The sequence below is a fragment of the Paenibacillus qinlingensis genome (genome assembly GCF_031455095.1).
In the GTDB taxonomy this organism is placed as follows: domain Bacteria; phylum Bacillota; class Bacilli; order Paenibacillales; family NBRC-103111; genus Paenibacillus_E; species Paenibacillus_E qinlingensis_A.
This window is the reverse complement of record NZ_JAVDSB010000004.1, coordinates 403,699-461,369: the sequence shown is the minus strand read 5'-3', so window position 1 is coordinate 461,369 and position 57,671 is coordinate 403,699. Positions and strand designations below refer to the sequence as shown.

General features: G+C 45.2%; 46 protein-coding genes (1 of these 46 running past the window's edge). 38 read left to right on the top strand and 8 right to left on the bottom strand.

All coding sequences use genetic code 11. From position 1 onward, the window contains the following. Positions 1-6: 6 nt before the first annotated feature. From uraA to J2736_RS15295, 4 genes are all read right to left on the bottom strand, one after another. Complete coding sequence (uraA, locus tag J2736_RS15310) at positions 7-1,275, bottom strand: uracil permease (protein WP_310499468.1); 1,269 nt, start codon at positions 1,273-1,275, stop codon at positions 7-9. Positions 1,276-1,419: 144 nt separating this feature from the next. Further along, the gene (gene clpP / locus J2736_RS15305; protein WP_310499467.1) at positions 1,420-2,001 is read right to left on the bottom strand and encodes an ATP-dependent Clp endopeptidase proteolytic subunit ClpP; all 582 of its coding nucleotides are present in this window, start codon (positions 1,999-2,001) and stop codon (positions 1,420-1,422) included. A 66-nt stretch (positions 2,002-2,067) separates the two neighbouring features. Continuing rightward, positions 2,068-2,379: a hypothetical protein gene (locus tag J2736_RS15300; protein ID WP_310499466.1), complete on the bottom strand. Its 312-nt coding sequence runs from the start codon at positions 2,377-2,379 to the stop codon at positions 2,068-2,070. Between the two features lie 12 nt (positions 2,380-2,391). Next, positions 2,392-2,979, bottom strand: coding sequence for a helix-turn-helix domain-containing protein (locus tag J2736_RS15295; protein WP_310499465.1), 588 nt, complete (start codon positions 2,977-2,979; stop codon positions 2,392-2,394). A gap of 168 nt (positions 2,980-3,147) precedes the next feature. Between J2736_RS15295 and J2736_RS15290 the strand changes: the two genes are divergently transcribed. Continuing rightward, positions 3,148-3,336, top strand: coding sequence for a nucleoside triphosphate pyrophosphohydrolase family protein (locus J2736_RS15290; protein WP_310499464.1), 189 nt, complete (start codon positions 3,148-3,150; stop codon positions 3,334-3,336). 572 nt (positions 3,337-3,908) lie between these two features. Here the strand turns inward: J2736_RS15290 and J2736_RS15285 are convergent. Beyond that, entirely contained in the window at positions 3,909-4,343 is a 435-nt protein-coding gene (locus tag J2736_RS15285) for a hypothetical protein (protein ID WP_310499463.1), read from the bottom strand. Between the two features lie 284 nt (positions 4,344-4,627). Here J2736_RS15285 and J2736_RS15280 point away from each other — a divergent pair, with 284 nt between their 5' ends. The 5 genes from J2736_RS15280 to J2736_RS15260 all read left to right on the top strand — a co-directional run bounded on the left by J2736_RS15280 (position 4,628) and on the right by J2736_RS15260 (position 10,266). After that, positions 4,628-4,942 (top strand): P-loop NTPase family protein, encoded by a 315-nt coding sequence (locus J2736_RS15280; RefSeq protein WP_310499462.1) that lies wholly within the window; start codon positions 4,628-4,630, stop codon positions 4,940-4,942. A 636-nt stretch (positions 4,943-5,578) separates the two neighbouring features. After that, a complete protein-coding gene (locus J2736_RS15275) occupies positions 5,579-6,817 on the top strand; it encodes an ABC-three component system protein (RefSeq protein ID WP_310499461.1) in 1,239 nt (412 codons plus the stop codon). Then, on the top strand, positions 6,814-7,332 hold the full coding sequence (locus J2736_RS15270) for an ABC-three component system middle component 4 (RefSeq protein WP_310499460.1): 519 nt from the start codon (positions 6,814-6,816) through the stop codon (positions 7,330-7,332). Before J2736_RS15275 ends, J2736_RS15270 begins: the two co-directional genes overlap by 4 nt. Further along, on the top strand, positions 7,332-9,314 hold the full coding sequence (locus J2736_RS15265; protein WP_310499459.1) for a hypothetical protein: 1,983 nt from the start codon (positions 7,332-7,334) through the stop codon (positions 9,312-9,314). The genes J2736_RS15270 and J2736_RS15265 overlap by 1 nt, the downstream gene beginning before the upstream one ends. Before the next feature lie 328 nt (positions 9,315-9,642). Next, the gene (locus tag J2736_RS15260; RefSeq protein WP_397340830.1) at positions 9,643-10,266 is read left to right on the top strand and encodes a DUF2971 domain-containing protein; all 624 of its coding nucleotides are present in this window, start codon (positions 9,643-9,645) and stop codon (positions 10,264-10,266) included. A 390-nt stretch (positions 10,267-10,656) separates the two neighbouring features. On the opposite strand, the gene J2736_RS15255 is transcribed toward J2736_RS15260, so the two are convergent. Further along, on the bottom strand, positions 10,657-13,086 hold the full coding sequence (locus J2736_RS15255; protein WP_310499457.1) for a carbohydrate binding domain-containing protein: 2,430 nt from the start codon (positions 13,084-13,086) through the stop codon (positions 10,657-10,659). 190 nt (positions 13,087-13,276) lie between these two features. Between J2736_RS15255 and J2736_RS15250 the strand changes: the two genes are divergently transcribed. The 21 genes from J2736_RS15250 to J2736_RS15150 all read left to right on the top strand — a co-directional run bounded on the left by J2736_RS15250 (position 13,277) and on the right by J2736_RS15150 (position 46,624). Beyond that, positions 13,277-14,182, top strand: coding sequence for an AraC family transcriptional regulator (locus tag J2736_RS15250; RefSeq protein WP_310499456.1), 906 nt, complete (start codon positions 13,277-13,279; stop codon positions 14,180-14,182). A 608-nt stretch (positions 14,183-14,790) separates the two neighbouring features. Continuing rightward, positions 14,791-15,081, top strand: a complete 291-nt coding sequence (locus J2736_RS15245) for a hypothetical protein (RefSeq protein WP_310499455.1) — start codon at positions 14,791-14,793, stop codon at positions 15,079-15,081. Next, positions 15,011-19,612 carry a fibronectin type III domain-containing protein gene (locus J2736_RS15240; protein ID WP_310499454.1) on the top strand — a complete coding sequence of 1,534 codons (4,602 nt, stop codon included), beginning with the start codon at positions 15,011-15,013 and terminating at the stop codon, positions 19,610-19,612. The genes J2736_RS15245 and J2736_RS15240 overlap by 71 nt, the downstream gene beginning before the upstream one ends. 125 nt (positions 19,613-19,737) lie before the next feature. Further along, positions 19,738-20,775 carry a glycoside hydrolase family 88/105 protein gene (locus J2736_RS15235; protein ID WP_310499453.1) on the top strand — a complete coding sequence of 346 codons (1,038 nt, stop codon included), beginning with the start codon at positions 19,738-19,740 and terminating at the stop codon, positions 20,773-20,775. A gap of 206 nt (positions 20,776-20,981) precedes the next feature. Continuing rightward, positions 20,982-23,297 (top strand): helix-turn-helix domain-containing protein, encoded by a 2,316-nt coding sequence (locus J2736_RS15230; protein WP_310499452.1) that lies wholly within the window; start codon positions 20,982-20,984, stop codon positions 23,295-23,297. A gap of 253 nt (positions 23,298-23,550) precedes the next feature. Then, positions 23,551-24,507 (top strand): ABC transporter permease, encoded by a 957-nt coding sequence (locus tag J2736_RS15225; protein WP_310499451.1) that lies wholly within the window; start codon positions 23,551-23,553, stop codon positions 24,505-24,507. Positions 24,508-24,525: 18 nt separating this feature from the next. Beyond that, positions 24,526-25,401: a carbohydrate ABC transporter permease gene (locus tag J2736_RS15220; RefSeq protein WP_310499450.1), complete on the top strand. Its 876-nt coding sequence runs from the start codon at positions 24,526-24,528 to the stop codon at positions 25,399-25,401. Between the two features lie 73 nt (positions 25,402-25,474). Then, complete coding sequence (locus J2736_RS15215; RefSeq protein ID WP_310499449.1) at positions 25,475-27,040, top strand: extracellular solute-binding protein; 1,566 nt, start codon at positions 25,475-25,477, stop codon at positions 27,038-27,040. Positions 27,041-27,140: 100 nt separating this feature from the next. Then, positions 27,141-30,950, top strand: a complete 3,810-nt coding sequence (locus J2736_RS15210) for a fibronectin type III domain-containing protein (protein WP_310499448.1) — start codon at positions 27,141-27,143, stop codon at positions 30,948-30,950. 84 nt (positions 30,951-31,034) lie between these two features. Further along, complete coding sequence (locus J2736_RS15205) at positions 31,035-31,904, top strand: alpha/beta hydrolase (protein ID WP_310499447.1); 870 nt, start codon at positions 31,035-31,037, stop codon at positions 31,902-31,904. Between the two features lie 223 nt (positions 31,905-32,127). Then, positions 32,128-33,855, top strand: a complete 1,728-nt coding sequence (locus J2736_RS15200; RefSeq protein ID WP_310499446.1) for an FAD-dependent oxidoreductase — start codon at positions 32,128-32,130, stop codon at positions 33,853-33,855. Between the two features lie 22 nt (positions 33,856-33,877). Beyond that, entirely contained in the window at positions 33,878-35,434 is a 1,557-nt protein-coding gene (locus J2736_RS15195; RefSeq protein WP_310499445.1) for an MGH1-like glycoside hydrolase domain-containing protein, read from the top strand. A gap of 220 nt (positions 35,435-35,654) precedes the next feature. Next, positions 35,655-36,515, top strand: coding sequence for an ABC transporter permease (locus J2736_RS15190; protein ID WP_310499567.1), 861 nt, complete (start codon positions 35,655-35,657; stop codon positions 36,513-36,515). After that, on the top strand, positions 36,509-37,369 hold the full coding sequence (locus J2736_RS15185; protein WP_310499444.1) for a carbohydrate ABC transporter permease: 861 nt from the start codon (positions 36,509-36,511) through the stop codon (positions 37,367-37,369). The genes J2736_RS15190 and J2736_RS15185 overlap by 7 nt, the downstream gene beginning before the upstream one ends. A 90-nt stretch (positions 37,370-37,459) precedes the next feature. Then, positions 37,460-39,010 carry an extracellular solute-binding protein gene (locus J2736_RS15180; protein ID WP_310499443.1) on the top strand — a complete coding sequence of 517 codons (1,551 nt, stop codon included), beginning with the start codon at positions 37,460-37,462 and terminating at the stop codon, positions 39,008-39,010. An 87-nt stretch (positions 39,011-39,097) separates the two neighbouring features. Continuing rightward, on the top strand, positions 39,098-40,114 hold the full coding sequence (locus J2736_RS15175) for an SGNH/GDSL hydrolase family protein (RefSeq protein ID WP_310499442.1): 1,017 nt from the start codon (positions 39,098-39,100) through the stop codon (positions 40,112-40,114). A gap of 29 nt (positions 40,115-40,143) precedes the next feature. After that, complete coding sequence (locus tag J2736_RS15170; RefSeq protein ID WP_310499441.1) at positions 40,144-41,925, top strand: sensor histidine kinase; 1,782 nt, start codon at positions 40,144-40,146, stop codon at positions 41,923-41,925. 23 nt (positions 41,926-41,948) lie between these two features. Further along, on the top strand, positions 41,949-43,388 hold the full coding sequence (locus J2736_RS15165) for a response regulator (RefSeq protein ID WP_310499440.1): 1,440 nt from the start codon (positions 41,949-41,951) through the stop codon (positions 43,386-43,388). Between the two features lie 179 nt (positions 43,389-43,567). Continuing rightward, complete coding sequence (locus J2736_RS15160; RefSeq protein ID WP_310499439.1) at positions 43,568-45,241, top strand: glycosyl hydrolase; 1,674 nt, start codon at positions 43,568-43,570, stop codon at positions 45,239-45,241. 399 nt (positions 45,242-45,640) lie between these two features. Beyond that, positions 45,641-46,015 carry a hypothetical protein gene (locus tag J2736_RS15155; RefSeq protein WP_310499438.1) on the top strand — a complete coding sequence of 125 codons (375 nt, stop codon included), beginning with the start codon at positions 45,641-45,643 and terminating at the stop codon, positions 46,013-46,015. A gap of 132 nt (positions 46,016-46,147) precedes the next feature. Continuing rightward, positions 46,148-46,624, top strand: coding sequence for a hypothetical protein (locus J2736_RS15150; protein WP_310499437.1), 477 nt, complete (start codon positions 46,148-46,150; stop codon positions 46,622-46,624). A gap of 899 nt (positions 46,625-47,523) precedes the next feature. Here the strand turns inward: J2736_RS15150 and J2736_RS15145 are convergent. Beyond that, entirely contained in the window at positions 47,524-48,291 is a 768-nt protein-coding gene (locus J2736_RS15145; protein WP_310499436.1) for a hypothetical protein, read from the bottom strand. A 421-nt stretch (positions 48,292-48,712) separates the two neighbouring features. Between J2736_RS15145 and J2736_RS15140 the strand changes: the two genes are divergently transcribed. Continuing rightward, entirely contained in the window at positions 48,713-49,066 is a 354-nt protein-coding gene (locus J2736_RS15140; RefSeq protein WP_310499435.1) for a hypothetical protein, read from the top strand. 129 nt (positions 49,067-49,195) lie between these two features. Next, positions 49,196-49,735, top strand: a complete 540-nt coding sequence (locus J2736_RS15135) for a 2'-5' RNA ligase family protein (RefSeq protein ID WP_310499434.1) — start codon at positions 49,196-49,198, stop codon at positions 49,733-49,735. A 149-nt stretch (positions 49,736-49,884) separates the two neighbouring features. Here J2736_RS15135 and J2736_RS15130 read toward each other — a convergent pair whose 3' ends face one another. Continuing rightward, complete coding sequence (locus tag J2736_RS15130) at positions 49,885-50,373, bottom strand: GNAT family N-acetyltransferase (RefSeq protein ID WP_310499433.1); 489 nt, start codon at positions 50,371-50,373, stop codon at positions 49,885-49,887. A gap of 184 nt (positions 50,374-50,557) precedes the next feature. Between J2736_RS15130 and J2736_RS15125 the strand changes: the two genes are divergently transcribed. The 9 genes from J2736_RS15125 to J2736_RS15085 all read left to right on the top strand — a co-directional run. Continuing rightward, positions 50,558-51,346: a hypothetical protein gene (locus J2736_RS15125; RefSeq protein WP_310499432.1), complete on the top strand. Its 789-nt coding sequence runs from the start codon at positions 50,558-50,560 to the stop codon at positions 51,344-51,346. Between the two features lie 78 nt (positions 51,347-51,424). Then, positions 51,425-51,784: a hypothetical protein gene (locus tag J2736_RS15120; protein ID WP_310499431.1), complete on the top strand. Its 360-nt coding sequence runs from the start codon at positions 51,425-51,427 to the stop codon at positions 51,782-51,784. Positions 51,785-52,138: 354 nt separating this feature from the next. Beyond that, positions 52,139-52,288: a hypothetical protein gene (locus tag J2736_RS15115; protein WP_310499430.1), complete on the top strand. Its 150-nt coding sequence runs from the start codon at positions 52,139-52,141 to the stop codon at positions 52,286-52,288. Beyond that, complete coding sequence (locus tag J2736_RS15110) at positions 52,225-52,563, top strand: GNAT family N-acetyltransferase (protein WP_310499566.1); 339 nt, start codon at positions 52,225-52,227, stop codon at positions 52,561-52,563. Before J2736_RS15115 ends, J2736_RS15110 begins: the two co-directional genes overlap by 64 nt. Before the next feature lie 427 nt (positions 52,564-52,990). Continuing rightward, the gene (locus tag J2736_RS15105) at positions 52,991-53,323 is read left to right on the top strand and encodes a dihydrofolate reductase family protein (RefSeq protein WP_310499429.1); all 333 of its coding nucleotides are present in this window, start codon (positions 52,991-52,993) and stop codon (positions 53,321-53,323) included. Between the two features lie 409 nt (positions 53,324-53,732). Continuing rightward, entirely contained in the window at positions 53,733-55,166 is a 1,434-nt protein-coding gene (locus J2736_RS15100) for a DHA2 family efflux MFS transporter permease subunit (RefSeq protein ID WP_310499428.1), read from the top strand. Positions 55,167-55,659: 493 nt separating this feature from the next. Then, positions 55,660-56,190: a group-specific protein gene (locus J2736_RS15095; protein WP_310499427.1), complete on the top strand. Its 531-nt coding sequence runs from the start codon at positions 55,660-55,662 to the stop codon at positions 56,188-56,190. Between the two features lie 161 nt (positions 56,191-56,351). After that, positions 56,352-56,528: a BsuPI-related putative proteinase inhibitor gene (locus tag J2736_RS15090; RefSeq protein WP_310499426.1), complete on the top strand. Its 177-nt coding sequence runs from the start codon at positions 56,352-56,354 to the stop codon at positions 56,526-56,528. 398 nt (positions 56,529-56,926) lie between these two features. Beyond that, positions 56,927-57,671, top strand: partial view of a P-loop domain-containing protein gene (locus J2736_RS15085; protein ID WP_310499425.1) — the 5' end (the start) only. It continues 899 nt past the right edge of the window; only the first 745 of its 1,644 coding nucleotides appear in the window; it begins with the start codon at positions 56,927-56,929; the stop codon falls past the right edge of the window.

Below are 57,671 nucleotides of genomic sequence, written 5' to 3'. Positions count from 1 at the left end.
CAACCCCTACTCATTGGAAAGCTTCAAAACCTCCAACAATTTAAAAAATAAACTGAGTACAATCGTGGCAACCGTAGCTAAGGCCATTCCTTTCATCTCAAAATGCCCCCATTTCAACGTTGCGCCGCTGAGGCCGATGACGAGTACAACGGTGGTTAGAATTAAGTTGATTGGTTTGGCGTAATCGACTTTGGTTTCTACGAGCATTCGGATTCCGGAAGAAGCGATAACGCCAAAAAGTAACAAGGATACCCCGCCCATGACGGGGGTTGGAATTGTTTGAATGAGAATGGCTATTTTTCCTACAAAAGAAAGGATAATCGCCAGAATGGCGGCGCCTCCGATCACCCACACGGAGTAAATGCGGCTGATAGCCATGACACCGATGTTTTCACCGTAAGTGGTGTTAGGCGTTGAGCCGACGAAGGAGGAAAGTATTGTAGAGACACCATTTCCTAGCAAAGACTTGCTCAGGCCAGGGTCTTTGGACAGATCCTTACCGACCATATTCCCGGTGACGATCAAATGCCCGATATGCTCCGCAATGACGACTAAGGCGGCAGGGGCGATAATTAATATACTCGGCCAATCGAACGAGGGGCTGTAAAAGGTAGGGATTTTAAACCAATCTGCGGCTCGTAAAGTGTCTCCAATTTGTATCAAGCCTAAGATGGCCGCGAGCACGTAACCAGCTATTATAGCTACCAATATCGGAATAACTTTTAATATCCCACGAAATACAACGGACCCAATAACACCGACTAGTAATGTAAAAATGGATACGGTTGCAACGGTCGGATCAGGTGACCAGCCCGCTGGAGCACCGTTTGGGGCAATAAGACCCGCCATGCCGGCTGCTGTCGGAACTAGCTCTAACCCGATCACTGCAACGATTGCGCCCATGGTTGCATGGGGAAAAACAATATCAATCCAGCTCGTGCCAACGACTCGAATTAATAAAGCCACAATGGTAAAAATCAATCCAACCACTAGAAATCCACCTAATGCGGCACTGTAACCTTTGGAGCCTAGAACGATGAAAACAGGTGAAAGGAATGCGAAGCTTGATCCTAAAAAAGCGGGTATTTTTCCTTTTGTAATAAAAATATAAATTAACGTACCTATCCCATTCATGAGCAGAATCGTGGCAGGGTCAACCTTGAACAAAATCGGCACCAGCACGGTAGATCCAAACATCGCAAATAAATGCTGTAGACTAAGTACGATACTTTCCCCTAATGGTGGGCGTTCATCGACTTGAACAATACGAGACACATCGTAACCTCCTTGGTTTGTTGTTTCTTTATTGTGAACTGCATATCGGATATATTACCCAATTTGTGGTGATATAAAAAAGAACAGCCCCGAAAGTCAGATAAATGACCTTAGGTGCTGCCCTATTTTAATAGTTGCGTGCTGTTAAATGCGTTCAATGACCTTATCAATTAATCCATACACCCGTGCGTCTTCCGCATCTAAGAAGTAATCACGGTCGGAATCCAACTCGATCTTTTCGATCGGTTGCTTGGTCGTTTGTGAGAGGATGCCGTTGAGAACGCGACGCGTTTTGAGAATGTGCTGCGCCCGAATGTGGATATCACTTGCTTGCCCTTGAGCGCCCCCCCAAGGTTGATGAATCATGACTTCTGCATTGGGAAGTGCAAAACGTTTACCAGGAGCACCGGCTGTGAGGAGAACAGCACCCATGGATGCGGCCATCCCGACACAAATGGTGGAGACATCTGGTTTGATGAAGTTCATCGTATCATAAATCGCAAGTCCTGCTGAGGTAGATCCACCAGGTGAGTTGATGTAGAGGGAGATATCTTTCTCGGGGTCTTCCGCGGAAAGGAACAATAGTTGGGCAATAATCGCGTTCGCAACTTGATCATTTACTTCTGTACCAAGAAATACGATGCGGTCCTTGAGCAAACGGGAATAAATATCATACGAGCGCTCGCCGCGCGCGGTTTGTTCGACAACCATAGGAATAAAGCTCATTGCAATCATCCTTTCATATATGGAAATTAGGTTCTTTTTGTTTAATGGACTACATATTTTAGCAGATTAAGCAGCTCGGCAATGAATCGTGTTGGTTTGCATAGCATGCTTTTGGCCAAAACCTGAAGAAATAATGATTAGATGAACAGTTTCTTCATTCAAAAGAGTGGGCAATTCGCGCACGGTCACTGTAGCTTCGGTGTCTATGGTAGTGGGATTCAATCGGCGGTAAGTATCCATGTCGATCACATTACTGCTTGAGGAATCTGGTTTAAGTTCAGTTGGTTGTGGCTGTTCCCAAGTGATAACAGGGGTTTGTTTGGAATTTGAAGCTGGGTGGGACTTGGTTTCTTGATTATCTTGATTTTCTTGACCCATGCAAATACCTCCTCATGCTTTCGGTTTGGGGTATACGGCAAGCAAAACTTGATAAGCTTCCTGTTCCTTGCTGCTTGAATAGCGTGTCACCAGCTGCCCAACCATTGCGGTGTATTCTTCAATGAATGACTGCCGCTCCTGCTCGGTGCATAGGTGGACTTGAAACTGTAAGGTCGCACTCGGAATAACGTCCCCGACATCGGACTCTTCCATGAGCAGCATGGCGTCTCGCCGAATTCGCTCGGAAGTCGTTATGAGATGTGCGAGTGAGCTTTGATCCTTCAGTTTTTGCAGAGTTTCAGGCTTCATGCTGAGAGACTCGGCGAGCACGAAGGTTTTGGCGATGGATCGGTACAGCACCTCGACTAAATTACGAACCTGGCGTGTGCCTACGCGTTGTACCAAGCCGGCTTTTTCCAACGCTTTGAGATGATAATTAATACGCTGAGCGGTCTCGCCTAATGTGCGCGCGACTTCCGTTGCGGATCCAGGTTCAAGTAGCTGAGCGATGATTTCACCACGAAGCGGATTGAGCAGCACCGTTGCCTGTTCGGGCGAATGGATGCAATAGCTGTCTTGGATATCTTTTTCTTGTGGCATGGAGAGGATAGCCTCCGTGTACAAAGTATTTGTTACGTAAAAATATTTTATTACGTGGAGAGAGGAATGTCAATGGGCGGGGGGGTACTACTACTACTACTACTACTACTACTACTACTACTACTACTACTACTACTACTACTACGAAAATAGGAATAGCGCTAGGTAGTGGTAAAGATACCGCAGCTTAGTTTTTATGGAATTACGAAAATAATAGAATTTACTCATTCGAATGAAGACGATGAGCTTGAAGTTGTGTATGGGTTATTGGAAAGTATGGAAGTCAGCATTGAGGACTTCGAGAAAGTTAGGTTAGCGAAGAAGGAAGAGAGAGGCGTATTTAGGGAAAAGCTGTAGTTGATTGGTGTGGAAGATTGAATACAATAACTCACAGCAATAGAAATGGTAGAGTACTGCTATTTCTATTGCTGCAACAAATGATCGGCATGAATTCAAAACACAATATAAAGTAACGATATTGAATTAGAGATATTTCTACTTAGGAAAATGATACTCCTATCGTACAACCAATTGTGAAAGTTATCTTATTTGTTCAAGGTACCTAGTACCTCACTTTGAAGTGTTACAATGGACTGATTTTTATCATAAGGTTTTACAATTTTAATGTTGTTAATTAATCGATACTCTCCATTTGACAACTTCTCTACCTCTTCAAAAATATATGAGTCTTTATATGTATTTATAAGAACCATTTTTTAGAATCAATAGTCGAAGTTAGATAGATAGATTCCTGATATGCCTTTAAATGCCCAAAATAGCTAAATAATAAACATAAATAAGTAATTAGAATACTGAGACTGTCGATTAATTCCCAAGCGTTTGCCCTACAATCGATTTTAATGAGTTAGTTCAAACCGAAAAAATACTTAATCGATTAGAAATGACTTGGCAGAACGATTCTCAGCTATTTAACGGAATTGGGACCCCTCAAAATAATTAATCGACAGTCTCATACTTAGAATTGCTATCAAAATTGTAAAAAATAAAGTGCTGCTATTTCTAGCTTGCTCAGTAGCAATATCAATTCCATGATTAATTTTTAGAAATATCCATCTCCCTAAATAAGATAAGATTGAAAGAACAACTGCTGCAACAAGATAAATCCAAAATTTTTCCCAGGTGGTATCTGCATCACTTAATAAAAAAGCGGTTAACAATATTAATAATAGAAAAGCAATGAATAAACCGAATTTTAATTTATTTAACAATATGATGGCTTTTCTGATAACAACTCCACTTCTTATTGATATAAAGAAGAAAGTTAATAATGTAATTATTGTTGAGATGATTCCGATATAAAAAACGTTCTCTAGTATGCTAGTAATATTAATCTCAATAAACATACTGGGTATTGAATAATAATCGTTGAAGCCTTCCTGATATTTGTAGTAAATAAATAAGACAGAAAGGTAAAAATGGGCACAAATATTACTGTTATCTCACCAAGTACTCTTCCTAAATGTTTTGAATTATGAGTATTTCTTTGATCTTCATTATTAACTGATTGAGTGTTTTCGCTTTGCATTAAGTCCCCTCCGTACAGTTGTATACGCAGAGAAAGAGCTTTTGTTTCAATATATAAAAGGGCTTTTAATATAAAAAGAATTATTGACGGCAATCGGATTTGATGATCAGCAATGGGGGTTATAGTGAATTTTCTAAGAAAGTAAAGTTATTCAGAAAATCAGATCAGGATATACTTTATGTAATAGGTAATTTTGGAGTGGGTAAGACGAGTGCTGCTTTAGAATATGTTAAAGAAAATGCTAGTAATAATGATATTTTATATTCTGCGTTAGCACTTCCGTCAACACTAAAAAAATTTGGAATTAATCTATTATCAAATCTTAGTATTACTTTTCAGAAACAAATGAATGCTGATCAAATAATTCAGCTAGTAGTAATCGCTTTAAAAACGCATGGAATAAGATGTTGTTTATAGACGCTTTTGAAAAAGTGTTTGTAAGCCATCATAAGGATTATGAGAGAATTGTTATATTTTTTAGTATTCTAAGCAGGATTTCTGAGGTTAAAATCGTTTTGTTTGCCTTCCTGAAATTCCTAAGTTGAGTAAACTGAAGTATGATTTTTATGAATTGGATCAAAGTAATCTTGCAATCAGTTAGTAGAAATATGCTTCCTTGTTTTTGTAATATGTAAAGTTTGTTATAAGTTAAATAATTAAAAGTCAGTGTGCCGCGGCATTACTGACTTTTTTACTATAGGGATCTCAATTAATATTCAATATGCTCTATTGACTTGCTGGATTTCTTTATTTCAAAACCAGTGTGTCACCCAGCATAAGAATGCCATCTAATGGTACTAACTTTGTCTAAAAAAGTTAAATAATTAGGACAACAATACCAGTTTTATTAAAAAATGACGGGATCGTTTGGACATAGGGAAACAATCTAGAACCGTACGAGTGTTCTGTATATTTGTTCAGTGTGTAATTCTTTATGAATTCTTTAACGTTTACTGCGTTTGTTCGACTGTATTCGACATTAAAATGTCATATCATAGGAATAAAGACTTAATTTTTTAATACTAGTTAGATAGATATGCGAGGGTTGGATGAATGGGTGCAATAGAATTCGTTTCAAAACAAAATAATAAAAACTTAGTATTATTTATTCACGGTTTTACTGGTAGTAATGAAACTTGGAAGAATGAACATGGAGAAGGATTTCCAAATATGCTTCTGGAAGAATCTGATATTCGTAACCAGTTTGACATAGCTTATATTTCATACTATACATCGCTAATAGATTTGTATGGCATTAAATCAAAGACTAATAAAATACTACGAATGTTTAATTTTTCCCCAGGAGCAGCTAAAAGGAATCTTGGGATTGAGAAGCTAGGAGAGTTTGTCCAAGCAGTTATTAGGTATCAATGTGAGCAATACGAAAATATAATTATTATTGCTCATAGTATGGGTGGACTTGTGGCCAAGTCTTATATTTTAAGTGAGCTTCTTGAGCAAGGAGAATTAGCAAAAGTAAAGCTGTTCATTTCTTTGGCTGTTCCCCACTTAGGTACTGATTGGTCAAAGTTGGGTGAGAAGTTATTTAAAAATGTTCAGGCGGTAGATTTAAATCCACTTAGTTCTGTCTTAACCCAAATTAACAGAGCATGGATTGAAAATTCAAATACTCCACTTACAGTTTGCTTTTATGGCCAATATGATGATGTTGTTACAGAGGAAAGTGCAATATTACTTCAGTCTAAGAAGCCAGAAAAAGTTCCTTGTGACGACGATCACAATACAATAACTAGACCAAGTAATAAGGAGCGATTAGTTTACGTCGCTGCAAGATCGGTGCTACAAAAATTCGCTAAAGCGTCGGTAACTAAACAGCCATTGCAAGTGCAGGAGTTTGTTGATCAAGGCCAGTTGGATGATGAGATATTCGTTATAAGATTACTGGTGGCAGATGTTCACAATTCTCAAATAAGTAGCGCTAAGCAGACATTTTTTAATGCTGAATATATGAGGAAAATACTAGTAAATCAAGGTGAGCAAGCCATTGCTTTATTAACAGATTTATATGTCAAAATTGAGTTCTTTTACTCAATTGCATTTGGAAAACTGATGAGCAACGAATTGAAGGACAGTAACCATTTGGTGACATATGTCCACGAACAGATTGTTAAGGAGCCAGAATTATTAAAATGTGCCATTCCACTATTAAGTAGTTTACATAAAACAGGCATGTTACATCAGCTTATGAATAAACTGGATAAAGATTTGTGGTGGGCACAGGGTCACAATATCCAAACAATTGAAGAGTTTAGAAAGGCGCGTGGGCTATGATAACGCTACCTTTTATTATTCCTGATAATGATTATAATCTTAGACTTGCAAGAATACTCATTGTAATTAATGAACTGGCTTATACTAAAAAAGGTAAATTTGTATTAAATTTAGACCGTTTATCAATGTACGATCACCTCTTAAAGAATCCTGTGCTACTTCAAGGAGTCTTAAATGCAGAAGGTCAGGGTAGACTAATGGAACTTAAAGATGAAGAAAAAGATACTATTGGCTCACTATTTCCTAATCGAGCTTCGTTGTATGACTCAGGAGCTATTAAGAGGATTCTATATTCACTATTTTATTGGGGATACGTATCCGCTGAACATGATAAGGAAGGGCATATTTTTTATTACTCAACTAATCCTGGAAAAGAGTTTCTTAGTGGGTTGGAATCGCCTTACTTTTTGAGAACCCAGTCACTAAGCAAAACATTAATTGTTCTTCAAAAATTATCAAATACCCAATTGCAGAAAATAATAAATTCAATAAATTATGGAGTGTTGTCAAAATAATGAAGAAAAACTTATCTCCCAAATTGATTATTAATAAGCTCATCTTAGTAGGTCGTGAAAAGGATTACCAAATTAATTTTTCTAAAGGACTAAATATTATTTACGGTGATTCAGATACTGGTAAGTCAAGTATATTAAATTTAATCGATTATTTATTAGGGGCAAGTGAAGTAGCCCTGTATGATGAAATTGAAATGCATGGTAAGTATGCTCTACTTGAGTTGGATTTAAATGGAGAAACTTATACGATTAAGCGAGACATTTTTGATAATAACGCTTTGGTTGAAGTCTTTCCTTCAACAATTGAGAGAATGGCTCAAGTCTTCCCGAAAGAATATGGTCCTCATCCGAGAAAAGAGTCTATAAATGGACATTTATCCCAGTTTTTATTGAATTCTTTGAATATTCCTCTTGTAAAGTTAAAACAGGCACCTTCAAAAGCTGATTCGAAAATGGCTCCTTTAAGTTTTCGTGATTTATTTAAATTTTGCTACCTTGATCAAGATGAAGTTGGGAATAAAGATATTTTAGATCAGAAAAATTTCTCTGTTTTTGTAAAGAACAAAGAAACCTTCAAATTTATGCATCACCTATTAGATGATAAAATAACGGTACTTCAGGAAGAGATTGGAGAAAAAAATCGAAGCAAACAGTCAATAAATCAACAATTTACTATTATCACATCTTTTCTAAGAGAGGCTAGATTAGAAACATCCGAATCACTAGAGTTCAAATTGTCCGATCTTAAGGATTCTTTGAGATTAATTGATTTGGAAATATCCGAAATCACTCATGTTATGAAGTTTAATAACGAACAAGATGAGGAGTTGCGTCGGCTTATTATTGTAAAGCAAAGTTACTTGGATGATTTAACAATGAATAAATTGTATAAAGAAACGCAAATTGATCAAAATTTGAGGTTGAAAAAGGACTATCAACAGGATATTGAGAAGTTATCAGCCTCAGTCGAGGTAATTAAGAAGATGCCCAATCATGAGTTAAATCATGTTAATTGCCCGATTTGTGATAGTGAATTGAAAGCAGCGCGATTTAATGAGCTTTTTAGTCACTATGATTCCTCAGCTATAGAACATGAAATAAAAAGTTTAAGAAATCGCGATAAAGAATTAGCTCTTTTGATTGAGCAGGATAGAGGGAATATTTTTGCTCTAGTTTCTGATATTGAAACAAATAAAGAAGAGATATTTAAAGCAAAACAACTTCTTGACATACAGACAAAGGAATTTGTATCTCCTTACATAACACAGAGGGATATTTTGAGTACAAGAAAAGGGGAAATTTCAGAAGAAATTAAACGAGTGGAATATTTACTCAAGCTTCGTAATCAGGTTAATGAACTTACTATTCGATCCGAGCAACTAGCAAGCCAAATTGATGAGTTATTAGCGAAACTCGAACACTTAACAAATAATGCACCTTCTATGGACGGAGTTCTGGGAAGTATTGGGGATTATCTTAATGATTTCCTAACTAGAATCCCAATTAAAAATGCTTATGGGATTAGTATTAGTAAAAATACACTTCTTCCAATTGTTAGAGAAAAAGACTATACCAAATTGACATCAGGTGGATTACGAACTTTGGTCTCAGTAGGATACTTATTAAGTATACTAAGAAATAGTTTGCATAGTGAAACCAATTATCCAAGTATTGTAATGATTGATACTGTTGGTAAATATATAGGAAAGACAAAATCAAAATATCAAGAACTAACTGATCAATCTGAAGACATTGTCGAAGGGCTAAATGATCCACTTAAGTACAATAACATCTTTGCTTATTTAAAAGAGATGTGTGACCAGTTGCTAGAAACCTATGATTTTCAAATTATTATTGTTGATAATGATTTACCAGAGAATCTCGAAGATCAATTGGAGCAGTATGTGGTTAAAAAGTTTAGTGTAGTTCCTCGAGAGGGTTATGATATCGGGCTTGTTAATAATGCGAAACCCAGAAGATAACGACATTGAGAGGCAAATAAATGCTATATTATGATGCACCTTGTAATATGAAGGTGCTTTTTTAATTCAATTTATTTGGAATTATCTGAAAATTTTCTTACCTCAAAATAATTTTAAGCTATACTAAAAATAGATATCCATTTATATTTCTGGTCACATTTTTGAAGAATATGTAGAGCAAGTTGAAGCTGGAGGAAGCAAAATTGATTGATTATAATGAGTTTTTAATCGCATCAGGATTATCAGCCAATACAAAGTTATATCGATATATTAATATTAAACAATTTATTTCATTAATTGAAAGTAAAAAACCTATTTAACTAGAGTTATAGATTGGGAGGATACATGGGAATCACCGCTTAGGAATATTAGTGTAGATTTCGATGGAGAATCAGATGTCTATGGAACCCATTTTACTTTTGAAAATATTTATGGCCAATGTTGGAGCTTAAATGGTGAATCTGATGCTCTCTGGAGGATATATTCACCGAATAAAGATGGGATAATGATACAAACTACAGTTGAGAAATTAGCAACTATTAAAGGTATAGAAGTGGGATTAATTGCATCAGTCGTATATTATGATGATTTAGAAGATGGGCATATAGAAGCTTCAGAAATTTCCATTGTCGAGGACTTTGACTTTGTAGGATCACTTTTAAAACGCAATGCCTTTAATCACGAACAAGAAGTGAGACTATTAGCACAATTTATAGATATCCAGGAAGACAATAAAAATATACTTTTAGATTTGGATCCAAATGAGCTTATTGATTCAATTGTTTTGGATCCCAGATGTGAGGATTGGTATCACGAAGCAATAAAAGGATATTGTATGAGATCAGGCTTGTGTGTCCCTGAGAAATCTATGTTGTATAAGAACAATATTAATGAAGTAACTACACTTAAGTTTACTTTGACGCAAGATCCCCCGGATGAGGTACTAGAATAGTTTTTTTGTTTGAAACTGAAATCAACTCTGGAAAAACAAAGTGGAGTATCGTGGGTATTGGCAACACTGTATGTTCATTTGCCAGAAGTACTTCAAAACTTATTTGTAATGGGGGGTTCCACCTGAAAACACCACTTCAAAACTTAATTTGTAAATCAATTTTTTAAGAAAAGCCAGCAAACTCTATGTTTGCTGGCTTCTTGCACTTCAAAACTTATTTGTCACCCAACACTACAGTTATTGCGAGACCCTTATTGGTCTCGAACGGCTGCGAAACGGCTAGGTGTCAAGTTGACTGCACCTAGACAAAATCACTATGTGTGGTAACATTCAGACATGAAGAAAGCCTGCGAAACTTCGCAGGCTTCTTCTATTCTATCTGGTCAAGGATTAGAATGCGTACCGCCACAGATTGTCTGCATTCTTGAAGTAAAGATTGCCGAATTCATCCTGGGCGATGCCGCTTGCGTTTACCGGGGTAGAGATTGTGGACACGGCATCTGTTGCACTGTCGATAACGAAGAGGTTGCCGCCAATCGAGCCGTACAAATCGCCCCATTTGCCGATCAGCATATGCCCGTCGAAGAACACGAAGCTTTGCTGGCCGACGGTGTAATTGATCGGGAACTTCTGTCCTTTATTGGTAACGGTGTTCGTAGACGGATCATACTTCATTAGGTAACCTTCCGCCCAGAACATAATTTTGTTGTTGGAATCAAGTGACACAGAGGTGATCGCTTGAATCTCACTGGAGCCTACACCTGGCAGCGTATAAGTGTTGACGGCGCCGGTCGCTACGTTGTAACGGAAGAACTTCGCCTGCGACGTCGTCGGGGTGCTACCGTTGCCACCCCAGATCGAGGTGCCGCCGTACACATAGCCGTTGTAGTAGGCAAGTGCGATGACCGCTTGATCGTTGACTATGTTGCGGATCGTGTTGACGGCGCCGGTTGCAATGTCATAGACCGTCAAGGCTCCTCCCAGGTGGCCGTACCCAGGGACGGTCCCGACGAACAGCTTGCCGTCACCGGCCGCCAAGCCGAACGGTCGATCCTGTTCGTCGCCGCTGAGCTCGAACAACTGGTTCTTCACTCCTGTAATCGGATCATAATCATAAATACGAGCCCCCGGATACACGCCTTGGTACAACTTATCATTGTATGTGATCATGTTCTCGGCTTGCCCGAAGCCGAACTTCGTTTCGTCCAGATCGCCACGGATCGGTGAGTACACTCCGAGACCACCGGTCAGGTAGCCGGCTGTATAAATTTTGCCGTCCGGTCCTTCCGTCATGCTGCGAATCGATGTGGACGTATCCGGGAAGTCAAGCACGGTGGTCGAAGTGGCGCCGGTTTGAATGTTGTACTTGAACAGCTTCATCTCCCCGCTGACATACCCCAGTGTTACAACCGTGTAACCCGGCCAGTTCGTTTGGTCCGTCAATTGGACGACGCCAATATCGGCTGCTACATTCGTTCCAAGGTTGAAGCCGAGGGAAGTGGTTATTTTAGCTACGATGTCATACTCATGCAGAATGCTGTCAGCGGTATAGTACACCTTGTTGTTCACAGCATTGGAGACGCCTAGCGAGTGAACGGCCGAGATTTCTTTGTCCAGTGTCACGGTAGGAGCGGCGCCGGTGTTATGGACGACGTTCAGGACGATCATCTTGTTGCTCTCTTTCAGCTGAGCGAATACCTTGCCGCCCGTATAATCCAACGAGTACACCCAAGTTTCCCCACTATAGGCGCTAGGCAGGATGTTGTATCGATTCCCGGTATCATTATCGAAATACATCAGTCGACCGTCGGTGCCGGTACCGAGATAGGTGCGGTTGTTCGCTATGTCATAAGCCATGCTGCGCACGTACGTTTCCCCAGCGGCAACCGGATTGGATGCTTGAATTTCGAAAAAACCATTGGTGCTATCCCACTTGAAAAACTTCGCATTCGGAGCTGTTCCCCCGAAGACCTTGCCACCTGCGCCGGCGGCTAGTGCATAAATGTGGTTCTGGCCTGATAAGGCAACACCCAGATCTACTACGTTCGCGGCTCCCGGCGTATATTGATACAAGCGGCCAGTGTTGGGGGTACCCATGTAGATTTTGTTGTCGGTCGCTCGTATCGCCGCCCAAGCTACGCCGGAGCCATTCAAGGGCTTCGAGGTGACGACCGTGTTATTGTTGTAATCGACAATCGTCATTTTGGCCGGCACACCGGTTGGATTGGATGTCGAACCGTCAGCGACCGCATAGATGACTCCGTTGCCGGATCCATCAACCCCGAAGACAGCCGAGTGAAGCTGAGCTTCGCCAAACACTTGCTCGCCGAGATCAGTAAAGGCGGAGGTCAAGTAAATATCGTCCCAATAAGCCGTACCCGTATTCGCGGCGCTTGAGGATACAAGTGCTGTGGCATATGCGGCGTTGGATGGAGAAGTTGCTTTTGCTTTCAAATACGTCCATTCATTAGTCGGCGAGTTTTTGGACGCAACGGTGCTTGAAATATAATTCTGGCTACTGTCATAGAATCGGATGGACAAGTCCGCAGTGCCGCTCTGAATATATGCCCATCCATAGACCATGTAGATCGTGTTGGAAGAAATGGCGATTTTGGCGCTTTCGAGTCCGTACTGCGTGGTGGTGACGTTGTCGGTAATTTTGGCGCTGGATGTGCCGGAATGCTTTTGCGTAGTGCTGGAACTTTGCCCACTTGTCCCACCCCATGTGGACCAACCGGTGAGACCGTTCTCAAAACTGAAATTGCTAATTAATTTGTCTGCAGCACCTGCTGACTGAACCCCCCACAAACCAGCAAGCATAGCTAAAAGGGTCCAGATGCCTAGCAACTTCTTAATCATATTAATAATCGCCTCCTACAAGGAATTAATCTAATTATGAACCGAAGAAAGTACGACTAGAATGGACATTGCATGTCAGAATATGGACAGATCATGCTATGCTAGATATATGGACAATTTGTTCAAATTTATTCGCTCAGGGAGGGAATTCATGTTATACGAGGCTCCGAATTACGATACGATCCACATTCCTAACATGGATTCGGCATTTAAGATCTATCAGTCACATTGGAGGAAGACACTTGTTCCTTGGTGGACCTATCCTCTTAACTTCCCCATATTCGAACTCAATGTTCTCTTAGAGGGTGTTCAAGATGTTCAAGTTGGAGACCAAACTTTTGAGATGCTAGAGGGTGATCTGTTAATCATTAAGCCCGGCATGAGGCGTCAAATCATTGGTACCCGTGAGAAGCCGATTACATACTTCACTTTGCATTTCGACGTGGAGGATTATATGCTTCGCACGATCCTCATTCAGCATCGTAGCGGTCTGCATAGACGAGATTCCGCACTAGAGAGGGAGATTCGCGTACCATTCGAGCAGCTGATCCATATGCTGCAGCACAATCGCGGTCAAGATATGCGACATCCGGCTATCCGCTTGAAGTTGATTTCCCAGCTATTCTCCTTGTTCGCGATTCTAGGTAGTTTCAATGAAACACCTGCTGAGCATGGAATGGATCCTTCTGGAAACATAATTGCTTATAGGATGGCCGAACAGATCGAGCTCGCAGTCAAGGGCGGCAGCATTGGCGCTCGTACTGGACAGATTGCCAAACGGACAATAACCCTAATGGCAGATGAACTAGGTTACAGTCCCTCCTATTGCTATCGGGTATTTCGTAGAATATTCGGTATGTCACCGCAAGCTTATATGTCCAATATGATTCTTCATCAATCTAGACTTGAGCTTAACAACACCGAACAATCCCTCGATCAAATCGCAGCGAAGCTTGGCTTTCAGGACGGTCTGCATTTCAGCAAACAATTCAAACGATGGACAGGATGCTCCCCTACTGCTTACCGACGTAAACATATGGAATTCCAATTTAAATAGAAACGAAAGGATAAGATTAGGATTAATTCCAACCCTTGATGCATAGTCCAAAGTTATTCGAAGAAAGACATCATAATATTCCTATTTATATCCAGTTCATATAGGGATCGCATATGTACCTCAGGGGGGAGGAATGTGATGTCTACCACACTAAGTTCAAACACAACCAACCATCTATCATCTGATGAAGCCATCCATGACCGAATAAGCCCCTTTTTAGATAAGAATGAACTCGTTCTCAGAACTACATTTGACAATTGTTACGATATTGCCTTTCGTCGTGTTCAAATTTTCGGACAATAGAGACGCCTCGTCCAGGATTGGGGTGGACCGCTTGCTAAAAAGGATACCTACAACAATTTATATGGGGCAATCAGAAGTAGATGAAGCTCAAGTATTCCCTGTAGGCGAACGAGCGGCTACGTCTGTGATGGCAGCTACCCTATTAAGTTACCAAAAAGTCAACTGCACCAAAGCGTTTTCTGCGTTTGTAAGAGTACTTCAAAACCTATTTGCCACCCTATACTTGACTTGTAGGTGAGTCCTATAAGTTTTTGTAATTAGGATTTATTGTAGAAGGTGTGCTGACAACATCTACCATCAGGACAATGAAATTTATCGGGGTGACATATGATTTACGTTATGCACAGGCGGTGTTCAAAGCAATGCGAATTTTTGATGATATATTTCCGATAGGCTTTTACCTTAGAATAAGCTTGCCTGTATTCGAATGGATTAATGCAACAAGTAGAAAGGGGGCTGCGGGCACGCATGCCAGGAATCAGGCAAACGCATTCGTACGATTGACTAAGGAGGAGAGCGTTGCATATGGCTTTGACTCAAAGATCGAAGAAGTGGAGTTGGTTTGTTTATTTGCTGATTTTATCGCTTGTTTTTAGTGGTATGACATTTGGGTCCCTGTCGGCTCGCGCATCCGCTGCTTCATTTGTGGGGACGGATACGACTACGAAAGGGAATTGGGTGGGCGCGTACGGGAGTGAAGGCTATGTATTGCCGTATTACACGACAACTGCAATGAACAATAGGGATACGCCGCCTGCTGCTGATGTTGCGCAGCTGCCTTCTTATGTTAGCGCTTACAGCAAAACAGGATCCAACTATTGGGTCTCTGGCAATCAGGCGGACCCACGAGGTCTGCAATCGCCGGACGGCAGTACGCGTAAAAGGTTTCCGGTATATACGTACAGCACCATGTCCTTTTCGTTTACATTATCGGACAGCGCAACGCATCAATTCTCCGTGTACACGACTGACTTCGGATCGACGGAGACGATCCAGATGGGGTTCGAATTGCGCGACGCTGGCGGAGCGGTGCTCGATTCCCGGACGATATCGACCATTAACGGCGGCAAATACGTGACTTATCGCGTGCAGGGCAGCTTTAAGCTGGTCGTTACGCTGCAAGCCGGTTCGCAAGCGCCTGTGCAGGGCTTTTTCTTCGATGCACCGGCCGTACCGGATACGTCGGCGCCGGTATGGCCATCAGGTAGCTCATTGACCGCGTCGCAGGAGTCACCGTCTGGCGTTCATCTAGCTTGGAATGCGGCAACAGACAATCGCAGCGTGACCCAGTACCGTATCAATCGCAATGGTACGCAGCTTGCAACTGTAGGGAGCAGCGTCTATACCTACGATGTGACAGGGCTTGTGCCGGAGACAGGGTACACGTTCCAGGTGCAGGCAGGCGACGCAGCTGGCAATTGGAGCGAGGACGGACCAATCGTAACGGCCATGACCACGCCTGTTCCGACCTACTTTTTGGGGCAGGATACGATGACCAAGGGCAATTGGATCAGCACCTATGGTGGTGACGGATACATTTTGCCGTTTTTTACCGCCACGACTGCATCCGGCAAGGACGCGACGACACCGGCGCATATCGCGAGTCTCCCATCTTATGTAAGTGCTTATACACTCGGGGGCAGCAATGGCTATAATGTCGTACAGAATCCATCTTCCGACGTGCGCGCGCTTTGGATGCCGGACGGCAGCATCCGCAAAATGATGGCAGTCTATACGTACACTACGCTGACGCATTCGTTTACGTTGACGGACAACACCCCTCATCAGGTGAGCTTCTACACGACGGACTTCGGGTCGACGGAAGTGAATGTCGAGAAGTTTGAACTGCTTGACGCAAGCGGCAATGTGCTGGATGCGCAGACGGTTGATACGATTAACGGCGGCAAATATGTCTCTTATCTGGTGAGAGGCACCTTCAAGCTGCGGTTTACGAAGCTTGCCGGCACGCAAGCGAATGTAGAAGGCATCTTCTTCGATACGCCGATAGCGCCGACCGTGTCGGATCTGCAGGCCGTAATTGCCGGCACGCGTCAGGTAGCTTTGACGTGGACGGCTACGGGAAGCGACGATACCATCCTCCTGCGTAAAAAGCAGGGCGAAGCCGATTTTACCCGAATCGGAAGCGTAAGTTCAGGCACGAGCACGTACGTCGATTCCAATCTAGAGCCGGGCGTCGTGTATCAATACGGTATTCGTACCATTCGCCAATTCCGCTATTCGGACATTGCAGCACGCGCATCGGTTGCGATTCCTGCGTATGAAGCGACCAGTCTGAAATTTGAAGACACATCGCTGGTCGTCGATCATCCGAACGAAACCGTGCAGCTTCGTGCCATTCTGAAGGACAGCGCCGGTGCTCCGCTCGTAGGCCAGTCCGTTTCGTTTGAGCTGGAAGGTGCTTATGTTGGCACTTATATTGACAAGAATATTGGTTCAGGCGTTACGGATGCAAACGGTGCGGCAACGATCGATTATACACCGCTGTATGCAGGTTCTTATACGATCAAGGCTGATTTTGCTGTTGACGATGCCCAATTGTTGACGGGAAGCATGGACGCGATTCCGCTAATCGTCCAAGTAGAGGCTTGGGAGCAGCCTCCCGTTGTGCTGCGCATATCCGACGCGGTTGCTCCCGGCACGCTGTTTACCGTTTCCGGCTACGGCATGACTGCTTCCGAAGTCGAAGTTGCCATCGACGACTACGCGGAACTTGACGCCAACGCGCCGTCCGCCGGCGCTCGCACGCTGGATGTCGTGCAGACGGATGACCAGGGCGCGTTTGTCGTATCGCGCTTGCCCGAAGACATGAATCCTGGCGCATATGCCGTATGGATTCGTAACGCATACGGTTGGAGCGAGGCAAAGTCGTTGAACGATCCCCGTCCACAGTTTATATCAGAGCGGGAGGCGTTTGAAGGGCAGGAGATCAAGCTTGTTGGCCGCAATTTTGATGCACGGGAATTCGGTGGTGCGGCCGCCGATTCGGCGATCAGGCTGAAGAGCGCTGCCGGTAGTGTGTACGAAATGCCGATTACCGAGCTGAATCCGTTTGCTGTCACATTCACCGTCAATCAAGTTCCAACGCAAGCGTATTGGGTTGAGGTGCGCAATCACGCAGACGGCAATTGGGTGCGGCTGAATAACGGTCAACTGTTGACCGTAACGGAAGCAGGCGATGATCCGCTGGGGCTAGGCGTCGCCTGGGCCGCTAATTTCCACTGGAACGACGTGTACGATGTGACGGATTACGGTGCGACCGCCGACGGAACAACCGATGACACCGCTTCGGTGCAAAACGCCGTCGACCAGGCGCATGAAGACGGAGGCGGCGTTGTATGGTTCCCGAATGGAACTTATCGGGTATCAACGATACGGCTCCCGGCTGGCGTCGTGCTCCTGGGCGAAAGCCAGACGGATACGGTGCTCGCCTATGCCGGTACCAGCACCGGCACGCTGATCGTTTCGTCCGGAGATGGCCAGACTGCCGGTCGTGCAGGTGTGGCGCGCATGACACTGGACGTATTCAATCCATCGGTCTATCCGGATTTCTTCATCTGGCTTGGCCATGCATGGGGAGCTACGGTGACGGACAATTCGCTTCGAACCGCAAGTGAACTATTCGTTGCAGAAGTCAGCATCGATACACCGCTGGAGGCAATGACGGGTAAAGCGAGTGCCCTCGGCATCATTGCCGACGAGCATGTGTCTATTGTTCGTAATAATTTCAAAGGCAGGGCGGCGAGCATTGTGACGGGCTATGTCAACGCCTATGCTCAGGTGCTGGGCAATACGTTCGAATACGCAAGCGGAGCTACCCACATGCTGGCCCGTTATGTGATCGATGAGAACAATCATTTGATCGGGCACCCGATGGACGGTTTAGACATCCATGGCTTCAATGTCAAATCAGATTACTATGTGGCGGGTAACATTATGGAAGGAATTGGTACGCAGGAACGTGATAACAACGACGGCGAGATTGTATTGAATGAATCGCCAAGCGGCACGTTCAATTATGGCGAAGTATTGGGGGCTGCGGGTTCAGAGCTGACCGTAGCGCCAGTCGCCCCGCTCAGTGTTGGAGCAACGGTGAGCGGCAACGTCTACAGCTATCCGCATCGTTACGGCCAATTGGCGGTCATCATCCTAGGGGGCCGGGGAATCGGGCAAGTGCGCGATGTGACGCAAGTGATCGGGAATACGATGACGGTGGCAGCGCCTTGGGATGTTACGCCGGACCGGACGAGTAAGTTTTCGTTCATTGTTCCTAATGCCAGGGGGACAGTGTACCGGAATACCGGCATGGACAGCAGGGGTCCGATTTCTTTGTATGGCAACGCATTTGATAACGTTGTAGCTGACAATGTGCTCACCAATATGGGCGGAGCCGTTACCTATGGCTTCAACTCGCAGGCACAGCGTCGATTAAACAATACGTATTTTACGCGTTTCGATAACAATACGTTAATCGATACCCTAGCAGGAACGAGCTTTGGATTAGGGGTGCAAGCGGATAACACAGCCTATGCAGTGGAAGCTTTCGGCAGCGAATTCCGCAATAACCGACTGGTGGCCGATCAGAATGAGGATGCTTCAGGCTTCTTCATCCGAGCCGTGAAAGGCAGTACGTTCGATGTGCCGGTCGTTAGAAATACCATTATTGAGAATAACAAGTTTGTCAATTTGAAAACAGGGATTTCGCTGACGCAAGCGATTTACGGTCAGGTGCTGAGCGGTAATAGCTTCACGAACGTCACTACGCCGCTCGTGGATGCAGGCTCTCTCAACACGGTCACAACTGCCAAGGCATACACAGATGTGAGAGCTCCTTATTGGCCGGGAGGCAGCGGCGGATTGTCCGCTGTTAACGTGACATCCACGGAAGCGGAGTTGCACTGGCCTTCGGCTGTTGATACATCTGGTGCGGTTGTATCGTACCGCATCTATGCAGGCGGAGTCCTACTTGATACGGTAACCAATGTTACGTCCTATTCGGTTAACGACTTGCTGCCGGCAACAGCATATACATTCCAGGTAGTAGCTGTTGATGCGGCAGGCAACTCAGTTCGTGATCCCTTGATCGGTTCCACGGTTACACTTCCTTGATTGCAAGATCACTCCAAATTCTTGGGGGAAGCTGTCTATGCGGCACTCCAAAAAAATGACCATTGAAATGAAATCGGCATTGGCTTACGGTTGGAGCCGAACATAAGACTGAAGGAGGAACAGATATGTCGCGCAGTTTGGCTACAATTATTGGGCAAGTCTCGCAAGCGACGAGGCGAATGCCGATGGCGGAATGGAACTGGAGCGAAGGCGTAGCCCTGTACGGTTTGGTTTCGTTGTGGAAGGCAACAAAAGATGACGCGCTGCTGCAATATTTGAAAACGTGGATTGACGATCAATTGGTGCAAGGGCGTGTATTCGAAACCGTGAATGCGACGGCTCCGTGTTTCTCGCTAATTGAGCTGTATGTCGCTTCGGGCGAATCGAAGTATGCAGAGATTATCAAGTCGAGAACCGATTTTCTGATGCACAGGGCGAAGCGACTGGAGAATGGCGCATTCGAGCATACGCTCGTGGAAACGAACTTCGGCGGGCAGATGTGGGTAGATACGCTATTCATGGCCGGTTTGTTTCTGGTGAAGGCAGGGCTGCTATTCGAAGATCGAGCGGCGGTTGAGGAAGGACTTAACCAATATTTCCTGCATGTGCGTCATTTGCAGCAGGAGAACGGCTTGTATTATCACGGCTGGGATGAGGGCAAGAACGGGCCGATCGGCTGCTTATGGGCGAGGGGTAACGCATGGGCGGCTATTGTGTCGGCGGAACTGCTCGTGCTGCTTCCGGATGCAGAGCCGGCACTGCAGGAGATTAAGGATGTTTTGACTCGGCAGTTGGCTGGCTTGTTGAAGTATCAAGACATGTCAGGTTTGTGGACGACGGTGATTGACGATCCGAACACGTATTTGGAAACGTCCGCCGCTGCCGGCATTGCGTATGCCATAAAGCGAGCGCTGCACTTCGGTAACGTAAACGAAGCCCATACGGCGATGGCCGACCGCGCTGCGCGAGCTGCGCTTGCACACGTGGACTGGGAAGGCGTGTTCCGCGGTGTATCCGCTGGAACCGGGGTACAGAAACACGCTGGCGAGTACCACGTTATTGCACAGCATCGGGCGGAAGGTTACGGACAAGGTCTCCTGCTGATGCTGCTGTCGGCGATGCTGACCGAAAGCGACAGCGTTTCGGAAAACAGGGGATCCTAACATTCCATCGTGTAGATGATGTGCAAAGCCATGCGTAAATAGCACGCGAACAAAGAGCCCAAGAGCACTTGGGCTCTTTGCCATGCCTTTATTTGGCGCGGGAGAACGCTTCCGAAAATATGAAGATGCCGATGAAAACCGATCCCTGCTATAATTAAGCCGCACAGACCAACCATCCTGATGGAATGAAGAGCGGTGATAAGCCTATGAACCTTTTTCGTAAACTGATTAGACAACGACAAATTGCCTTGCTATTGCTTTTTTCCATCGTGCCGGTGATCGGTTTCGGAACGTTCAGCTACTACACCAGCCTTCGTCTGATCGAAGCGGAAGTGAAGCGAACGTCCGAGGTAGCGATTGCCCAGATGAAGGAGCAGGTCGACCAGTTGCTTCGGCAAATTGAAGAAGTGACGGGACAATTCTCCTTGCAAGCGGGGATGCTTCAATTCGTCAAAATCCAGGAAGCCCCAGCGCTTGGCACGCTGCAGGCGGTCAACGATATTAGACGCGATCTGGCTAATTTCTCATCTTCGATTCATGCGGTTGATTCGGTTTATCTCTATCACCGTAAGCAGAAGCTCGTGCTGACATCGAACGTGCTGTTCGACCTGGACAGCTTCCCCGATACATCCTGGCTGCCTATCCTACGGCAAGCAGCGGTGGAACGCAAAACGAAGCTGTGGATTACGCCACGCGCAATGAGCAGCGATGCAGGCAAAAATCCGGAAGCGCTTACGTACATTCTCCCATTGCCCTATTTCTACGAGGAGCCGGATGCGGCGCTTGTCGTCAACGTCAAGACCGGCGTCATCGCCGATATGATTCGCTCCTTTCCTTTTGACAGTCGTGGCGGCTTGCTCGTCTTGTCGCCCACGGGGCAGACCATTGTGCAGGCTGGCCAGCTCCGCCTGGAGAAGCCCGACACGATTGGCACCATGCTGACCACAGGCACTTCTCCGGAAGACAGTCGGCCGGTCAAGCTTGATACGGAAGTCGGTGCCATGTACGTGACGACCGAACGCTCGGCAGCATACGGCTTCCTCTATGCCATGCTGATCCCTGCAGATGCAGCTTCCCACAATGCGCAATTGCTTAAAATATGGATTATTGCCGCAACGGCGGCGCTGTCGCTGTTGTCGCTGTTTGTTGCGTATTTCAATGTACGACGGTTTCAGAGCGGTTTGCGGCATATTTTCCTAACCCTGCGCGGCAAGGGAGAAACGGGCGGTGACGACGATCGGGAGCCGTTCGATGCCGACTACGCGGAAGGTTTCGCCCGAATCGAGAACGGCATTGCCGCATTGATCAAGGAAATGGGGGACGTTCGCTCGCAATGGAGCAGCCAGCTGCCGGTGCTGCGCGACCATTTCCTGATGTCAGCGCTGCTTGGCAACAAAGCCGGCATGGACCCTTGGCTGCGTCAACAGCCAGCCGAGACGGAGCTCTTTCCGAATCCTGTGTTTTGCGTGCTTGTGGCCGAGATGGATGCGACCGGCGAGACCTCTCGTTTTCGCAGCGAAGAAGATACACGGCTTTTCTTGTTTGCCGTCGCGAATATTTCCCAGGAATTAATGCGGAACAAGTTTGCAACGGAAACGGTCATTTCCCGCCAGCATGTAGCCGTTATTCTGAACATGCCGATTCTTGAAACCGATCGTGAAACGGTCAGGGCGGCGGAGTCGATTCGCTATGCGGTTTCGTCGTACTTGAAGCAGACGGTGACAATTGCTGTCGGCAGACCGATTAGCGATTTCCGCGAGCTGTCTGTCTCGTATCAAGACGCGGTGCATGCGCTTCAGGAAAATTGGCCGAAAGCGGGCAATGAAGTCGTTCGTGGAGGGCAAGAACTGGAGACACCCGTCTCCGTGCCATATCCGGCCGAATGCGAAAGCGCGCTGCTCGCGGCAATTCGGGAAGGTGACCGCGTTCAGGCGGAACGGGAACTGAATGATTTTTTTGATGGGCTCAGCAGCAGTCGTCTTCCCGTTGCGCTCATTAAAACCTATGCGATGCAACTGCTCGTTTCTGTCATTCGCTTGTTGCAAGAGTATGATCCCGATCTGATGCAGACCTTTCCGGGACGGAGTCTGTACGCCGAATTTGCTCAATTGAACGCCTCCCTTGCCATGAGCGACTGGTTCAGCGAGACTGTCATAGCACCGGGAATCGACTTTCTGAATGGACTCAAGCGGCTGCGGATGGAAACCATTATGGAACGGACGAAAAAATTGATCGAGGAACGGTATGCGCAGGACTTGTCGCTTCAGCTCGCCGCCGATCAGCTAGGTATTTCCCCCTCGTATTTGAGCGAGTTGATCAAGCAGCACTGGGGAGAAACGTTTATCGCGTACGTTACTCGTTACCGGATTGATAAAGCGAAGAGTCTGCTGCTCAAAACGGAGCTAACGATCGCCGACATTGCCGTCGAAATCGGTTATGGCAATGCCACACATCTCATTCGAGTATTCAAAAAATCGGAAGGCATGACGCCCGGTGAATATCGCCAGCGGAGTCGTTCCTGATCGCACCGTATGCGCCGCAGCCCCCAACGCTGCGGCGTATTTCCATTTTATCCGCCACGAAAATGTGATGATTGCGTTGATATCGGAAGCAGCCGTAAGCTGATGACATCGGCAAATCGATGGCCGCATACGGCATTCTGCGGACCAACAGTCCGACAACCACATTGCGGCTACTGTTGAACGAACATGGCAAGACACGCTGGTCGTGTACAAAGGAGGATCGAACGTCATGCACAAAGGAGGAGTGAACAAGATGGAAATACGGCGCGCGATTCCAAAGACCGGAGAGTCGGGCAAGACAAGCAGATGGCAGAGGCAATGGCGCGTCTATAAACAGCACCGTGCGCTAATTGCAATGCTGCTGCCTGGATTGGCATTATTTCTGCTGTTTAGCTACGTGCCATTGTACGGCATTATTATCGCGTTCAAGCATTTTCAGATTACAGAGGGCATTCTCGGCAGTCCTTGGGCCGGTTGGGAGAATTTTGAACGGTTGTTTAAAGGAAACGGCTTCGTGAATGCGCTTCGTCATTCGGTGCTGATTGCTTTTCTGAAAATGGTGTTTGTGTTTCCGGCGCCGATTGTACTTGCGCTGCTGCTCAACGAGATTCGGTTAACCTGGTTCCGGCGGACGATTCAGACAGTGACGTATTTGCCGCATTTCTTCTCTTGGGTTGTGCTCGCCGGTATTCTGTTCCCGTTTCTCGGCAGCGATGGCGGATTTAATAAACTGCTCAGCTTTTTCGGCATTTCGGAGCAGTTGTGGCTGCTGGAGCCGGACTATTTTTACGGCACCATCGTGCTGACCGACATCTGGCAGTCAGCCGGTTGGGGGTCCATCGTTTATTTTGCGGTTCTGGCATCCATTGATCCCAGTCTCTACGAGGCTGCGATTGCCGATGGGGCAAGCCGCTGGCGGCGCATCTGGCATATTAGCCTGCCATCGCTTGCGCCGACCGTTATCATTATGTACTTGCTATCCATTGGTCACTTCTTGTCGGTCGGCTTTGATCAAATTTACAACCTGATGACGCCGCCTACTTCAGGCGTAGGGGAAATCCTCGATACTTATGTGTTACGCCGGCTGCTCACGATGGATTACGAGCTCGGTACCGCAGCGGGGTTGTTCAATTCAACAATTGGCCTGACACTGGTGCTTGTTGCTAATGCACTCGTCAAGCTTTATGACAAGGAGAAGGGACTATGGTAGCGGAAAGGAGGAGAGATTGTGAAAGCAACTTGGGGCGAGCGAACGTTTGATGGGATCAATGCTATTCTCTTAATACTTTTTGGACTTACGACGCTGTACCCGTTGCTGTATATCGTTACGCTTTCGTTCAGCACGCCGGCGGATGCGATGGCGATGAAATTTTATTGGTTTCCGCTTCATCCGACGCTAATGTCATATGAAAAGGTGCTGTCCCATCCGGATCTGATGTCAGCATACGTCAACACGGTGATTCGGACCGTCGTCGGCATCGCGATTTCGCTGACGATGACAGCGATGATTGCGTATCCCTTGTCCAGACGCTCGTTTCCGCATAGGAAGATGATTATGAAGCTATTCGTCTTCAGCATGCTGTTCAGCGGAGGCACAATTCCGATGTTTTTACTGGTGAAAAATCTCGGCTTACTTAACACCCTATGGGCGCTCGTATTGCCTGGCGCGGTGTCGGCCTTCAATATGATTGTGATGCGCAATTTTTTTGAGGGGATCCCGGCCGAAATTATCGAGTCGGCACGCATCGACGGCGCTTCAGAGATGAGGGTGCTGCTGCGCATTGTGCTGCCGTTATCCGTGCCGGTGATGGCCGTCATGGCGCTTTGGGTGGGCGTCGCACACTGGAACCACTGGTTTGATGCGCTGATCTACACGCAAGACAACCGATGGCAAGTACTGCAGTTGTTCTTGCGCAGAACTGTCGTCGATGCGACGGTGTCGCTGACACCAGGAGAAGACATCAATCGGATTCGCGAGGAATATACACCGGAGTCGCTCAAGGCGGCAACAATCGTGGCCGTGACGCTTCCGATTTTGTTCCTGTACCCGTTCATCCAGCGTTATTTCGTCAAAGGCATCATGCTCGGTTCGGTCAAAGGCTAGGCCTTGGGCCTTGCGTTACGGGACTGACATGCCGATATAAAACCATAACCATATCCATACAGGAGGTTACGAGATGTTTGCAAAAAGAGGGGTAAAAGGGTTAACAGTGCTAGCCGCAGTCTGCTCGTTGGCGCTTACAGCATGTTCGAACGGAGGGGGAACGACTACCTCCACGGCTTCGCCGAGCGCAGCAACTTCGGAGCAAGCCAAGCCGATAGAAATTAAATGGATGGTGCCATCGGCGGATTTGACGCCGAATTCCCGAACTGTCCAGGTATTGCAGGAGAAGTTCAACGTCAAACTCAACTACTATTCGATTCCGCAAGCCGACTACGTGCAGAAACAGCAAATTTTGCTTACTTCGGGCGATGTGCCTGACGTCATGTTCATTTACGATCCGAATCAATTATTCAAATATGCAAGTCAAGGTCTGATTGCTGAGATGCCGGTAAAAACAATCGATCAGTACGCGCCCAAAACGAAAGGCGTGCTGGACAGCTTTGCTAAGCAGGGCTGGTTCTATTCGAATCTAAACGGCAAAAATTACGGCTTGCCAACCACGTACTACACGGGTCAATTCAATGCGAAGCAAGGTTGGCGGATGGATTTGCTGAAGAAGGCAGGCGTAGACAAAATTCCGGAAACAATTGACGAAATGACGGCTGCTTTCGCTAAGCTGAAACAAATCGGCGTGTACGGCATGTCGACCAACGGCAACTCGTACTACTTTCAATTCTGGTCCGTATTCGGCGCTTACGGCGTCATGCCGACGCAGTGGATGCTGAAGGACGGCAAAGTTGTCAACGGCGCGGTCGTGCCGGAATCGAAGGAAGCGCTAATATTGCTGGCAGACTGGTACAAAAAAGGCTACATCGATCCGGAATTCGTTACCGGTAAAGATCTCGATAAGAAGCTAGTTGAAGGCAAGGTGGCCTATACGCACAGTACATCTATGGCTGCGTTCGACGCGAGCAACCCGCAATCAGCGCTGTCCTCCATGAAAAAAATTGCCCCGGATGCGGATTTCCAAGTGGCTCCGCTGCCAAAAGGACCGCGTGGTCAACAAGGCGGCTGGGCATGGGGAACGGCGGGCAGCGTTTTCGCCTTCGGCAAACAGATGGAGCAGCAACCGGAGAAGGTCAAGAAAGTGCTCCAAATCATGGAAGCGATGCGCAATGACGAGCAGGTGTTCATGGATGCCGGCGTCGGCGTGAAAGGAACGCAGTGGGACTATAACACGCCGTCCGACCCACAGAGCGGCATTAAGTTCCTTCCTCCTTATGACGATGTCGCCAAGCTTGCGACCGAGGGGTTGAAAAATAACTTCGACACGCTGTTTGCCGGCGGTCCGGCTCCTGCGATTTTTGAGAAAGCACTAGGGAAATCGAGCGTTGAACTACTAAATAAGTACAACAAGCCGGTATGGGACATTTTTGGCAAATCCGATGTGCTACCGTCTTCAGGCAAATATTGGGCCGACTTGACGAAGCTGAAGCTGGATATTTACGCCCAGATTGTGCGCGGTGACAAGCCTATTTCGTATTTCGACGATTTCGTCAAGCAGTGGAATGACATGGGCGGTGCCCAGTTGGAGAAGGAAGCGAACGATCTTTACAAAACAGTTCAAGGTGGCAAATAACGAACAGCTATAATGGCGGCGCGCGGCGGTGCGCCGCCGTTTGCATTTCGTCGAAAGCGGCGGAACGTGTCAGTTGAGCGCAAACAGGAGGATGACTGGGATGGAAAGCAAGCCTATTAGCATAAAGGATCACCTGGATAAGACCGGATACGCATGGCCGTCGACGCTGCTCAGCTTCGTCAGACCAGACGAAGAGGCGGCGGCTGAATCGGTCTGGCTCGCAGACGGGGACGGGGACGCGGTGCCGTTTCAATGGCGGCGGACGGATAAGGAATCGTTGTTATGCCTGGTTGCCGATCTTCCGACGGGAGCTGAACGAAGATTCGAATGGCGCAGCGGATCGGCACCGGCGAAGGGAACGAAATACAGCCAAGTGACGCTCGAGTGTGAAAGAGGGAGCGTTCTGGCTAATAACGGTCGACTGAGCGTGCGGTTTGCAGAAGGCCGACTTGAGGATGGAGAGCTTTTTACGCTGGGATTGGATGGCTTCGCGGTGGAGGGAATCGCCCGCATTGACAGCGGTGGCCGTAAGTTGGTTCACGCGGAAGGGCGTGTAACGGGGAGGGGGCCGGTGTTTGCCGAATGCGAGTTTGTATGCCGTTTCGAAGAGGGGGCAGAGTACGCTGCGACGGTATCGGTTGCCGCAGGTATGGATTACATCGAGCTCCGCGAGCGGATGTCCGGTTGTGCTGCCGGCGAGCGCATGATGCTCGTCATCGAATGGCGATCGTTTGCGCCGCATCGCCGATACACGAAACCGCGCAGCGCGGAGCCGATCGATCGTTATGTAGACGGAAATGGTGAGCTGCCGTTCCGAGTGAAGCCTTACGACAATGCGGTATGCTGGCAGCAGGCGAAAGGAGCTTCTTTCACCGACGGAGCTGTCACTGCCGCTGTATTCGTCAAAGACAGCGGCTTCTGGGATGACGGCAAGTATGCGTTATGGGGATCGCCTCCGTCACTGGCGCTCCGATTCCGTTGGACGCGGCGCCGCCGGACACTCTGCTGGGAGTATCCTTTGGAAGAGGGCACACGCTGCACGGCGATATCGTTATATCCGACGCAAAAAGATGCTGCTGAAGCGGAGGGGGCTTATGTCGATGAGCTTTGGCTGTGGCACGAACTTCTCTCGCTCGACAAGGTGAAAGATTGGACGCTGGCTTGGGAAGAGTGGCAGTCGGAATATCCGCGCTTATTCCGCTACGATTGGCTGCCGCAGCGGATGCATACCTGGTTCGGCTACACCGCAACGAAGCCGACGCCAGGGGATATGGAAGCGATTATTGACCGCTTGTCATTTTGCCTGCACAATCCAGGTGATTTAAGTCCGGTGGCTGCGCGTGAATTTTATACCTGGGCTTCTACATTCGATATGGCTGCCCCAGCGATGACGCCTAGCCAGTTCGACCGAATGAAAGCAGTTTGGGCATTTATGGCTTATACGCATAATGAGGAGGCTTTCATGCCCGTGGACAATATGCTGGCCGGGCATCCTAATTTTCTCGTCGACGTGAGAAGTGTTCCCGGACTTATGGCTGCGCTGTTTCCCTCGCATCCCGCTGCGCGCCACTGGAAGGAAGATTTCGAGCGGGCGATGGCACGGAATGCGAAGTACCACGTCCGCCCCGATGTGGCTTCCTGGGGGACCAAAGGGGGGCGACATACGGAGAATTTGGCCTGTTACACGCTATACAATTTAAAAGCGATGTTGAATCCGGTCATAGCGCTTCAGCGGGTATGGGGTGAGCATACGATTGCTTATCCGAATTATACAAAGTGGTTGTCATGGCTGCTTGGTGCGCTCACGTCCCCGGTTGAAGGCTTGCGTCACGTACCGTCGCAAGGTGCGCACGCAGGCGGGCACGTCGACGATTATGCTGCGCCGCTGACACTGCGCTCAGCCGCATTCGGCTTGCGCGCCATCGAACCGCTGCTGGCCGAACATCTGCTGCGTGTAAGCCCGGCCGATGCACGGGTCTACGCGGAGCGTCAGCCGAATACGGACGTCTGGCGCGCTGCGGACGATGCGCCGCACGAAGACAACACGGGTACGCGGCCGCCTCTCCGTTCGGCGGCATACACGGGGTATGGCTTCGTCATGCGGGCTGCGGTCGGTGAGCCGATGGAGGCTTCGGTACATTTGCAGCAGATCGACGAAGGGCCGAATTATCGTTGGGGGCGGGCAGGGCAAGGCGGCTGCGGCGTTATCAACTACTATGCGGATGGGAAGCGGCTCAGCTTCAACCGGAAGGAAGACGTTGGCGACGATAATATGGGCGATGTGCAGGCTTGCTGCAACTTCGGCGTTCTTTACGGCCACGAGTTTCGCAGTATCGGGCGCAGTGAATTGACTGAGCCGCTGCTCGATCTCGCATTCGCTAAGTTCAGCCGCGTGCTTGCGGGACAGTATGCCAGTCCTGCCTATCATTCACGCAGTGTGTTGATGTCCGGCAGCGACTACATAATTATCTATGACCAGGTCGGCGACATGCGAGTCCGAGGACGGTTCGCTTGGTTCGTTCACGAGCGCGATCCGTTTCCTACGATTTGTCAACTGAAACCGGGCGTATCCGGTTACGACGCTGCGCCAGGCATTCCGGCCGAGGTTGGGCCGGGCGCTTACCGTAACGTCAACGACGAGTCGAAGGGAAAATATTACGACGGGAACGGCCACTTTCTGACCTTGATTTCCCCTCATGGGAAGGGAGACTATGGTTATTTGCTCAGCGTTCAGGCTACTGCGTACGGAGCCATGGTGACACTGAACGATCGGCGCGACTTCGTGTTTCGAGACGAAGCTGCCATTGCGTTTGATGAAGGCGGTGTTGTGTTTACCGGTCATGCCGGGCTTGTTCGCCAGTACAGCGCTGATAAGGTAGAAGCAGCGCTATTCATCGGCTCGCGTATCGGTGCTGCCGGCGTAGTTCTGGATATAGCTGCCGTGGATGCGGACGATGAGGCTGACGGAGAGGTGCCGCAAGCAGGCTTCTCCTTTGTCCGCAAGGGCCCCGTACTTAGCGGCGGGTACGCCGGTCGCGGTGGAGCTGTTGTGACACTGAAGCTACCTGCATCTTTACGCGGCGCGGCGTTCCGGCTGTACGTCGACAGCGTGCTGCTGGAGCCGCTTTCGGCTGATGAAGGTGGCGTCTCGTTTTACCTGCCAGCGGGGAATGGCCGGTGGGAGTGGACAGATCGACTGCCGAGACCAGCTGTCGTACAGATAAGCGGGTACCAGGCGTCATCAAGCTTGGCTGAACTAGTCTGGGATGCAGCCGAAGGGGCGGACAGCTATGAGATTGCCGTCAGCGAGGACGGCGGCGCGAATTGGACGGTCGCGGCATCAGGCATCGTAGGCGAGTCGAATCCAGCGCTTTCGTTGCGTTGGCCGCTAGCCGGGACAAACGGCACGAAGCGCCATGTGCGGATAAGGGCCGTCAACCGTGATCAGGCGGGGTCTTGGAGCGATGACTACCCTGTCTACTTCACTGGGGCATCTCCGGAGCGAGCAGACGGGCTGAGAGTGACGCGAACAGGCCTCGGCTTCCGATTGACATGGGGCTGGCAGCTGGGCGCAACCCGCTATCGCTTGTACCGCCGAGAGCGCGGCGAAGGCGTGTATGCCATTGTTTATGAAGGCGAACAGTCCGCGTACGACGACACGACGGCCGATCCGGCAGGTGTCTACGAATACTGCGTTGCTGCCTGCAACGGCAATGGCGAGGGCATTTCTTCAGCGCCTCGGGACACCTCTTTCGGCGGGTTGGCCGACTGGGATCCCCGTCCGGACGAACGGTTTCGCCGTTATACGCGCAGCCACGAATATGGCTATCATGGGTTTGATCACTGGGCGAATGAGGAGAAGCCAGTGCTTCGGTACCCGGAATTGGACGGTTCGGAGCTGGGCAAATAACCGTTGTCGTGTTGCGGTGGTCGTAATCACTACGGCTCCTGCAAGGAACAGATGCCCACAAAGAAAAGGAGCTGAGCTGCCATCATGGATGCGGTCTTTCCATATGAAACGCTTGTATATAAAGAAGCGGATGGACGTCGGCTTCGGTTGTTCATGTGCCATCCGGAAGACCGATATGCGGCTGATGCAAGGCCGGCCGTTGTCTGGATTCACGGAGGGGGCTGGCAGGGCGGCCATCCGGAAATGCTGCTCCGTCACTGTCGTCTCTTCGCGGAGCGTGGAGCGGTGACGTTCAGCATTGAATACCGGCTCATGCCGCGCGATGGGCATGAGGCTGAGCCGGGGCAGGCACGGAGTGTCGAGACGTGCATCGAAGATTGCCGCTCGGCCATGCGTTACATACGCATCCACGCGGCCGAACTCGGCATTGATCCCCAGCGCATCGCGGTCGTTGGCGACTCCGCTGGCGGCCATCTGGCGGTATGCCTCGCCACGATTGACAGGTATGATGCTCCTGGTGAAGACGCGTCGATATCGGCAATGGCGAACGCCGTCGTCAACTGCAACGGCATCATCGATTGCACAGGCCGCTGGAAAAAGGTAGTGCCCATTGTGGAAACAGGGCAGTCCGAAAGCGATCAGGTGCATGCCTGGCTGATGCGGCATGAACATGCGAAGGCTTTGTCGCCGCTGCATCAAGTGCGAGAGGGCCAGCCACCGATGCTGATCATGCATGGTTTATTAGATGCTACAGTCGTGCCCGAGGACGCGGTTCGCTTCTACGAAGCATACACTGCGGTGGGCAACGAGGCTGAGCTTATTCTGTATCCGCATCTGGCACACGCATTCGTTCTGTTCGATTACAAAACGGAAGAGCTGGAAGTGCTGAAAGTTATCGAACGCATTGATCAATTTTTAACCTACCACGATTATTTGCCAATGCTGGCTCAGTAAGCGAGTGTAGGAAGGAAGATTTGTCAGAAGTACTTCAAAACCTATTTGTCACCCAACAACTACGCGACGATTCCAAGTAACGGAAGTTGGCTGGAGGTTCGGCTGTCTAACGAGAAGTAAATAAATTTGTTACTGATGATCAATAAATCTATTCCTTATTTGAAGCACGGTTGTAAGTGATAATGGAGTTACGACTTGCGCGATTAAAGGAGAATAGATTCGTATGAGAAATAGAAGTCATCACACAGATTTGTGTATTATCGGCGGAGGTATGACAGGCATGTGTGCGGCCATAGCGGCAGCAAGACATGGTGTGAAGGTAGTTTTGATGCAAGATAGACCTGTTCTGGGTGGAAATGCCTCTTCAGAGATCAGGATGAATATAGGCGGTGCCCATGGTAAGAACAATCGTGAATCAGGTCTGCTGGAAGAAATTGAACTGGAAAACCTCTACCGAAATAACACCCCAAACTTTTCGATATGGGATAGTGTGCTTTATGAAAAAGTACGCTTCGAAGAAAATATTACCTTATTGCTAAATTGCAGCTGTCTGGGGGCTGAAATGGAAGGTACTACCATAAAATCGGTTAAGGGCTGGCAATTAACAACCGAAACTTGGCATAACATAGAAGCTAATTACTTTGCAGACTGTTCGGGAGACGGTATTCTAGCACCACTAACCGGCGCGGAATACCGTATCGGCAGAGAGGCGGCAAATGAATTTAATGAATCCATCGAACCCGACATCGCAGATGAAAAAACGATGGGATTAAGCTGCCTCTTTCAAATCCGTGAAACAGATAAGCCGCAGCCTTTTATCCCGCCTACATGGGCGCATACATTTACAAGTGATGACGATCTTCCGCATCGACCACACGATAAACGAACAAACTTCTGGTGGATTGAGCTGGGAGGCGATCGCGATTCCATTCATGATACGGAAGAAATACGGGATGAGCTTTTGAAAGTCGTGTTTGGCGTCTGGGATCATATGAAGAATCAGGGCGATCATGGTGTAGAGAACTGGGTGATTGATTGGATCGGGTTCTTGCCTGGTAAAAGGGAGAGCCGCCGTTATATCGGGGATCATATTCTAACGCAAAATGACATCGAAGCAGAAGGAAAGTTTGATGATCTGGTCGCCTATGGCGGCTGGAGCATGGATGATCACTTCCCTGAAGGTTTTTATTACAAAGGCGGGCATCCTACGATTTACCATCGTGCTCCTTCACCGTATGGCATTCCTTATCGAAGCCTGTATTCGAGAAATATCGATAACTTATTCTTCGCAGGCAGAAATCTTAGCGCAACCCATGCGGCACTCAGCTCGACCCGCGTTATGGGGACCTGCTCCATGCTAGGGCAAGCAATTGGCACGGCTGCTGCGATAGCGGTAAAGGAAAATCTGACTCCACGGGGCATTTATCAAACGAGAATCCCACAACTGCAGCAAATGCTGATGGACGATGACAGCTATCTTCCTTGGCACCAGAGAACGTTATCTCCGCTAACGCTAAAGGCCATTTTACAAGCCTCCAACGGAGAAGCCGAAGCCCTAAGAAACGGCTATGACAGATCGATTGGCGACGAGGATAACGGATGGACAGGACGTGTGGGGGACTGGATTACCTACAGTTTTGATCACCCTCAGCACATAGGGGAATTGCGGTTTGTTTTTGACAGTAATTTGAACCGGATCATCAGAAATATGCCTAACAGCTACCCGCTAAATAATAATAAATGGCATGTACCTTCAACCATGTTAAAGGATTTTAAAGTGGAGTTTCAGGATAGCAACGGCGATTGGACGGAACTTCTGACGGTGACCAATAACTATCAAAGGCTTCGGAAACTAAACGTCGATATTCATACAAAAGCTCTACGCCTTACTCCTATACGTACATGGGGATCTGACCACGTACACATTTTTTCATGGGATATTAACGAGTGAAAGAAAGGAGTGAGGGGTTCGTATGAGTAAAAACATGAAAATTGATGCAACAACGTTGCCTGAAACACAAGTTAGTTACACCACTGATAATGCTACGCTTCAAAGACTATATGACCTATGCGAGGAAATGGCCAAGAAAAATATTCAAATCTTTTTAGATAAAAAAGTACTGGTTGAGGGGTCTTATTATCCGAACGTGTGGTTGGAAACGCAGCCGATGGGCGGCGAAATGTATGCGAAGCGCAATATGGAGGTAGCTCTTAATAACCAACTGATCTTTATGGAAAATCAAAGGGAGGACGGCCGGATACCGGGGATGGTTTCTGTTGTTGAAGGGAAATTGCACGCGGACTTTGCTTGGTTCCAGGGGTACTGTTTTCCATTACCAGCGTTGAAAATGTATTACTGGATGAAGAAGGATAGGGGGTATCTTCAACAACTATATGATGTACTAGAGGGATTTGATAGCTACCTCTGGAAATACCGGGATTCCGATGGGGATGGATGTCTGGAAACCTGGTGTGTTTGGGACACGGGTGAAGATCACTGCACACGCTTGGCGGGTGCTCCAGATAGTTGGGATGGAGAAACGCCTCCATCTGGCCTAGGACAAGTTCCCTACGCCTCGATGGATGTCATGAGCTATTCCTGTAGCGGTAGGGATGTGCTTGCTCTCATTTCTCAAGAGTTAGGGAACGGAAAAGAGGCTTATTGGCAGGAAAAAGCGAACGAAGTACGTGAAAAAATAAACGCCTATTTATGGCGTCCAGACAAGCATGCTTGTTATGACAGGGATTGTCATAACGAATTCATGGATGTTCTGACGCATAATAATTTGCGAGTCATGTATTTCGGAGGGTTTTCGCAGGAGATGGCTGATGAATTTATTGCCTTCCATATGCTGAATCCTGATGAATTCTGGACAACGATGCCGTTGCCCTCCATTGCCGCCAATGATCCGCTTTTCCGGAATATTGCGAGTAATGATTGGAGCGGTCAACCGCAAGGTCTTACCTATCAAAGAGCGATTCAGGCGCTGGAGAACTATGGACATTATGCGGAAATTACGTTGTTAGGCAAAATTTATTTGAGCGTGCTGGAAAAGCATTTATTTTTCCCACAGCAAATTGACCCCTTCACAGCGGAACCAAGCAAGGCAAAAGACGGGTACGGGCCTGCCATTCTTTCGGTACTGGAATACCATTCTCGGCTATATGGCGTAAGCATCTCGATGGACCACGTGTATTGGGGCGGCCTTCAGGACGGGGAATTTGAACGGACATATACCCAGCAATGGGGGCAGGACATATTTACACTTGAGAGTAAAGACGGCTTTTTCAGCGGATATATCAATGGCAAAAAAGTGTTCCAGGCTACCCATGGCATACGAATTGTCACCGATCTGCACGGGAATATCAAAGAAATCATCGGGATTGATACGGTATCGACAGCGGTTTATCTGGAAGTTGAGAATCAAGTCTACTCGTTCACGATTAAGCCTAATGAAGTTTGTGTCATACAAAACGATGGCGTAATAAGCAAGCAGCAAGTACCTTTTGACTACCCATTTGCCCAATAAAAGGATTCCCGTATAGACCTCTGCCAGTACATCTGGCGGGGGTCTTTTGCATGGAGTTAGCCGTTTACGATTCCTCAAAAGTAAGTAAATTTGTTACTGATGATGAGTAATTCTATTCCTTATTTGATGAAGAGCTGCATGTGATAATGAAGGTACAACAAAGAGTTGATGGAGGTCATGCCAATTGGCAGCATTGTGGAAGAATAGAGTGCTTTACATTATGCTCATACCGCTGATAGCCTGGTACGTCATTTTCAAGTATATCCCGATGTACGGTGCGATTATCGCGTTTAAGGACTACAACATTTTGTCGGGGATCGGAGGTTCCGATTGGGCACATCCCTGGTATAAATACTTTAACATGTTCTATAGTTCACCGTATTTCTCTCGGTTGTTTGGCAACACGCTCTTGATCAGCTGCTACAAGTTAATCTTCGGTATGGTGCCGTCGATCCTTCTTGCAATATTGCTGAATGAGAGTCGAAGTCTTCTGCTAAAAAGATGGATTCAAACCTTGAGCTACATGCCGCATTTTCTGTCGTGGGTTATCGTGTATGGAATCGCTGTGGCTTTCTTTTCCGAGACAAATGGATTAGTCAACCGCTGGATCAGCGACTTAGGGTACAATGCCATTTCGTTCCTTGGGGAACCCGAGTGGTTTCGTTCCGTACTGATTGGGACTGATATTTGGAAGGACCTCGGCTGGGGCGCCATCATCTACATCGCTGCTATTGCAGGCATAGATCCATCGCTTTATGAAGCGGCCATGATGGATGGGGCTGGTCGTCTTAGAAGAATCTGGAGTATTACATTACCGGGTATATCGAATGTCATCATGCTGCTTTTGATTTTAAAATTGGGATACATCTTGGATGCAGGGTTCGATCAAGTATTCATCTTCTATAACATCCGGGTCTACGCCGTTGGCGATATTATTGATACGTGGGTCTATCGCACGGGGCTTGAACAGTTGAACTTCAGTTTGGCATCTGCAGTAGGACTATTTAAATCGGTTATTGGTTTGGTGCTTGTCCTATCCGCCAATAAGATTGCAAGAAGATGGGGTGGCGGCATATGGTAATCAATCGCGGGGAGCGGGCAGCAGGAGCAGTTATTAATGTGATCCTGTGTATCGTAGGAATTGTAAGTCTTTTCCCACTTCTGTTTGTGGTATCGATGTCGCTCACGCCTTACGGCGAAGTAATTAAAAACGGGGGATTCCTTATTTTTCCAAAATCGATCACGTTTGAAGCTTACAAATATCTCTTTCAAACCAAAGAGGTGCCGCAAGCGATGTTGGTCTCCTTATTCACTGCCACAGTAGGGACTGCGATCAACTTATTGATCACGATGCTTGGCGCATATCCGCTTAGTCGGAAATCGCTTCGAGGACGTACCTTCATTTTACTTATAATCGTATTTACGATGCTGTTCAGTGGCGGCTTAATTCCAACATATTTGCTGGTAAAATCCCTAGGCATGTTAAATTCCATCTGGGCATTGGTCATTCCAAGCGCAGTTGCCACCTATAACCTGTTGATTATGAAAACGTTTTTTGAAGGGCTTCCTGAGGAGCTGTTTGAGTCAGCTAGAATCGATGGAGCGGGGGATTTGGGCATTTTGTTCCGGATCGTCGTTCCGTTGTCGGTGCCTTCACTGATGACCATTGGTTTGTTCTATGCCGTGTCGAATTGGAACAGCTTTTTCCCGGCCGTTCTATACATTACAGACGCGAACTTAAATCCTCTGCAAATTGTGGTGCGTAAACTGCTGCTCTTGAGCAATTCCGTAGACAACGCAACGGAGAACATCGTGCCTACGCCGACCTTGCAGATGGCTTCTGTGATAACCGCTAGTTTGCCGATTTTGGTAGTGTATCCGTTTATTCAGAAATATTTTACAAAAGGCGTCTTAATCGGGGCTATTAAGGGATAAATCGCCAGCGTCGTGTATAGCAAGATCTCGGATTAGGATAGACGAGACATTGCCTTCACATATAAAATAAACATGAAAGAAGGGGTAAATATGAAAAAGAAATCTGTAACCGCTATTTTACTTGCAATGAGTGTACTTGCTGCTTGTTCGAGCAACAAAACATCTTCAACACCTGCAACAACGGGGGAGGCGTCAGCGAAACCAGCAGCATCGGCCAAGCCAGCTGCAGCTCCTGTGAAGCTTGAAATTATGCAAGAAGGCTCTGTCACATCTGCGGATGGACCTGGTTTTCCCAAGGACGATTTTGTGAAAAACGAACTGAATAAAAAGCTAAATACCGATTTGACAATGACAATGGAAGCCAATGATTTTGTAACTAAACTTAACACTCGGATAGCGGGAGGAAATCCGCCTGATCTTATGCTGATTACGAAAGATCTCGTTCAGAAACTCAGTCAAAGCGGTGTGCTGCTTGACATGGCACCTTATCTCGACAAGTTGGGTGATTACAAGAAATTTGTAACCGCAGACCAATTGCCGAAAGGTGTTGTCGGTGGCAAGCAGATTGCATTGCCTAAAGCGCCTGGCATTACCATATTTACCTATTGGATTCGGAAAGATTGGCTTGATAAGCTGCAATTGAAAGCACCGACAACGGTTGATGAATTATTCAATGTAGCGAAAGCGTTTACCGAAAATGATCCGGATGGCAATGGCAAGAAGGATACGCTCGGTATTACAGGAACGGGCATGGATACGTTCGCACCAGTGTTTGGAGCCTATGGAGTCACCAATAGTTCCTCGTCGCTAACGCCGAGTATTCTATTGAACGGCAAACTGACGAACGCGCTTTATGATCCGGCCATGAAAGACGCTTTAACATCCGTCAAAAAGTTTGTTGATGCTGGCGTTGTCGATCCAGAGTTCCTAAGCAACAAAGGGAATACATCCAAGGATAAGGCGTATCAAGGAAAAGTTGGCATTATTTATGATGGCTGGAGCGGTATCGTTCGAGATGAGCAGGTGAAAATATGGAAGCAAGCTAATCCGAACGCAGATTGGGTTCAACTGTCTGCGCTAAAAGGGCCGAACGGTCTGCAATTTGCAGGTACTAAGGATGTTGGTGCATCGGGCGCTATGATTGCTCTGCCCAAATCGCTCGAGAAACAACCGGAAAAGTTAAATAAAATCATTGAGCTGCTCAATTATGTGTCAACAACAGAAGGTAATAACCTAGTGGATTACGGGGTTAAAGATGTACACTTTAAAGTAGAAGGCGATAAAATCAGTATTACAGATCAAGGTAAGAAGGAAAATGGGTATACATTTGTTTACCAATTCACAGGTCGCCCGGAACTTCCGTATTTGAAAACAAAATTCCCTGGGCAAGCTGCCTTTATCGATCTTGAAGCTAATTTGCCACGTTTGCCTGTCGTGGATAAGATGATTGACTTGCCAGCTGGCTTTAATAAAGCCGATGCGGACACCTTCATTCAAGAAGAAATGACGAAATTCGTTTATGGCAAAACGCCAATCGCGGATTACAGTAAATTCCTTGCTACATTAGAAGGGACGTACAATTATAAGCTGTATACCGACGCGGTGACGAAGCAAGCTGCGGCGCTCGGATTAACGAAATAAATGGAGGAGCCCCCATCGCACGTGGAGTGGTGGGGGACTTTTTCACCGGGTGTGCGTCAATAGCAAAATACAGGAGATGATACTATCATGAAGCAATATCCTTGCACACAGGAACCCATCAAGATCTACGGATTACAACATCGATTATTACCTCACCGTTTTTGGCGGCTTCCCGAGGAAATACTTGCGATAGCGTCAGAGGGTGTAGCGAAGAGAGCAAAGTCACCTGTAGGTGGACGTATCCGGTTTCGCACCGATTCCTCGAAGATCACGATAAACATGAAGTTAAAAAACAATAACGTTGACTGGGCAATTCCTTTATCCGGTTCCGCAGGTGCCGATGTGTATATTGGTATGAAGATGAACATTCGTTATGCTGGTTTAATTGCGCCTAAGAGTTACGAAGTGGAGACGGCTACCCTTACTTTTGAGAAAAATAAAGAAGTAGAAGATATCACCATCCATTTGCCTAGAAATGTTGAACTGGAAGATGTGCAAATTGAACTTGAAGATGATGCCAGGCTGGAAGCACCAACGCCGTATACCTTCGAAATTCCCATGGTATTCTACGGATCTTCCATTACCGAGGGAGGTTGTGCTACCCGGCCGGCTAATGCCTACACGGCACTGCTGTCCAGATGGCTGGACGCGGACTATATAAATCTTGGCTTTTCAGGCTCCGCCAAAGGGGAACCCGAACTCGCAGCTTACATTGCGGGACTAGAAATGAGCGTATTTATTATGGATTACGATCATAATGCGCCGACAGTGGATCATCTTGAACGCACGCATGAGCCTTTTTTCAAGGAAATTCGCAAAGCACAACCCGAACTTCCAATCCTCTTTCTTACTAAGCCTGACTTCGATTTGAAGCCAGAGGAGGCGGCACAGAGAAGAGCAATTATTCAAAGAACGTATGGCAATGCAAAAGCGGCAGGCGATGAATTCGTCCATTTTATTGACGGAGAACGCTTCTTCGGAGAAACAAATCGCGAGTCTTGCACGATTGAGGGATGTCATCCCAATGATCTCGGATTCATGCGGATGGCTGAAGTCATTTACCCTGATCTAGGTGACATGCTAAGATATCCAAAAAAGATCTAGTCATACGCTGGATCTAGAGGGGGGACAGCATGTTTCAACGAATTCGGAGGCTATGGCCAGCCAAATTGCAGAATCGGATTTTCCTTACCTTTCTCTTAGTTATTTTCATTCCGTTCTCTATTCTGCAAATTCACAATTACAACCAAATTGAAACCATTATTGGGGAAAAAATCAGTGAGCAGAACGTCATTCAACTAGGCCAAATGAAATCTCAACTGGACGAGTTACGTCTAACCGCATTGAACTCGGTTTTGCAAATTGAGCGTAACAGCAGTATTCCAGGGTTGATTGCTGTGGCGAATCGCTCGCCGGGAGCCGAACAGACCCGTATCGTCGAGGAAAAGCTCGACGCGCTGAAAAGTACATTTTTACCCAATAGTGTCTATATTCAATATACGTTGGGCGACGAGCAAGGAAGAGCGTATACCTCACTTCCTCTGGCAGAAAATAACGAAGGACCGCAGCATATTCGGATGGCTGGTGAGTTGTCCGCCAAGCTCCCGTTAGGTGGTTCTTTGATTAAGTGGGAGTTCGAACAAGTGCTTAGCGGAACACTGAATGAGACCAAGAGAAAGAACGTTCTCTCCTTATATTCGCTTTCACAAGTGTCCGGCGGTGCTTGGTTGCGGGTGCATGCTAGTGTCGATATCGATCAATGGTTATTAAATTCAGCAAGCGGCATACAGGTCAAGCAAAACTACTATATGGTCGATCAACAAGGCAAGGTCATTTCTCAAACCAATACGGCATTCGCCATAGATCCGGTCTTGAAGCTCGGCATCTTGAATCAAGGGAAAATGAAACCTAATGAGTATACCATCGATAAGTCGGGACAATTCGTTTATAACGCTACGTACGTCCCTTCTATTTCTTCATATTTGGTCAGTCAGTTTCCGCTTGATTTTTTCTTTGGAGACATCCAAGCACTCAAGCGCCAAGTATTTCTTACTTATCTGTTAATTATCGCTTTTTTCATAGGCATCTCTTTCTTGACACTATCGACATTGACCCGTCCGCTTCGACTTCTGGAAACCCGGATGAAGGAGGCTGCGGAGAAAAGGATGAATATCAAACAGCCCGAGCATCCTCATAGGGGCGAGATTTTGTCTTTTGTCCGCGCTTTTAATGGGATGGTCGATGATGTTACAGGTTTAATTGGCCAGCTCAAATTAGAAGAGAGACAGAAAGAAGCGATTCGGTTTCAAATGCTTTTAACCCAGATGAATCCGCACTTCTTGCTCAACACGATCAATACGATCAAATGGACGGCAAGCAATGCCGGTAACGAAACGACGGTGGAAATGTGCAAAGCGCTTGCCAAGCTGCTGGAAAGCAGTCTAAACACGGACAGAGATCTGGTTTTTCTACAGGATGAGCTGCAGTTATTGCAGTCTTATGTGTATATACAATCGTTTCGGTATGATCACCGCTTCGAGGTGCAGTATGATGTTCAGCCAGATTTAAATTATGCGTTAGTTCCTAAACTCAGCTTACAACCGCTTGTCGAGAATGCCATTCAACATGGGCTTGTCTATCGCAAGCAAGGCGGGATTATTAAGGTGACTGTTGCTAGCAAGGAGCGCTTTCTACTCCTAGATGTTCAGGATAATGGCGTAGGCATGCAAAATCATAGGACGGATATGCCTCGCGCGCGTAAGGGAATTGGTATAAGCAATCTCAAGGAGCGTTTATCACTGCTCTACAAGGATGAGGGCAAGCTTGAGTTAATTCCTCAAGAGGAAGGGACGCATGTGCGCATCTTCATACCTTTATTGCTATCGAATCCGTATCAGCCTGAACATATCGAATAACGGTGATGAAGGGAGAGTCTAGCATGTGGAATTTATTGCTTCTGGAAGATGAACCCTTCGTGCGTCGCTCCATTCGTCAAGCCATTGATTGGGAGTCACTGGGTTTTAGAGTCGTGGCTGAGGCGGAGGATGGCAGTGAAGCCTGGGCGTACATGCAGACACATCCAGTGGATGTGGTCTTGTCTGACATCATGATGCCCGTCATGAATGGCATTGAGCTGCTTCGATTGGCGAAGGAGAAAGGTCACGAGGTGGAGTTTATTATGCTTACCTGCGTGAACGAGTTTGAATATGCGAGGTTGGCGCTCCAGTACGGCGCTGCGGGATATTTGCTCAAAGCTTCTATGGATACAGAAGAGCTGCAAGTTATTTTACAAAAGACCAAGCAAAGCTTAATCAAAAAGCGCGAGGAACGCACCAAAGCGCCTATGTTTAACTTATATCTGAAAGCTTGGAGATCCATACATGGCAAAGAGGAATTAGAGTCAAACGAGGTTGAGGTAGGGGGCCCTCCGCTTCCCGCCTATGTTCGCCTATTTGTTGGTTTGGCAACGGATGCAGACTTAGGAAAAGACCAGATTATCGGTCGATTCAATTTGGACTGTCAGGACAAATTACTAGTGCACCGTTTTGTCGATGGGGGGATTGCGACGGTATTTGTTTGGTCGGATGAGCCGGATATTCCTTTACATCCATCAACTACGGAGCCCATCTCATCTGAATGGCTAACCTCCGCTGCATGGAAAGAAGGATGGGTATCGGCGCTTCAGCAGATCGGCCTAACTTGGTACGGTTTAAATCCCTCGCTTCATAAGGTTGGCGAATTGTCAATTGAGAGTTTTTCCTGGAAACAAGAGCGTTACATTCTTCAGTTATTTGAAGCTATGCAATGGGTGGAGTGTGAAAAAGCGTTAGAACTCGCATGGCATGATTTCAAGGATCAACAAACAGCAGCTGCTATTGTGAAGGAAACCGCCGATCGGTTGGATCGGTCGTTAGCTCGGTTATCCAACCAAGCGCCTGCTGGAAAAGCTGTTTGGGCCGAAGCGGCAAGTCATCAGCAAGCCTTAGATCTTTTGTTAGCGCGTATCCGCTTATATTCCGATCACCGCATGAAGCCGACCATTTCGGAGCATCCAGAGATCACCAAAATTATTGAATACGTGAATAACAATTATGACAAGGAACTTACGCTCAAAGGCATGGCGAAATACGTCAACATGGGCGAGCAGTATTTAAGCGGATTGTTTAAAAAGAAGACCGGCGAGCAATTCATCCAATATGTGCAGCGTATACGCATTGAAAGGGCTTGTTTTTACTTGGCTACGACTGAAATGCGCGTTGCGGACATCTGCGAGCAAACAGGTTTCGTTCACCTGAATTATTTCCTGAAACAGTTCAAAAAACGAACAGGCGTAACGCCATCGGAATTCCGTGAAAGTAGTAAGACGGATCCGAAGTAAATGCAGGATCATAATGAACAGTTATGAGTTGTTCAAGGCTCAAAGCTTGTTCTTCAACGCTAATGAAAGCGCTTAAATTTTGAGGGGGTGATAGTAGAGAAGGAAGTAAGGGGACGATTGGTAAGTTCTTGCAATGAATGAAACGAAAGTGACCACTATGTTAAGGGAGGAATTTCGTAATGATGAACAAATGGTTGTCCAAGTGTCTTGTAGGCGCTCTTCTAGCAACCCTAATTACACCTGTCTTCCAAGGAATTGGCGGAACTAAGGCATATGCCGCAACGCCAGCTAATCCGAACGCGACGCAAGCGGTGAAGGACGTGCTGAATTATTTTGATACCGTCTACACGAATAATCAGATTATATCCGGACAAATGGTAACGGGGGATAAATATGGTTATAACGAAATCGACCGCGTAGCCGAACTGACGGGCAAATACCCTGCCATGATTGGGTATGATTTTGGATATAAACATTCGTACGGGACTCTTACCGATTTAAGTACAGAGCGGAGTACGATTGTCGAACAGTCAGTAGATTACTGGAAAAAGGGAGGACTTGTCCAGATTTCATGGCATGAGACCAATCCTCTTGACACAATACCCGATGATGTCGGCTGGAATAGTGTCATCAGTTCCATGTCACAAACGGATTTTGATGCCATGACGACCCCAGGAACCCCTCTATATACCAAGTGGCTGACACATGTCGATATGATCGCGGATTATTTGAAAATGATGCGGGATCAAGGGGTTGTCGTTCTCTGGAGACCCTATCATGAGATGAACATTGGCTTCTGGTGGGGCGGGAAGACAGCAGCAAGTTACAAGAAGCTATGGCAGAATATGTATGATCGCTACACGAATTATCACGGCTTGAATAATCTGATTTGGGTGTGGTCTCCGGCTCGGGATGACGGTCATGCGGTAAACAACAATTATTACCCGGGATCGTCATATGTAGATCTTGGTGGGGCTGATGTTTATGTTCAGAATCGCTCGGATGCCAAATATACGAATGCGAACAGTGAACTGACATCCGTCATGGGCAGTAAACGTTACGGCTTGTCCGAGGTGGGATTACTCCCGAATGAAAGTGCGGTTCAAACCAATTTTGACTATACCTGGTTCCTGATATGGGCATCGAATTGGGTAGATAATCTGTTCTACGGCTTCCCAGGCGCCAATGGACCCGGCAATGACCCTTATTTTACCACGCAATTTTATAATCATGCCGTTACGATTACGAGAGATGAAGTGCCTGCACTTGGCAGGACGATTGATCCTGGTACGTTCATCTTCAAAGATACGATGAACACCTATCCGGCCGCAGGCGGAGCCCCGACGAACTGGCTGACAACAGCCACTGGGGGTGCTGTTACCGTGGAAAACGTGCCTTCCGTGGGATTGGCGGGACCGGACCGCAGCATGAAAATTAATAAAACCGTCAATACGAATGATACGAACGCGAAGAAAACAATCGGCTCGCAAACAGGCGTCGTGACCTTCAAAGCTACGCTGCGCACAGAGGAAGTCAGTTGGAAAGATTATCTGATCGTGGACAGCACCAGCAAAATTGCCGTGCACATTGGCTTGAATAACGGCTACTTGAGAGCGTACGACGGTACAACGCTTACGGCTTTAGAGCCAATTACGAATGGCAAATGGTACGATGTTAAAGTAGTACTGAATACCACTACTAAAAAGTACGATGTGTATGTAGGTGGTGCGAAAAAGGCTAATCAGTTTAGTTTCAAAGATACGACAGCAGTGGATGTCAACAAATTGGCGTTTGGCGTTGCTGGAAGTGAAACGGGCATCTTATATGTGGATAATGTAAGAATAACGAAGTAATACTTTTGTAAAAAGTACTTCAAAACTTAATTTGTAAATCGATTTTATAAGAAAAGCCAGCAAACCCTTGTGTTTGCTGGTTTCTTTCACTTCAAAACTTATTTGTCACCCAACAAAAAAGAAAAGAACCTTGTTGGATGACAAATTGGTTTTGAAATTGCCAATAAAGTTCTGAAATGACAAATAAAGATTTGAAATAAAAAACGTTCACTTCACTCATCACTGGATGGTGAACGTTTTTTTACTGAGTTAGAGCATATGATTAACAGCAGCGGGGATTAAGCTAACGGGCAGATTAACGCAACACGACGCTATGTTTAGCGTCCTAATATGTGGAAGCATTACGAAACTATATAGAAGACCTAAGGGCAGTTACAAAAATTACAGAGGTGTTTGTCAGTGTTTAAAAAAAATTTTGTAATCTTGATTTTATTTGGCACTTGTTTATTACTTGTTGGATGTAATCCAAGCAAGGATGAAGTGGTTCAGAACTTAATTCCTGAAAAGGAATGGGAATATGCCCTTCACGTTTTTTATTACCATGAAGATGTTAGGAAATTAGGGGATGAACTTAATCGCTTTCAGAATTCCTCACCAAATTTGCAAAAAGGATTTCAAGTACAGCTATGGGATCATGACCAAGAAAGAAATAAAAAATGGGCACATGCTTTGGGTATAAAAAAATTCCCTACTTATCTCATACTCAATAAGGATGGAATTGTTCTACAAACACAGGACATGGAAATGGCAAAGAAATATCTAACAGAACATTAAACTAGCGAAGAACTATAGCTGGCGATGGAAGAGATCCATCGCCTGTTTTCGTTTCTGTGCGATCCGCTCAACTATCGGGCAGATTAACGCAACATTTACCATTCTAATGCGTTAAATAGAAGAGGTGGATAAATGAGGGGATTTATTGTGTTATTGATACTTTGCATACTAATAACTGGGTGTAGTAGTAGCAAACAGGTTGAAGTAAAAAGCAAATCAATACTTTATGATTTTAGAGAACCTTTTAGCTTTCCATTTGAAGTTAATGAGGTTCGTTCAGAGATCGCAATTGATAATCCAGAATATCTCCAACAATTCGTATTTCATTATAAAAACAAGCAGACTCTGCAAGAAATAAAATACATTTTAAGCAAGGTTATTGATAAACCAGAGGAACTACCCAAACAAAGCAAGCAGCTCTTAGAACTTAAAAGTGGGAAACAAGCGTATTACCAAGAAGATATGACTAGCCAATCAATATGGTGGGAAGGTCAAAATGGTTTCTTAGCTCGATTTGTTTATTATATTGACGGAAATCGTGAGCAACTAGGTAGCAATAAATTAGCTCAATCCGACTTCATAGGTTTAGTAAATCAGGTTCAACAGTAATGCAAATAATAATAATATTCGAGCATGATTGAACTAACGGAGAAAGTTTTTTAAATAAGAAATTAAGAAGAGGCTGCCGGCATGGACAGGCAGCCACGTTAACGAGTAGTAGAGCTTGGTGGTAGCAAGCTGTTTAGTGATATATTTCAGCAACAAATATAAGGATAAACGCGTATTTCAATTAGGTATTATTGTGAATAAAAGGGTTTTGAAAAATGCATAAATTACATATTGGGAAAGATTACGGAACCTTGCTTCTGTTAGAGCCGTAATATTTGCTGCCACCAAACTTATTGAAAAATGGATAATTACGGACAGATTATTTGTAGCAAACAGTGTATGGGGAAAGTTCCTGATAAGGAGTTGTGCTCGTTCTCAACAAAAAAATTATAACGCTGTAATTAATTTTTGGTTCGTTCTAATGTATATCTCCTTTGCGCTGCCGCACTTATCCAACTCGGATCCTTTTAAAGAGACAAAGTAAAATTGAGCTTAGTATTAGACCTAAGGGAATAATAAGTGAAATAAATATTTCTGATGCAAACATATAATAAATTGACATGGGAAGTAACCATACAAAACCGAAAATAAGAAAACCAACCTTATTATACAGAACAGATAACAAACAAATACATGCTGGAATAATTGTCATAATGAAAGTTATAGAAAAAAAATCAATTTCAAATTGTTTGTTGTAAATGCTAGTACACAGAATAAGAACCCAACACAAAATGATTAACATGGTTCCCGATACCCCTAGAATCAACTCGATTTTCTGGGGTTTTACGTTTTCTAACATCACATATCACCTCGCTTAAATTATAGTCTAAACAGTACCAATATGGCAAAAAGCCTGGTCTCCCTTTGTGAGAGATTCAGACTTTTTCTAAAAATTGGAATTAGTTAACTTGGATATGGTGTGTCAATAGATATTCATATTCACCGTATGTATAGGCACTAGTATCATAGGTAAATTCACCAAACTTCTTCCCAATTACCGTTACGTTTTGTTGGACATCTGTTCGTAGATTATTATCTTGGAAATCATAATTATGATAATAACCATAGACGTTATGGTTAATATCTTGTGTATTATTATCCTTTGTCCAGCTTCCCCCATAGTTATCTACAAACCAATGAGTTAACAGTGTAGATGGATTCGCAGCCCAGTAAGTGACATAACTACTCGTTACGTCATTGTACCAATAACTCCCATCTAAGTATGTTTTCCAATTAAGCTCATTTTGAGTGTAACATAGGTCCGCTTGCGGTGGATCAACAGTCAGAAGTTTCACTTTAGCACTATGAAATGTCTCATTTGATGCTAATAATGGTGTTTTGACAAGTGGAGTTGAATAAATTCCAACCGACTTTTTATCCTGTTTTTCCTGTTTTCTTTCCTCCGGTATTGTTTTGTATGTCCCTTTCTCCCTATTTATTTCAATTTTAAATGTTTGTTTTTCATTTGCCTTTCCACTTCCTGTTATTCTTATTTTACTCCCATTATCGGGGAGTTCAGTGTACTCCACATTTGTGAGGATGATAGCACTCCCGGACTCAGGGACGAGCTTGTGGGTCTTTTCGTCAGCAGCAAATGCGGCAGTACTTGGTATAACTAAAATTAATGACAATGCACATCCAACTAATCCTTTTGCAAAAAACTTCATGTTTAGTCAATTCTCCTTTATAATATATTGATTTAAATCGACTGTTATAAAATAACTTAACGAGTTGATTTGGTTTTATTGTACATTTATACCAATTTATTTCCAATGGTTCCCGAGTCTTTTTGGTTCGACAAATTATTTGTAATTTATGAAATTATTAACAAATGATTTGGCATGGACGTAATTGGTTGAACTAACGAGAGACCCCAAACAGAAACGAAGTTCGGTTTAACTAGGGGGCCTTCCTAAGCGAACGGACAGTATAGTGCAAGTCGGCAAACGGATAACTATAGTGTGGCGGTGGAACTGATCCATCGCTTGTTTTTGTTTCTGTGCGACCCGCCAAACGAACGAGCAGGATAGTGTAATCACTTCACGAATACCTTAGGTTGTGTAGGATTTTAAGCAAGGGATTGGTGTGATGAAGAAAATATCAATAGAGGAACTTTATGAACTATATGTTGATACGATTAAGAGATGCGGAACTTATTTGATAAAAGCGGATGATTTGGTAATTGGCTATAACATCTTTGAAGACTTCGATATAGGTGCTATATCATTTTTGCACACCGATAACTTAAAAAAATTAGTCGAAGATGGGTTAATTAGCATTGAGATAATGCGTAAAAGCTCAGCTTTAAGAACTAAATTTCTAGCATTACAGCATGGTGATGAATGGAATATTAATGCGGTGAGACACTCATCCCAATGGAAGGAAATTCTTGAACTAGCTGATGAAATCAATTCAAGGGTGGAGCGTTACGCTAACGAGTAACTTTTGTTCAATACACATCAATGGGAGGCTGCCGGCACGATGGGCAGCCTTTTTCTCACCTAACGGGCAGGATAGTTTGGATGATTATGGAATATATATTGGTAAAAAGTAAAAAAGGATGAGAGTTTAATGGCATTTGCTATCGAACTATTTTTTGATTGTGCAAGTACTTCACAAATAATGGATACTTGGACTAATTTAAGCGAACAAGGAACAGGATCCTATCTAATTGACTCTGGAAGTCAACCTCATATTACTCTGGCTGTTTTTAACACATTGGATGTCAATAATATCAGTTCATATCTTAATCAAGTTTCTCAAGATATGGGTGTTTTTAGTCTGCATCTAAATAGTGTTGGCACTTTCTTGACTGATGAGGGGACTGTGTTCTTGGCACCTGTTGTAACAGAGAAACTTTTATATATACATAGAATAATTCACGAACTCACAAACGAATACGATGAGAAAAAGTGGGATTATTATCTTCCTGGAAAATGGGTGCCTCATTGTACAATGGCAACGAATAATTCAAAAGAATTTGGAATTAAAGCATTAGAGATTATTAAAGAAAGATTTCGTCCAATGGATGTGATAATAGAGCGGATAGGTCTGGTTGAATTTAGACCAATTAAGAAACATTCAGAATTTACTTTGAGTAATCACAATTAAGAAAAGTATAGGTAGTGACCAATCTTTTCAACGGGACGAAACTTCTAGTAAATATTTAAAGTACTTTGTTAATGATGATAGGGTTTGGTTAATTGTAGAGTATTACATAGATAAAATGTTATCATTATGAATCGGCTGCCTTGTTACGATTACTTTAGTTTTTTGCCCATATTGTACCAAACGGCACTGCCATGCTCAGAGTCTGAGACTCCGTGATTGACGTATCCACGTTTTTCATAGAAGTGAAGCAAGTCTTCTTTGCAAGTAAGAGTAATAGACGCACGGTTCTTCAATAGTGCTTCCTTCTCAAGGTGATCTAGCAACAGGGAGGCTATCCCTCGCTTTTGTAAGTGTGGGGAAACGGCAAGGCCTAAAATGGTTTGATGCCCACCAGACAATGAATTTGGTTTGATATCACTAAAAAGATCATCTGTAATAAATGTTGTATCAACAACGGGTCCATTAACTAAACCTAGTATCTCCCCATTTTCTTCAGCTACAAAAAAGCTATCCGGGATTTGTTGGATACGCTTAATGAATGCTTCTTTCGACGCTGCCTCTTGTTTTGAAAAACAACTTTGCTCAATTGCAACAAGCTCCGTTAAATCCTCTGTTTTAACATTTCGTACGATGATCATGTGGAAGTACCTCCATAAAAGGTGTCGTATTCTATTAAACCATACATATTTCTTGACTGATAGATTACCAACAGCCCATCCATTCAACTAATCGAAGAACTTTAGTTTTAAAATCAATGCACAGCAACGGGAGACTGCCGGCACGATCGGCAGCCTTTCGCTCAAGAAAGGGGATGAACTGGATATGCTGCGGCAACATCATCAAGAAGTTATTGACCGACTGACAAATGAGTTAATTAACGATAATCGTTATTTAGCTTTGATTGTCGGAGGTTCAATTGTTAAAGGGTGGGAACAAGAGAACTCTGATGTGGATATTTTCCTAGTCTGCACAAATGAGGAGTTTCAACGACGGAAGGAGAACCAGGAATTTCACTACTTTCGTACTGACCTGTGCAATTATCCTGGAGGATATGTCGATGGTTGGGTAGTCGACTTGGATTACATGAAACAGGTAGCTAGTATCGGTAATGAGCCAAGTCGTTCGGCGTTCACAGATGTAATCATTGCTTTCTCGCATACTCCAGAGATTCCGGAACTTGTGAACCGTATCATAGAATACCCTATTGCAGAGCAACTCCATCGTGTTCAAACCTTTTATGCTCATTTCGAAGCTCTTCGTTGGAACGTTTCAGAGGCACTGAAAAGAGACGACCAATATTACCTCAAATGGGCAATAAGCGATTTAGTTCTTTATGGTGGAAGGATGATACTCGCACACAACAAAATTCTTTATCCATATCACAAGTGGTTTATGAAGACGCTTGACAATGCATCTGATAAGCCTGAGAACTTGATGGAATGCATCTTTCAATTGTTGCAAGACCCAAGTGCGGCAAACGTAAAAGCATTTTGTGAATGCATCCTTAACTTCAGAAAATGGGAGTCTCCCCCTGAAGGGTGGCCGAGTGCTTTTCGAGTAGAAAGTGAGTGGCACTGGATGCGAGGTTGTGCTCCTGTGAAAGATTGGTAATAATGATAGGGCTTATTTATTGATCTAACGGTGTGTTCATACCCTTACTGAAAAAAATATTTAGGGGAGAAGATATGCATGATATTTAAGAGAAATGCTGCTTTGCTAATTATCATCTTGACAATGAGTATTCTTTCAACTGGTTGCAATATATTTTCAGGACCACCAGAATCTGAAGAATCGGTTAAACAGAAAGTGGTCGCTCATCTTGTTTCCAAAGGCTACAAAGAAAATGAGTTTAATATCGAAGTTAAATATAATAAATCAGGAGAAGGCAAGTTCGGAGGTCCTTACGCCATTAATGTAGTTTTTAACGATGAGCTGAACGCAATTTATGGTTATAAATATAACTATAAATCTGAAAACAAAGATATAACTCAAAATGGCGTTGCTCCTATGGAAGGTAAGGATGATAAAAATTTTAAACATGCTGAGTAATTCCTTATTACGTCATCAACCTAACGGCGAACGTTAACGCGTGATGAACCGATCATCGTTTGTTTTCGTTTCTGTCGCTCCACTCAACTATCGGGCAGTAGAGCGTGGTGGATGATCAACTTTAGAGTCAGATCTCAAGAGTCAATTTTTATAGCTGTTTTGTACCAATTAAGACGAAAAACTTAGTGGTAAGATGAATGGGTGATTTCCCAATTGAAAGGAGTGATGTGGTATGAAAAATTCCCATGCTGTTGTGGTTACAATGAAGGATGTTCAATTATAGTCATGGAGACATAAAATCCACTATGAAGCAATATTGGGAGGAATTTTCTTTGGGTATTTGAATTAAAGCAAGTGTCCATTGAAAACTGGTATGATTGTACCAAGTTAATAGTTAAGAAAGAACAACTAGATGTTTTCCTGCACCTGTTGTTTATTGGATTGCAGAATCTAAATATGTTGATGATTTTGAGCTGCGTGCAATTTATTGTGATGATGATTTAATCGGATTTCTTACTTTTTGTAAAAATCCAGACTCGGATGGCAACCACTGGATACCTGCAATAATGATTGATGAAAATCACCAGGGTAAGGGTTACGGAAAGACAACAATGAAACAACTAATTGAACTGATTGAATCAATGGGCTGCAAGAAAATTATGATCGGGCACAGACCTAATAACTTAATTGCTGGAGAAATGTATGAATCCTTGGGGTTTAAAAAGGCAAGTGAAGAGATAATTGATGGTGAAATCATACGTTTACTTCAACTTAATTAAAAAACTGTCAGCGTATTGCTTATAGACATTGTTTAGCTACCGAAGGAAAAGCTCAATTACTCACACAGCAGTCGGTTAATTGATCGGCTGCCGTTTGCTCAACTATCGGGCAGTTTTGCGCAACATTGTTGTCTGCAAAAAAATTTAGAACCCCCTTGAACCTTACGTAACGTAATGATTTATAGTGGATGAAACAACAGGACAAAACACAGGACAACGGTAAAAAAATCGAACAAGATAAATTTGAAATCGGAGGAGAAACGGATATGAGAAAACTCGTATTGTTCATGCATGTGTCGCTGGATGGGTATGCGTCAGACTCAAATGGAGGACTGATTGGATTCCGTACAACGAGGAATTTGAGAAATACGCCGAGGAGGTCGTAGCCGAAGTCGGCTCTCCCGTTTAAGGACGTATGACGTGTCAGATGATGGAGAGATACTGGCTCACAGTGCTAGATGATCCGAATGCGTTGAGGAACGGTATGGAGCATGCTAAATGGTTGCAGGATGTTAAGAAGATTGTCATTTCCGGCACGATGGAAAAGGCGGAATGGAACAATACGATGCTGATTAATGACAAAATCGCAGAGGAAATCAAGGCGCTCAAGGAGCAGCCTGGCAAAAATCTCGTTATCTTCGGCAGCCCGGGGGCGGCGAAGACGTTGCTTGAGCTCGGCCTGATCAATGAATTTCTATTGACGATTTGTCCGGTCGTCCTGGGCAGCAGAAAATCGGCATTCGACGGCGTCGTTGAGTAAATCAGGCTCAAGCTGCTGTCCACCCAATCGCTCAAGTCGGGCATTATCGCGACCCGCTTTGAGTTGGAGAAATAGTCGCGCTGTACAGGGTGTGCCGCTCTAACGGTGAACGATAGCTCAATCAAAACACGAGGGCAATTTCAAAGTTCGGCTGCCGTTGTTTCTTTAACGGTCAATATAGAATTTTTTTTCACGTCACTTATCGAGATATTAAAGGCCACAACTGTATTAACGGAAGGGACCAAATCAATATTCGAGTGATAGAGGGGTTCCTATAGAACTGAAAGGTAGAATATTGTTGAATTTGTTTTGGACTTGTATAAGTGCTCACTCTGTTGTATTTTATAGCGGATCCGAATAGATAGAGTACTATTTAAAATAGTTTTCAGGAGAGGGAAATGAAATTAATATGAAGAAATATAATACGCGGGCTATAATGGCGTCTCTGCTCATTTGCGGTTTCGTAGGCATGTTCAGCGAGACAGCACTCAACATAGCAATTAGTAATTTAATGGACGTTTTCCAGATTTCGGCCGCGACTGCACAGTGGTTAACGACTGGCTTTTTGCTGACTCTTGGAATTCTGATGCCGATGACAGGTTTACTGCTACAATGGTTGACTACTAGGCAGCTTTTCATTGTTTCGCTTGTAAGCTCGATCGTTGGGACATTGATTGCAGCGCTTGCTTTCAATTTTGAAATGCTGATGGTCGCTCGCGTTCTGCAGGCAGCCGGCATGGGTTTATTGATTCCGCTCATGTTTAATACGATTCTCGTAGTTTACCCTCCAGAGCAGCGCGGGGCAGCGATGGGCTTCGTTGGTCTCGTCATCATGTTCGCACCGGCAACTGGCCCTACTGTGGCGGGTCTTTTAATCGAATATTTATCATGGCACTACATTTTCTGGCTGTCTCTTCCTTTTTTGGTCATAGGGCTGTTGATAGGATTGAAATTCCTGGAAAACGTCACTGAGGTCACAAGACCGAGGATTGATCCATTGTCCATTATTTTGTCATCACTAGGCTTCGGCGGTGTAGTCTTTGGTTTCAGTAAGGCGGGCGAAGGGGAGGGAGGCTGGACTAGTGCAATCGTGCTCTCATCGATTGTTATCGGCCTAATCGCGCTTGTATTGTTCACACTTCGCCAAATGTTAATGCGTGGGCCGATGATGAACTTGCGAGTCTTCAAGTACCCTATGTTTATTGTGGGGCTGCTTCTTGTGCTGTCGTGTATGATGATCATCTTATCAAGTATGATTATTTTGCCGATGTATCTGCAGAACGGGATGAAACTATCCGCGTTTGCTACCGGGCTCATGCTGCTGCCAGGCAGTGCGTTGAATGGTATCTTGTCGCCGCGCATGGGACGCTTGTTTGATAAGTACGGGCCTAAGTGGCTCGTTATCCCCGGCCTTGTCATCGTAGCAGTGATGTTATGGTTTTTTTCCAGTATATCAGTTGCCTCTTCTGTAGCCTTTATCGTGTCCTTGCATATTGGTCTCATGATTGGTATATCCATGGTATGGATGCCGGCGCAGACGAACGGGCTTAACCAACTGCCGCCAGAACTTTACCCACATGGAACGGCAGTCATGAACACGCTGCAGCAGGTCGCAGGTGCGATCGGAACGGCAGTCGCAATCAGCATTCTTACTAAGGGCATGGAAAAGTATTTGATCGGCTCATCGATGCCGAGTGAGCCGGCCGAGATGGCTAAAGCCATGATGTTCGGTTCCCAGAACGTGTTCATGTTCGCGATGACTGTTACACTCCTCGGGCTAGCCGCGGCGTTCTTCATCCGCCGTGTCGTCGTTAAGCATGCGACGATGAATTCGATGCATTGAAATTCCAATAATAGGAGTAATCAACAATAGATTTGGAAAAAGGAACACAAACCCAGAATGGGATTAAGTGTTCCTTTTTTGTGAAGGATACAACGTTTTTGACCATAACCAAAACTAGACTCACATCAATTATTTAATATTGTGAATAATTATTTTAAATAGCACCTGCGGATACTCTCATACATTATGAAAATTACGGTAACTTTGGGATGGGGCGAGAGTGGGCCGACGGATTTGGTTGATCTCTATCATAAACGGATTCTTGATCGTTAAATTCAGAAGCAAAGGTGCCTGCACGATCGGCAACCTTTCGCTCACCTAACGGGCAGGATACTACGAATTTGTATAGAATTAATATACCAAAAAAGGAGAATTTTCCTTTTTAAATAATGTTTATTCGTTAACTTCTTATCTCTCAAAATTTGATGTAATTTAAGAGAAATGAAACGGAGTGGTAAAGATTATGTTCATTTATCATGCAGTCCCAAAGCAAATGATTGGAACTAAACTAGAGACTCTGAACGAAATAAAGAAAACAAATCCTGAACTTTACGAACTGTATATTGACAAATACAAACCTAATAGGTTATCACTCCTTGAAAGAAGGATTCCTAAACTAGATTGTTTATGGAATGACGTGATTCATTTTCTTCCAATACATCCAAAATTGGTTTACAACGGTTTAATTGAGGCAGGCGCAAAACCTGGTGTTCATCGTTTATTTTATAAGATTCCACTTTCAACAATTAGCAGTGAGGCATCTATTGCTCTTTATAAATACAGTAAAGATAAATTCAAAGGAATAAATGATGATGTGGATATTTCCGAAATAGAACTGTTAGAAGTCCAAGGATATAGAGAACTTGAACAGTTACCACAAGAAACAATTGACTATTATAAAATTCAAATAAACTCAGGGAATAAGTTTTTTGGCTTATTTCACTTTGTTCCTCATGTTTTTATCAAAGGAAAAGTTGATATCGAGCATGCAGAAATCATCGATTGGAACGAGCAACAAATATAAATCTTCGAGATCTTGATAATGAAACTTAAGTAATTACGCCAACGGTGAACTATAGCTTAATCATTACATGACGGCAGCTAACAAACGATCGGTTGTCGTATTTCGTTCAAGTAACGGTTATTATAGATCTATTAAATTACAAATTCACATGGGAAAATTTTATGGGGAATCATTTGACGTTTAAAGAGGATGGGAAAATAAAATTTAGTTTTTATCTTCAGAATGTGTCAGGTAAAGAACAACAAATTTCTTATGGATCAGGGCAAAAGTATGATATTTTTATTTGCAATGAGCAGAATGAAGAGGTTTATAAATATTTAATGAGGAATGGGACTTAAAAGATAATAAAGGCAATATAGTTCCACCAGGGAACTATACAATTGTCGTAAAAGTAATGATAGATGTAAAAGATGAAACTATTAATCCCGATGACCTAACCGCTAAACAATTTGTGAAATTACTATAATTATTCTTTCCCTTTATTTGAAGTGAACTGCATGTTATGATTCTGTTGCTGTAAAAATAAATGTAACGAGGTGAGGACAATGAAAACAATAACAACATATACGTCCTATCCTCATATTGTTTTTTAGTGTAGTTTTTACGAATTCATTAGGCTCTGAGGGTAGGATTCCCCTCAGGGCTTTTTATTTTAGGCAGAATGAAAGGATGATGCTTTATTAAAAGACTCGCTCAATATTTTCGATCATTACAATCCGATCAATCAACTTACGGTATGATTTATGAAGGTTCATACTTCGATGATGGTGGTACGATATCTGACCCAACCTATTGGTATAATGATGTTGCGTATTACATTGAACGGACACATAAACTCACACTGGATAAACCATGTATCACCATAAAAATACCTTTTGACCGTCTCGGCCTAGATGAACATATGGATCAAGTGGTTCTTTCAGATTTTGCATTACGAAAATGGGTTCATCATATTGAGGCATTAAATAAATTGATTTATAACCGGTCACGTTCGGATAAAGATAATGGTGCCTTTTATTGTTTCCGCCCAACGAATGTAGTGCTAAAACGCAATGCATCCTTTGTCGAAACCTTTTCAGAAAAACGGTATTTATGCTTAATGATTACAGTTCAACTTCCATTTAAGAATAATGATAAAGCTATGCGTATGCTCTGCAAAATGCTTCCAAAAGAAGTGGAGGAGTTAATTGCCAATTGGGATCGAAACCATTTGAATACTGTCTTTGAAATGGTACAAAAACAAAATAGGATTCGCGAATGGCTGAAACACAGTGATTATTGTGCATTTATTGCGAATGGCAGCATTTTGCCAAGAAATAAAGAGGGCAGCGGGCCACTGGAGGGTGCATTGCCTTTTGCATCCCCGGAAGATATTGAAATTGAAATTTGTGGTTTGCGAGGAATGGGAATCAAACATGGTGTGACGGTCATCACTGGTGGTGGTTATTCGGGTAAAAGCACAATGCTGGATGCACTAAATT

What these genes read in the sequence shown, in the direction of transcription:
- clpP (WP_310499467.1), bottom strand. Translation starts at nt 2,001, where the DNA reads ATGAGCTTTATTCCTATGGTTGTCGAACAAACCGCGCGCGGCGAGCGC.
- J2736_RS15300 (WP_310499466.1), bottom strand. Translation starts at nt 2,379, where the DNA reads ATGGGTCAAGAAAATCAAGATAATCAAGAAACCAAGTCCCACCCAGCT.
- J2736_RS15295 (WP_310499465.1), bottom strand. Translation starts at nt 2,979, where the DNA reads ATGCCACAAGAAAAAGATATCCAAGACAGCTATTGCATCCATTCGCCC.
- J2736_RS15285 (WP_310499463.1), bottom strand. Translation starts at nt 4,343, where the DNA reads ATGTTTATTGAGATTAATATTACTAGCATACTAGAGAACGTTTTTTAT.
- J2736_RS15280 (WP_310499462.1), top strand. Translation starts at nt 4,628, where the DNA reads ATGATCAGCAATGGGGGTTATAGTGAATTTTCTAAGAAAGTAAAGTTA.
- J2736_RS15275 (WP_310499461.1), top strand. Translation starts at nt 5,579, where the DNA reads ATGGGTGCAATAGAATTCGTTTCAAAACAAAATAATAAAAACTTAGTA.
- J2736_RS15270 (WP_310499460.1), top strand. Translation starts at nt 6,814, where the DNA reads ATGATAACGCTACCTTTTATTATTCCTGATAATGATTATAATCTTAGA.
- J2736_RS15265 (WP_310499459.1), top strand. Translation starts at nt 7,332, where the DNA reads ATGAAGAAAAACTTATCTCCCAAATTGATTATTAATAAGCTCATCTTA.
- J2736_RS15255 (WP_310499457.1), bottom strand. Translation starts at nt 13,086, where the DNA reads ATGCTTGCTGGTTTGTGGGGGGTTCAGTCAGCAGGTGCTGCAGACAAA.
- J2736_RS15250 (WP_310499456.1), top strand. Translation starts at nt 13,277, where the DNA reads ATGTTATACGAGGCTCCGAATTACGATACGATCCACATTCCTAACATG.
- J2736_RS15245 (WP_310499455.1), top strand. Translation starts at nt 14,791, where the DNA reads ATGAAATTTATCGGGGTGACATATGATTTACGTTATGCACAGGCGGTG.
- J2736_RS15240 (WP_310499454.1), top strand. Translation starts at nt 15,011, where the DNA reads ATGGCTTTGACTCAAAGATCGAAGAAGTGGAGTTGGTTTGTTTATTTG.
- J2736_RS15235 (WP_310499453.1), top strand. Translation starts at nt 19,738, where the DNA reads ATGTCGCGCAGTTTGGCTACAATTATTGGGCAAGTCTCGCAAGCGACG.
- J2736_RS15230 (WP_310499452.1), top strand. Translation starts at nt 20,982, where the DNA reads ATGAACCTTTTTCGTAAACTGATTAGACAACGACAAATTGCCTTGCTA.
- J2736_RS15225 (WP_310499451.1), top strand. Translation starts at nt 23,551, where the DNA reads ATGGAAATACGGCGCGCGATTCCAAAGACCGGAGAGTCGGGCAAGACA.
- J2736_RS15215 (WP_310499449.1), top strand. Translation starts at nt 25,475, where the DNA reads ATGTTTGCAAAAAGAGGGGTAAAAGGGTTAACAGTGCTAGCCGCAGTC.
- J2736_RS15210 (WP_310499448.1), top strand. Translation starts at nt 27,141, where the DNA reads ATGGAAAGCAAGCCTATTAGCATAAAGGATCACCTGGATAAGACCGGA.
- J2736_RS15205 (WP_310499447.1), top strand. Translation starts at nt 31,035, where the DNA reads ATGGATGCGGTCTTTCCATATGAAACGCTTGTATATAAAGAAGCGGAT.
- J2736_RS15200 (WP_310499446.1), top strand. Translation starts at nt 32,128, where the DNA reads ATGAGAAATAGAAGTCATCACACAGATTTGTGTATTATCGGCGGAGGT.
- J2736_RS15195 (WP_310499445.1), top strand. Translation starts at nt 33,878, where the DNA reads ATGAGTAAAAACATGAAAATTGATGCAACAACGTTGCCTGAAACACAA.
- J2736_RS15190 (WP_310499567.1), top strand. Translation starts at nt 35,655, where the DNA reads ATGCTCATACCGCTGATAGCCTGGTACGTCATTTTCAAGTATATCCCG.
- J2736_RS15185 (WP_310499444.1), top strand. Translation starts at nt 36,509, where the DNA reads ATGGTAATCAATCGCGGGGAGCGGGCAGCAGGAGCAGTTATTAATGTG.
- J2736_RS15180 (WP_310499443.1), top strand. Translation starts at nt 37,460, where the DNA reads ATGAAAAAGAAATCTGTAACCGCTATTTTACTTGCAATGAGTGTACTT.
- J2736_RS15175 (WP_310499442.1), top strand. Translation starts at nt 39,098, where the DNA reads ATGAAGCAATATCCTTGCACACAGGAACCCATCAAGATCTACGGATTA.
- J2736_RS15170 (WP_310499441.1), top strand. Translation starts at nt 40,144, where the DNA reads ATGTTTCAACGAATTCGGAGGCTATGGCCAGCCAAATTGCAGAATCGG.
- J2736_RS15165 (WP_310499440.1), top strand. Translation starts at nt 41,949, where the DNA reads ATGTGGAATTTATTGCTTCTGGAAGATGAACCCTTCGTGCGTCGCTCC.
- J2736_RS15160 (WP_310499439.1), top strand. Translation starts at nt 43,568, where the DNA reads ATGATGAACAAATGGTTGTCCAAGTGTCTTGTAGGCGCTCTTCTAGCA.
- J2736_RS15150 (WP_310499437.1), top strand. Translation starts at nt 46,148, where the DNA reads ATGAGGGGATTTATTGTGTTATTGATACTTTGCATACTAATAACTGGG.
- J2736_RS15145 (WP_310499436.1), bottom strand. Translation starts at nt 48,291, where the DNA reads ATGAAGTTTTTTGCAAAAGGATTAGTTGGATGTGCATTGTCATTAATT.
- J2736_RS15140 (WP_310499435.1), top strand. Translation starts at nt 48,713, where the DNA reads ATGAAGAAAATATCAATAGAGGAACTTTATGAACTATATGTTGATACG.
- J2736_RS15135 (WP_310499434.1), top strand. Translation starts at nt 49,196, where the DNA reads ATGGCATTTGCTATCGAACTATTTTTTGATTGTGCAAGTACTTCACAA.
- J2736_RS15130 (WP_310499433.1), bottom strand. Translation starts at nt 50,373, where the DNA reads ATGATCATCGTACGAAATGTTAAAACAGAGGATTTAACGGAGCTTGTT.
- J2736_RS15125 (WP_310499432.1), top strand. Translation starts at nt 50,558, where the DNA reads ATGCTGCGGCAACATCATCAAGAAGTTATTGACCGACTGACAAATGAG.
- J2736_RS15120 (WP_310499431.1), top strand. Translation starts at nt 51,425, where the DNA reads ATGATATTTAAGAGAAATGCTGCTTTGCTAATTATCATCTTGACAATG.
- J2736_RS15105 (WP_310499429.1), top strand. Translation starts at nt 52,991, where the DNA reads ATGATGGAGAGATACTGGCTCACAGTGCTAGATGATCCGAATGCGTTG.
- J2736_RS15100 (WP_310499428.1), top strand. Translation starts at nt 53,733, where the DNA reads ATGAAGAAATATAATACGCGGGCTATAATGGCGTCTCTGCTCATTTGC.
- J2736_RS15095 (WP_310499427.1), top strand. Translation starts at nt 55,660, where the DNA reads ATGATTGGAACTAAACTAGAGACTCTGAACGAAATAAAGAAAACAAAT.
- J2736_RS15090 (WP_310499426.1), top strand. Translation starts at nt 56,352, where the DNA reads ATGGGGAATCATTTGACGTTTAAAGAGGATGGGAAAATAAAATTTAGT.